56 protein-coding genes (1 of these 56 running past the window's edge) are annotated in these 54,296 nt (G+C 69.3%); 25 read left to right on the top strand and 31 right to left on the bottom strand.

Translation table 11 applies throughout. The features are described 5' to 3' along the window. The 5 genes from H8N03_RS19210 to H8N03_RS19190 form a co-directional block, all read left to right on the top strand. On the top strand, positions 1-19 hold the end of the coding sequence (locus H8N03_RS19210; RefSeq protein WP_187077836.1) for a hypothetical protein. The gene continues 833 nt to the left of window position 1, outside the view; 19 of the gene's 852 nt are visible here — the last part of the coding sequence; its start codon lies off the left edge, out of view; its stop codon occupies positions 17-19. A gap of 98 nt (positions 20-117) precedes the next feature. Then, complete coding sequence (locus H8N03_RS19205; protein ID WP_187077835.1) at positions 118-705, top strand: glycine zipper 2TM domain-containing protein; 588 nt, start codon at positions 118-120, stop codon at positions 703-705. 21 nt (positions 706-726) lie between these two features. Beyond that, positions 727-966 (top strand): PepSY domain-containing protein, encoded by a 240-nt coding sequence (locus tag H8N03_RS19200; RefSeq protein WP_354005147.1) that lies wholly within the window; start codon positions 727-729, stop codon positions 964-966. Between the two features lies 1 nt (position 967). Further along, on the top strand, positions 968-1,639 hold the full coding sequence (locus H8N03_RS19195; RefSeq protein ID WP_187077834.1) for a response regulator transcription factor: 672 nt from the start codon (positions 968-970) through the stop codon (positions 1,637-1,639). Next, positions 1,636-2,970: an ATP-binding protein gene (locus H8N03_RS19190; protein WP_187077833.1), complete on the top strand. Its 1,335-nt coding sequence runs from the start codon at positions 1,636-1,638 to the stop codon at positions 2,968-2,970. The genes H8N03_RS19195 and H8N03_RS19190 overlap by 4 nt, the downstream gene beginning before the upstream one ends. A 682-nt stretch (positions 2,971-3,652) precedes the next feature. On the opposite strand, the gene H8N03_RS19185 is transcribed toward H8N03_RS19190, so the two are convergent. From H8N03_RS19185 to H8N03_RS19155, 7 genes are all read right to left on the bottom strand, one after another. Next, entirely contained in the window at positions 3,653-7,480 is a 3,828-nt protein-coding gene (locus H8N03_RS19185) for an Ig-like domain repeat protein (protein WP_187077832.1), read from the bottom strand. A gap of 11 nt (positions 7,481-7,491) precedes the next feature. After that, positions 7,492-8,292: a LamG-like jellyroll fold domain-containing protein gene (locus H8N03_RS26655; RefSeq protein WP_222623054.1), complete on the bottom strand. Its 801-nt coding sequence runs from the start codon at positions 8,290-8,292 to the stop codon at positions 7,492-7,494. 224 nt (positions 8,293-8,516) lie between these two features. Next, positions 8,517-8,957, bottom strand: a complete 441-nt coding sequence (locus H8N03_RS19175; protein ID WP_187077830.1) for a hypothetical protein — start codon at positions 8,955-8,957, stop codon at positions 8,517-8,519. A gap of 32 nt (positions 8,958-8,989) precedes the next feature. Then, the gene (locus H8N03_RS19170; protein WP_187077829.1) at positions 8,990-10,432 is read right to left on the bottom strand and encodes an HlyD family type I secretion periplasmic adaptor subunit; all 1,443 of its coding nucleotides are present in this window, start codon (positions 10,430-10,432) and stop codon (positions 8,990-8,992) included. Next, positions 10,429-12,579 (bottom strand): type I secretion system permease/ATPase, encoded by a 2,151-nt coding sequence (locus H8N03_RS19165; protein WP_354005150.1) that lies wholly within the window; start codon positions 12,577-12,579, stop codon positions 10,429-10,431. Before H8N03_RS19165 ends, H8N03_RS19170 begins: the two co-directional genes overlap by 4 nt. 409 nt (positions 12,580-12,988) lie before the next feature. Beyond that, on the bottom strand, positions 12,989-14,326 hold the full coding sequence (locus tag H8N03_RS19160; RefSeq protein WP_187077827.1) for a type II toxin-antitoxin system HipA family toxin: 1,338 nt from the start codon (positions 14,324-14,326) through the stop codon (positions 12,989-12,991). A 3-nt stretch (positions 14,327-14,329) separates the two neighbouring features. Beyond that, positions 14,330-14,602 (bottom strand): helix-turn-helix domain-containing protein, encoded by a 273-nt coding sequence (locus H8N03_RS19155; RefSeq protein ID WP_187077826.1) that lies wholly within the window; start codon positions 14,600-14,602, stop codon positions 14,330-14,332. Between the two features lie 241 nt (positions 14,603-14,843). On the opposite strand from H8N03_RS19155, the gene H8N03_RS19150 reads away from it, so the two are divergent. Continuing rightward, entirely contained in the window at positions 14,844-15,155 is a 312-nt protein-coding gene (locus H8N03_RS19150) for a hypothetical protein (RefSeq protein ID WP_187077825.1), read from the top strand. Between the two features lie 3 nt (positions 15,156-15,158). Here the strand turns inward: H8N03_RS19150 and H8N03_RS19145 are convergent, their stop codons facing one another. Then, the gene (locus tag H8N03_RS19145; RefSeq protein WP_187077824.1) at positions 15,159-18,869 is read right to left on the bottom strand and encodes an ATP-binding protein; all 3,711 of its coding nucleotides are present in this window, start codon (positions 18,867-18,869) and stop codon (positions 15,159-15,161) included. A gap of 125 nt (positions 18,870-18,994) precedes the next feature. Further along, complete coding sequence (locus tag H8N03_RS19140; RefSeq protein WP_187077823.1) at positions 18,995-19,603, bottom strand: DUF6151 family protein; 609 nt, start codon at positions 19,601-19,603, stop codon at positions 18,995-18,997. A gap of 53 nt (positions 19,604-19,656) precedes the next feature. On the opposite strand from H8N03_RS19140, the gene H8N03_RS19135 reads away from it, so the two are divergent. Continuing rightward, the gene (locus tag H8N03_RS19135; protein WP_187077822.1) at positions 19,657-20,142 is read left to right on the top strand and encodes a HugZ family pyridoxamine 5'-phosphate oxidase; all 486 of its coding nucleotides are present in this window, start codon (positions 19,657-19,659) and stop codon (positions 20,140-20,142) included. Here the strand turns inward: H8N03_RS19135 and H8N03_RS19130 are convergent. The 7 genes from H8N03_RS19130 to tal form a co-directional block, all read right to left on the bottom strand. Next, a complete protein-coding gene (locus H8N03_RS19130; RefSeq protein ID WP_187077821.1) occupies positions 20,114-20,827 on the bottom strand; it encodes an anti-sigma factor in 714 nt (237 codons plus the stop codon). The two genes, H8N03_RS19135 and H8N03_RS19130, sit on opposite strands and share 29 nt — an antisense overlap. A 9-nt stretch (positions 20,828-20,836) precedes the next feature. Further along, positions 20,837-21,427, bottom strand: a complete 591-nt coding sequence (locus H8N03_RS19125; protein WP_187077820.1) for an RNA polymerase sigma factor — start codon at positions 21,425-21,427, stop codon at positions 20,837-20,839. A 64-nt stretch (positions 21,428-21,491) separates the two neighbouring features. Next, entirely contained in the window at positions 21,492-21,749 is a 258-nt protein-coding gene (locus H8N03_RS19120) for a DUF5985 family protein (RefSeq protein WP_187077819.1), read from the bottom strand. Next, positions 21,750-22,010 (bottom strand): DUF5985 family protein, encoded by a 261-nt coding sequence (locus tag H8N03_RS19115; RefSeq protein WP_187077818.1) that lies wholly within the window; start codon positions 22,008-22,010, stop codon positions 21,750-21,752. Continuing rightward, positions 22,010-22,396: a hypothetical protein gene (locus H8N03_RS19110; protein ID WP_187077817.1), complete on the bottom strand. Its 387-nt coding sequence runs from the start codon at positions 22,394-22,396 to the stop codon at positions 22,010-22,012. Before H8N03_RS19110 ends, H8N03_RS19115 begins: the two co-directional genes overlap by 1 nt. Positions 22,397-22,535: 139 nt before the next feature. Further along, entirely contained in the window at positions 22,536-24,074 is a 1,539-nt protein-coding gene (gene pgi / locus H8N03_RS19105; protein WP_187077816.1) for a glucose-6-phosphate isomerase, read from the bottom strand. After that, complete coding sequence (gene tal / locus H8N03_RS19100; protein WP_187077815.1) at positions 24,071-25,015, bottom strand: transaldolase; 945 nt, start codon at positions 25,013-25,015, stop codon at positions 24,071-24,073. The genes pgi and tal overlap by 4 nt, the downstream gene beginning before the upstream one ends. Positions 25,016-25,166: 151 nt before the next feature. On the opposite strand from tal, the gene zwf reads away from it, so the two are divergent. Both zwf and H8N03_RS19090 read left to right on the top strand, forming a co-directional pair. After that, entirely contained in the window at positions 25,167-26,621 is a 1,455-nt protein-coding gene (zwf, locus tag H8N03_RS19095) for a glucose-6-phosphate dehydrogenase (protein ID WP_187078037.1), read from the top strand. Between the two features lie 6 nt (positions 26,622-26,627). After that, complete coding sequence (locus H8N03_RS19090) at positions 26,628-27,476, top strand: MurR/RpiR family transcriptional regulator (RefSeq protein ID WP_187077814.1); 849 nt, start codon at positions 26,628-26,630, stop codon at positions 27,474-27,476. A gap of 118 nt (positions 27,477-27,594) precedes the next feature. Here H8N03_RS19090 and H8N03_RS19085 read toward each other — a convergent pair whose 3' ends face one another. The 8 genes from H8N03_RS19085 to H8N03_RS19050 form a co-directional block, all read right to left on the bottom strand. Further along, positions 27,595-28,659 carry an ABC transporter ATP-binding protein gene (locus tag H8N03_RS19085; protein WP_187077813.1) on the bottom strand — a complete coding sequence of 355 codons (1,065 nt, stop codon included), beginning with the start codon at positions 28,657-28,659 and terminating at the stop codon, positions 27,595-27,597. Then, positions 28,656-29,633 carry an ABC transporter ATP-binding protein gene (locus tag H8N03_RS19080; RefSeq protein WP_187077812.1) on the bottom strand — a complete coding sequence of 326 codons (978 nt, stop codon included), beginning with the start codon at positions 29,631-29,633 and terminating at the stop codon, positions 28,656-28,658. The genes H8N03_RS19085 and H8N03_RS19080 overlap by 4 nt, the downstream gene beginning before the upstream one ends. After that, positions 29,630-30,562, bottom strand: a complete 933-nt coding sequence (locus tag H8N03_RS19075; protein WP_187077811.1) for an ABC transporter permease — start codon at positions 30,560-30,562, stop codon at positions 29,630-29,632. Before H8N03_RS19075 ends, H8N03_RS19080 begins: the two co-directional genes overlap by 4 nt. A 4-nt stretch (positions 30,563-30,566) precedes the next feature. Beyond that, positions 30,567-32,141: an ABC transporter substrate-binding protein gene (locus tag H8N03_RS19070; protein WP_187077810.1), complete on the bottom strand. Its 1,575-nt coding sequence runs from the start codon at positions 32,139-32,141 to the stop codon at positions 30,567-30,569. A gap of 45 nt (positions 32,142-32,186) precedes the next feature. Next, the gene (locus tag H8N03_RS19065; protein ID WP_187077809.1) at positions 32,187-33,407 is read right to left on the bottom strand and encodes a M20 aminoacylase family protein; all 1,221 of its coding nucleotides are present in this window, start codon (positions 33,405-33,407) and stop codon (positions 32,187-32,189) included. After that, positions 33,407-34,387, bottom strand: a complete 981-nt coding sequence (locus tag H8N03_RS19060; RefSeq protein WP_187077808.1) for an ABC transporter permease — start codon at positions 34,385-34,387, stop codon at positions 33,407-33,409. The genes H8N03_RS19065 and H8N03_RS19060 overlap by 1 nt, the downstream gene beginning before the upstream one ends. A gap of 94 nt (positions 34,388-34,481) precedes the next feature. Continuing rightward, positions 34,482-35,246, bottom strand: coding sequence for a DUF3047 domain-containing protein (locus H8N03_RS19055; protein ID WP_187077807.1), 765 nt, complete (start codon positions 35,244-35,246; stop codon positions 34,482-34,484). Between the two features lie 89 nt (positions 35,247-35,335). Continuing rightward, positions 35,336-36,427, bottom strand: coding sequence for a porin (locus H8N03_RS19050; protein WP_187077806.1), 1,092 nt, complete (start codon positions 36,425-36,427; stop codon positions 35,336-35,338). A gap of 319 nt (positions 36,428-36,746) precedes the next feature. On the opposite strand from H8N03_RS19050, the gene coq7 reads away from it, so the two are divergent. Beyond that, a complete protein-coding gene (coq7, locus tag H8N03_RS19045; protein ID WP_187077805.1) occupies positions 36,747-37,364 on the top strand; it encodes a 2-polyprenyl-3-methyl-6-methoxy-1,4-benzoquinone monooxygenase in 618 nt (205 codons plus the stop codon). A gap of 3 nt (positions 37,365-37,367) precedes the next feature. Here the strand turns inward: coq7 and H8N03_RS19040 are convergent, their stop codons facing one another. After that, complete coding sequence (locus H8N03_RS19040; RefSeq protein WP_187077804.1) at positions 37,368-37,838, bottom strand: OsmC family protein; 471 nt, start codon at positions 37,836-37,838, stop codon at positions 37,368-37,370. Between the two features lie 268 nt (positions 37,839-38,106). Here H8N03_RS19040 and ilvA point away from each other — a divergent pair, with 268 nt between their 5' ends. Both ilvA and H8N03_RS19030 read left to right on the top strand, forming a co-directional pair. Next, a complete protein-coding gene (gene ilvA, locus H8N03_RS19035; RefSeq protein WP_187077803.1) occupies positions 38,107-39,663 on the top strand; it encodes a threonine ammonia-lyase, biosynthetic in 1,557 nt (518 codons plus the stop codon). Between the two features lie 4 nt (positions 39,664-39,667). After that, complete coding sequence (locus tag H8N03_RS19030) at positions 39,668-40,393, top strand: adenosylcobinamide-GDP ribazoletransferase (protein ID WP_187077802.1); 726 nt, start codon at positions 39,668-39,670, stop codon at positions 40,391-40,393. Here H8N03_RS19030 and H8N03_RS19025 read toward each other — a convergent pair. Continuing rightward, positions 40,366-40,851 (bottom strand): type II secretion system protein N, encoded by a 486-nt coding sequence (locus tag H8N03_RS19025; protein WP_187077801.1) that lies wholly within the window; start codon positions 40,849-40,851, stop codon positions 40,366-40,368. The two genes, H8N03_RS19030 and H8N03_RS19025, sit on opposite strands and share 28 nt — an antisense overlap. 21 nt (positions 40,852-40,872) lie before the next feature. Here H8N03_RS19025 and gspG point away from each other — a divergent pair, with 21 nt between their 5' ends. The 11 genes from gspG to H8N03_RS18970 are packed head-to-tail and all read left to right on the top strand — an operon-like array spanning position 40,873 to position 50,412. Next, positions 40,873-41,307, top strand: coding sequence for a type II secretion system major pseudopilin GspG (gene gspG / locus H8N03_RS19020; protein ID WP_187077800.1), 435 nt, complete (start codon positions 40,873-40,875; stop codon positions 41,305-41,307). Then, entirely contained in the window at positions 41,282-41,722 is a 441-nt protein-coding gene (locus H8N03_RS19015; protein WP_187077799.1) for a pilus assembly FimT family protein, read from the top strand. Before gspG ends, H8N03_RS19015 begins: the two co-directional genes overlap by 26 nt. Continuing rightward, entirely contained in the window at positions 41,719-42,075 is a 357-nt protein-coding gene (gspI, locus tag H8N03_RS19010) for a type II secretion system minor pseudopilin GspI (RefSeq protein WP_187077798.1), read from the top strand. The genes H8N03_RS19015 and gspI overlap by 4 nt, the downstream gene beginning before the upstream one ends. Continuing rightward, complete coding sequence (locus H8N03_RS19005) at positions 42,075-42,728, top strand: PulJ/GspJ family protein (protein ID WP_187077797.1); 654 nt, start codon at positions 42,075-42,077, stop codon at positions 42,726-42,728. The genes gspI and H8N03_RS19005 overlap by 1 nt, the downstream gene beginning before the upstream one ends. After that, positions 42,725-43,690 (top strand): type II secretion system minor pseudopilin GspK, encoded by a 966-nt coding sequence (gene gspK / locus H8N03_RS19000; protein ID WP_187077796.1) that lies wholly within the window; start codon positions 42,725-42,727, stop codon positions 43,688-43,690. Before H8N03_RS19005 ends, gspK begins: the two co-directional genes overlap by 4 nt. A 33-nt stretch (positions 43,691-43,723) precedes the next feature. Continuing rightward, a complete protein-coding gene (gene gspL / locus H8N03_RS18995) occupies positions 43,724-44,932 on the top strand; it encodes a type II secretion system protein GspL (RefSeq protein ID WP_187077795.1) in 1,209 nt (402 codons plus the stop codon). Continuing rightward, positions 44,929-45,408, top strand: a complete 480-nt coding sequence (locus tag H8N03_RS18990; RefSeq protein ID WP_187077794.1) for a type II secretion system protein M — start codon at positions 44,929-44,931, stop codon at positions 45,406-45,408. Before gspL ends, H8N03_RS18990 begins: the two co-directional genes overlap by 4 nt. Before the next feature lie 4 nt (positions 45,409-45,412). Continuing rightward, entirely contained in the window at positions 45,413-46,204 is a 792-nt protein-coding gene (gspN, locus tag H8N03_RS18985; protein ID WP_187077793.1) for a type II secretion system protein N, read from the top strand. Between the two features lie 17 nt (positions 46,205-46,221). Beyond that, on the top strand, positions 46,222-48,369 hold the full coding sequence (gspD, locus tag H8N03_RS18980) for a type II secretion system secretin GspD (RefSeq protein ID WP_187077792.1): 2,148 nt from the start codon (positions 46,222-46,224) through the stop codon (positions 48,367-48,369). 4 nt (positions 48,370-48,373) lie between these two features. Next, positions 48,374-49,777 (top strand): type II secretion system ATPase GspE, encoded by a 1,404-nt coding sequence (gene gspE, locus H8N03_RS18975; RefSeq protein ID WP_187077791.1) that lies wholly within the window; start codon positions 48,374-48,376, stop codon positions 49,775-49,777. Continuing rightward, complete coding sequence (locus tag H8N03_RS18970; RefSeq protein ID WP_187077790.1) at positions 49,777-50,412, top strand: GDSL-type esterase/lipase family protein; 636 nt, start codon at positions 49,777-49,779, stop codon at positions 50,410-50,412. The genes gspE and H8N03_RS18970 overlap by 1 nt, the downstream gene beginning before the upstream one ends. On the opposite strand, the gene H8N03_RS18965 is transcribed toward H8N03_RS18970, so the two are convergent. From H8N03_RS18965 to H8N03_RS18955, 3 genes are all read right to left on the bottom strand, one after another. After that, positions 50,409-50,645: a hypothetical protein gene (locus H8N03_RS18965; protein ID WP_187077789.1), complete on the bottom strand. Its 237-nt coding sequence runs from the start codon at positions 50,643-50,645 to the stop codon at positions 50,409-50,411. The two genes, H8N03_RS18970 and H8N03_RS18965, sit on opposite strands and share 4 nt — an antisense overlap. A 10-nt stretch (positions 50,646-50,655) precedes the next feature. After that, positions 50,656-50,844, bottom strand: a complete 189-nt coding sequence (locus tag H8N03_RS18960) for a hypothetical protein (protein ID WP_187077788.1) — start codon at positions 50,842-50,844, stop codon at positions 50,656-50,658. Positions 50,845-50,973: 129 nt separating this feature from the next. Beyond that, complete coding sequence (locus H8N03_RS18955; protein WP_187077787.1) at positions 50,974-51,114, bottom strand: hypothetical protein; 141 nt, start codon at positions 51,112-51,114, stop codon at positions 50,974-50,976. Between the two features lie 166 nt (positions 51,115-51,280). Here H8N03_RS18955 and H8N03_RS18950 point away from each other — a divergent pair, with 166 nt between their 5' ends. Together H8N03_RS18950 and H8N03_RS18945 are read left to right on the top strand one after the other, a co-directional pair. Next, a complete protein-coding gene (locus tag H8N03_RS18950; protein WP_187077786.1) occupies positions 51,281-52,216 on the top strand; it encodes an MlaD family protein in 936 nt (311 codons plus the stop codon). Beyond that, positions 52,213-52,806 carry an ABC-type transport auxiliary lipoprotein family protein gene (locus tag H8N03_RS18945; RefSeq protein ID WP_187077785.1) on the top strand — a complete coding sequence of 198 codons (594 nt, stop codon included), beginning with the start codon at positions 52,213-52,215 and terminating at the stop codon, positions 52,804-52,806. Before H8N03_RS18950 ends, H8N03_RS18945 begins: the two co-directional genes overlap by 4 nt. On the opposite strand, the gene H8N03_RS18940 is transcribed toward H8N03_RS18945, so the two are convergent. Both H8N03_RS18940 and H8N03_RS18935 read right to left on the bottom strand, forming a co-directional pair. Further along, complete coding sequence (locus tag H8N03_RS18940; RefSeq protein WP_187077784.1) at positions 52,803-53,357, bottom strand: cytochrome b; 555 nt, start codon at positions 53,355-53,357, stop codon at positions 52,803-52,805. The genes H8N03_RS18945 and H8N03_RS18940 overlap by 4 nt on opposite strands. Before the next feature lie 62 nt (positions 53,358-53,419). Next, positions 53,420-54,296, bottom strand: an 877-nt coding sequence (locus H8N03_RS18935; RefSeq protein ID WP_187077783.1) for a glycosyltransferase family 4 protein, incomplete at its 5' end; no start/stop codon positions are given.

Raw genomic sequence — 54,296 nt, 5'->3', positions numbered from 1 at the left:
CGACGACAGCCGCCGTTGAAACGACGCAACGCTGAACGGAGCTTCACATCCGTTCAGCAAGCGTTCACAAGGGCGCGCCTAAGCTACGAAGTACAACGGCCACGGAGTCTTTCCGCCATGAAACGCATCGCCCTTCTCGCCCTCGCCGCCACCGGCGCCCTGGCCGCCCAGGCCCAACCCGGCTACGCGCCGGTGCCGGCCCCCGTGGCCGTCCCCGCGCAGCAGGCGCCCAGCTTCGTCGACCGCGCCCGCGTGCAGGACGTGCAGCCCCAGTACGAGACCGTGCAGGTCCCGCGCCAGGAGTGCTCCAGCCAGTACGTGCAGGACGCCCCGCAGGTGGTGGGCGGCGAGCGCGGCTACGGCGGCGCCATCATCGGCGGCGTGGCCGGCGGCATCCTGGGCAACCAGGTGGGCAAGGGCCACGGCAAGGAGGCCGCCACCGCGGCCGGTGCCGTCATCGGCGCCATCACCGGCGACCGCCTGCAGAACAACCAGGCACCGCAGCAGGTCGTGCAGGCGCCCCCGCGCGAGGTGCGCAGCTGCCGCACGGTGTACGACACGCAGCAGCGCGCCACCGGCTACCGCGTGACCTACGAGTACCGCGGCAACCAGTACGTCACCTTCACGCGCGAGCAGCCGGGCCAGAGCCTGCCGGTGCGCGTGTCTGTCACCCCGCTGGAAGAGCGGGAGTACCATCGCCGCTGACTTTCCTGATCCACCGAAGCCGTGAAACCTGTCCGCCTCCTCCTCTGCGCCGTGATGCTGGCCGCCGCCGGGCTCCCCGCCTGGGCGCAGGTCAGCCGCGACGATGCCGCGGTCGTGGCGCAGCGCGAGACGGGCGGGCGCGTGCTGTCGGTGGAGCGCGTGGACGCGGGCGGCCGCCCCATGTGGCGGGTGAAGGTGGTCACCGGGCGCGGCGAAGTGCGCGTGGTGCTGGTGGACATGGCCACGGGGCAGACCCGCTGACATGCGCCTGCTGATCGTCGAGGACGACGCGGCCCTGCGCCTGCCCCTGGCGCGCCAGCTGGAGGCCGAGGGCTACCGCGTCGACCAGGCCAAGGACGGCGAGGAAGGCCTCTTCCTCGCGCAGGAATATCCCTTCGACCTGGCGATCGTCGACCTCGGCCTGCCCAAGCTGAATGGCCTCACCATCGTGCAGCGCCTGCGCGCTGGCGGCAGCACCATGCCGCTTCTGATCCTCACCGCGCGCAGCAGCTGGCAGGACAAGGTGAGCGGCCTCGAGGCCGGCGCCGACGACTACCTGACCAAGCCCTTCGAATACCCGGAGCTCGCCGCGCGCGTCAAGGCGCTGCTGCGCCGCTCCGCCCAGGCGGCGAGCGACGTGCTCGCGCTGGGGCCCGTGGCCATCGACTTCTCGGCGCAGGCCGTCAAGCTGGATGGCGAGCCGCTGGAACTCACGGCCTACGAATACCGGATGCTGGAATACCTGGTGCGCCAGCGCGCGCGCGTGGTGACCAAGTCCGAGCTCTCGGACTACCTGTATCCCCATGGCGAAGACCGCGACAGCAACGTGCTGGAGGTGCTGATCGGGCGCCTGCGCCGCAAGCTCGATCCCGAAGGCAAGCTCGCGCCCATCGAGACGGTGCGCGGGCGGGGTTACCGCTTCACGCTGGGATGACGCCCGGCTACTCGATCCGGGCCCGCCTCCTCCTCGGCGCCGCGCTGGTGCTGGTGGCCTTCATGGCCGGCGCCGGCTTCGCGGTGCAGCGCGCGCACGCGGACAGCGTGCGGGCGGTCCACTTCAGCCGCCTGCAAGGCACCATCTACCTGCTGCTCGCGCGCGCGGAGCTCGACGAGTCCGGCGCGCTGGTCATGCCCGTCGGCTTCGCGGAGCCGCGCCTGTCGCTGCCGCAGTCGGGCCTGTACGCCAGCATCTGGAACGTGCAGCGCAACGAACAGTGGCGATCGCCCTCCACGCTCGGCACCGACCCGCCTTTCCGCCGCGAAGGCGTGGAGACCGGCCAGTGGCGCAGCGAGGAGCTGCCCGGCGGCGCGCACGGCTACCTGGGCGTGAGCTACGGCGTGAACTGGGCCGCCGGCAGCCAGCAGAAGCCGCTGGTGCTGTCGGTGGTGGAAGACCGCAGCGAGTTCGACCGCGAGATCGCCACCTTCGCGCGCACGCTGTGGTTCTGGCTGGGCGGCGCCGGGCTGCTGCTGCTGCTCGCGCAGATCCTGCTGCTGCGATGGGGGCTGCGGCCGCTGGCGCACGTGGCCGCGGAGATCCGCCGCGTGGAAGGCGGCGAGCAGCAGAAGATCGAGGGCCGCTACCCCACCGAGATCTCGCCGCTCACCGACAACCTGAACACGCTGATCCAGCAGGAGCGCGTGCGGCAGGGCCGCTACAAGGAGGCCCTGAGCTTCCTCGCGCATAGCCTCAAGACGCCGCTGGCGGTCCTGCGCAATGCGCTGAACGAGCCGCAGCAGCTGCCGGACACCGTGCGCGAGCAGGTGGCGCGCATGGACGACATCGTGCAGCACCAGCTCGGTCGCGCAGGCGCGGGCGGCGCGACGCGCTTCGCGCCGCCGGTGCTGCTGGCGCCGGTGCTCGATCGCGTGCGCGATGCGCTGGCGAAGGTGTACGCGGAGAAGAACCTCTCGCTCACGACCGACTGCGCGCCGGACCTCACCTGGCGCATCGACGAAGGCGACCTCTTCGAGGTGATCGGCAACGTGATGGACAACGCGGCCAAGTGGGCGAAGTCCCGCGTCGTGGCACGGGCCTGGCGCGACGACGGCAAGCTGTGGATCCGCGTGGAGGACGACGGCCCGGGCTTCAGCGACACGCAGTCCGTGCTGCAGATCCACGTGCGCGGCGATGAACGCGTACCGGGGCACGGCGTGGGGCTGGCCGTGGTGAACGACCTGGTGGCGAGCCACCACGGCGAGCTGCGGCTGGGGCGTGGGGAGCTGGGTGGGGCGCGGGTGGAGATCGTGTTGCCGGCGGCTTGAGAGGCGATTCGCAACCGCGCGTGGCGCGCATCTGGCGGTGAGGCTGCGCGGGTCGGTCACGCTCATGAGCGAGTCGACCGCGTTGTGCCCAACTGGGTCACTGTCGCGCCCGGCTAGTAAGGCTCACCGATTTGCGGCAAAGAAGAATCGAGAGCGCCTCTGAGTTGCCCGTCCGAGCTTCTTGACGTTCGGGCTGCGCCTCTTGCTCGGCCTCAGTGACGTTGCGCCCAATTCATCAGATCGACGAGCACCTCCTCGACGTATCGAGTCCTCACTTCTTGTATCCGCAAGAGCCCCACATCTCTCGTCCCGACAAGCAAAGATGACCCGGTCGGGGAATCTACTAAGAAGATTAGCCACCCTGATTCTGCAACTGAGACATCGAATACTTCGTGCAGACCGAAGCGCGCGCGGTACTGATTGGCCACGCCAATCCGCCATCCATCTCCATAGCTCGTTGCCACAAGGTCATGGAATGTATGCCGACAATCGGGCCTGTCGAACTCTCGTTGCCCGGTGTATTTCAGGAATACCTTCGCCGAGTGCATTACAACTCCTGCAGGGCACATTCTTCCCACATTGCCGAACTCTTGGCCACCGACTACCACAGCAACCCCGAGATAGTCGTTGTCTTCCGCCGGGACGGCACAACGCAGCCCAAAAATTAATTCATCTCCGAATCTCATAGTTTGCCCAGTCTGTCGCGCACGTATCCTGGAACCTTCGGATCAGTTGGAGCATAGCTTCCCGAGAAGTGGGCCGTACCGTCATTCGAGTTATGAAACTTGTAGTAAAGCCCATTTTCTGATTTTCCCCACCATTGCCTTGGATCTACAGGATCCTCCGGCACCGCTCTCGCAAACACTTGGGGACAATCCTTGGGTTCAGGCGTCTTGTCCGGGTTGTACCGGGGTCCCTTCACACGGTCTGGATGAGGTTTGTACACAGGCTTGAACTCACCGGGCCCTGGGTTCCACCGAGGAAGTGGCACGGCACGGCCGGAGGTGCCGCCAGCACCGGCCCCCGACGCAGGCGCCGGCCCTCCGCCGCCGCCGCCAAAGCCGAGTAGCGGATTCGCTGCTGGATTTTGCTTGAAGGGCGACTGTAATCCGTGAGGATCGATGGCACTGAGAGGCGACGCTTCTACATAGCTGAAGGTGTTGATTCCGCCGGCCAGGCCAATCGGGTCACTCTGGCGATACCTGCCGATCCGCGCATCGTAATCACGATTCCAGTTCTGGAATAGCCCCGTTTCGCTGTCGAAGACCTGCCCCGGAAAGCGCTGGTTGTAGGCGAAGGCACCGAGCCCGCTGGGGTTCTGGTCGGGTGCGGTGGCGCCAAAGGCTTCAGCCGCGTCCCAGCGCCACACGATGGTGTGGTCCTGCTTCGTGATCACCCGCGGCGTGTCGAGGTGGTCGGCGTGCACGTTGTACGGGGTCACCGCCAAGTCCGAGTTCGCTGCTGTTCCCGTCTGTTTCAGGACGCCTACCGGTGTAGTTCCGAGATAGATCGTCTCGTACAGCGGCGTGCCGTTGGCGTCGTACTCGCCCAGCAGCTGGCCTTGTTCGTCATACACGAAGTGGCTCGCTCCGCTGGTGACCAAGCTGGTCGGCCCGCTCTTCTTCACCCGCAGGCCGTCTCCGTTGTACAGGTAGGCCACCGTGCCACTACCAGTTGTCGCGCTGGCCATGCGCCCGCGGTCGCTATAGGCGAAGGTGGAGCTGCCGTCGCCTACGATGTTGCCAGCGGCGTCATGGCCGATGCTGGCGGTGCCCGTGGCGTCCTGCACCTGCGTGAGCCGGTTGCTCGTGGCACTCACCGTGTTGGTGTAGGTGGTGCCGCCAATGGTCTTGGCCGTGCGGTTGCCGGTGGCGTCGTAGCTGTATTGGGTGGTAGTGGCTGCGCGTGTTGCCGTGGTCAGCCGGTCCAGGTTGTCGTAGCCGAAGCCCTGGTCGAAGCTTGCCTGGGCTGCGCCGTTGTTAGTGTGGGTATAGCCCGTAATGCGGCCGGCCGCGTCGCGGTGGACGCTACGCAAAAGGCCTGCGGTGCTGCCTGTGCCAAGCGGGTCTCCCAGGGTGTAGCTGGAAACCAAGCCGTTATCGTCGTAGCCGATGGTGCGGGGTTTGCCGTCCGACCACAGCCAGCCAGCGACATTCCCCTCGACGTTGTAGCCAATACCCGACAGAAGCAACCGTTTGGCATTACTCGCGCCCTGCCCATTGGGGTTGACCGAGTTCACCGTTATCGAAGTGATGCTCCCTTTTGCATAGGAAGCACTCATGGCAAGGCTACCGGCCTTCCCGCTGCCGCCGGTGCTAGTCTGCGCGGGCAGTTGCCAATTGAGATCAGGAACGGCGGTGACGGCCCGGCTCGCGCTGCTGTCGCCACCGTTCCAGATCACGTTGGCGCCCGCCGTCACGTCTCGCCACAAGATATCCGAGCGGCCGTCGCCATTGAAGTCGCCAATTGCCGCCGCCTTCAGGTTTGCGGCAGTGGGGCTGAGTGCGTATGACTGCGCCGCATCGCCGTGGCGCCATATGATGTTCGCCCCTGTACTGTCGTTGTGCCACAGGATGTCGGAGATGCCATCGGCATCGAAGTCGCCAGCTCCCGCAACCTTCCACATCATGTCGGCAACGGCAGCCACGGCTTGTGCCTGCTCCACCTTGCCGCTGCGCCAGATTGCATTGGCGCCGCTGACTTGATTGCGCCAGAGGATATCTGACTTGCCGTCTCCGTCGAAGTCCCCAAGGGTGGCGACGCGCCAGTTCACATCTGCGCTCTCTACGGCCCGCGTCTGGTTGACGTCGGCCGATGCCCAGATGACGTTCTGCCCGCTCGCTTCGTTGCGCCAGAGGATGTCGGCTTTACGGTCCCCATCGAAATCACCCACGCCGGCGACCTTCCATGAGGCGTCAAGTACGGAGACGACGGCTTGAGCCAGCGCCGACTTGCCGCTGCGCCAGATAACGTTGTCGCCGGTGGCGGTATTGCGCCACAGGACGTCGAAGCTCCCATCGCCGTTGAAGTCCGCGACAGCCGCGATCTTCCAGTTTAGATCGGCCACCGAATCAACAGGCGACGCTTGAGATTCGTTTGCTCCGCGCCAAATCGCGCTGCTTCCCGTCGTCTCGTTGTACCAGAGCAGATCGGATATGCCGTCCCCGTCGAAATCCGCCCCCTGAAAGTCTGGCGGCTCATAGCCGTAGTTCACCCGCGTACCGCTCGGGTAAGTGATGGCTGTGATCTTGTCCAGCGCGCTGCCGCTGTCGCCCCACGTGTAGCCCACGGTGAAGGTCTTGCCGGCGATCACCACCGTCTTGCCGGTCAGCCGCCCCATGCTGTCGTAGCTGTAGGTGGTCTGGCCCGACTCGTCGGTCATCTTCGTGAGTTCGCCCGTGGCGCCCGGATACGGGTTCGTGCCCCCGTCGTACTCGAAGGTGGTGGGCGTGCCGCTCGCGTAGGTGATGCTGCGCACCCGGTCCAGCGCGTCATAGGAGAAGGTGGTGGTCTTGCCGCGGGCGTCGGTGCTGGTGAGCACGTTGCCTTTGGCGTCGTGGGTGAACTGGCTGGCGCCGCTGTCGGGGCTGCTCTGGGAGCCCACCGTGCCCAGGCCGTTGGGCGTGTAGCTGGTGGTGAGGCTGCGCGGGTCGGTGAAGCTCGTGAGCGAGTCGATCGCGTCGTAGCCGAACTGCGTCACCGTGGGCGTGCTGGAGCCGGTGTTGGGCGGCTGCTGCGTCTGGATACGCCGGCCCAGGGCGTCGTAGTAGAAGTAGGTCGCCAGACCGTTCGGATCCACCACCGTGTTGGGCCGGCCCACGGCGTCGTAGCCGTACTGCCAGGTCATGGAAGGGCGCGCGCTCACCGTCACGCTCACCGTGGCGGATGTGCTGGTGGCGTTGCTCGCGTCCCCGGCATAGGAGGCGGACAGGACGTGGCTGCCCGGGCCCAGGCCAGCGGTGCTGAGGGTGGCCGCACCTCCGGTCACGGGAGCCGTTCCGATCGGTGTGCCACCGGCGGTGAACGTCACGGCACCGGAGGGGTTGTAGCCGGCCACCTTGGCCATGAGCGTGACGTTCTGGCCGATGGCGGCGCCAGACGGTGTGACGCTCAGCGTAGTGGTGCTCGCCGCTGCGCTCACCACATGGGTGAGCGTGGAGGACGTGCTGGCCGTGTTGGCGGCGTCGCCGGCATAGACCGCCGTGAGCGCGTGCGAGCCGCCGGGGAGCTTGACCGACAGGGTGACCGAGCCGGACGCCAAGGGCTTGGCGCCTAGCGTGGCAGCGCCATCCGTGAAGGTCACCACTCCGGTGGGGTTGCTGCCCGTGACCGTGGCGGTGAGGGTGACGCTCTGGCCTGCGGTGGACGCGCTGGGGGTACTGGTGAGAACTGTGACGCTGGCGGTCTGTGCTTGCGAGACGGCAGACGTCAGGGCGAAGGCAACGAACACCACCGCCCTCGCCGCCCAGCCCCAACGCGAAGCACCGGGGGTGCACTGATGCAGATTCATTTTTCTTCCCCTCACTCGGCAGCGCCGGTGACCTGCTGCACCCGGTTCAAGGCGTCGAAGGAGCGTGCCACGGAGCGGCGCAGCATGCCGGCGGCGTCCTTCACATCTTCGCCCGTGCGGTTTCCGGCGGCGTCCAGCGTGTAGGTGATGGAATTGCCGCGGGCGTCCGAGACTCCCGTCATGCGGTGGGCGGCGTCATAGCTGTAGGCCAGGCTTGTCCCGTCCGGCAGACTCACCCCGGTCAGCTGGCCGACGTCGTCGTACGTATACGTCGTCGTGCGGGATGCTCCACCCGGAGGGGCCACCGTCACCGTGGCGACCCAGCCACGCGGCGCGTACGTGATGTCCGTGGTAATGCCCTTGGCATCGACCATCTGGCGAGGCCGACGCGCCGGGTCGTACAGGACGTACTGCACCACATGACCGGCGGCATCAGTGACGGACTGGATATCGCCCTTGGTGTGCCCCTTGGTCGCCGCGCTATCGGCCCATGCAGTATTGGGGGGGGTGAACGAAGAGTCATAGCGCGCCTTCCCCATCGTCACCCGAAGGTCGTCGACGTATCCGTTCAAGATCCGATACGGCGACGCGGACTGCCCACCGATCACGCGCGGTGAATTGAGGTTCGCGTAGAGAGGGGTAGTGCCCAGCGAGGTCGTCACGGCGTATGCGACACCGTTGACGAAGGCATAGACGGCTCCTCCGACACGCGAAACCGCCACGTGGTACCACTGTCCGTTCAACTGAGTCGAATGCGGTGGTGAATCGAGGGTCCGCCATAAATGTACCGACCACCGTCTTGTTAACCACACGGATGTCTTCGCCTTGTCGGATCATGGTCGCCACGTAGTCGTCGGCGGAGATGCCATTGATCTTCCCGCCGTAGAGCAGTGTGACGCTACCCTGAACCTTCCCAGGTGCATCATCCAATGAAACTCGCGCTATCAGATCCATCAAATCGGACTCTTTGAAAGCGCCTGCGGTCAGTGCCTCGAGCTCGTCGAAGGCTTGCTGCAAGGTAAGCATCGCAGCCATCTCAGATCTCCTCACCGGTGAAGGCATCAATCAGCTTCAGTTGCACTTTCTTGTAGATAGACGCCGCCCCGAGATCCTTGTATTCCTGCAGCGCCGCCTTGATGCACGCCCGAGTCTCCCTGTCTGGAACAGCCCACCGTGGGTGTCGCTGGAAGGCGATAGATCGCGTGATCGCCAGTGCACCTGGAGCAATCTCCGATCGCGCGAGCACCTCAACGATTGCGAAGTACTCCCCCTTTCGGTCGATGAAAGACCAGTACTCGTGATTCTGAGATTCCAAAGACGTGCCCACGCCATTCAAACAAAGAACCATGTCGTTCTCGCGGTCCACAGTCCACATGTCGTGGGTGGTGTGCCCAGTCCCCAGCTTCGCGCGCGCCGCGCGCAGAAATTCGGAGGCTTCCGCTTCGAGCGGCGGGACGTACTCGTTGACGAAGGCCATGCGTGACTCCAGTTCTTAAACACATGTCGAGCTCATCGCTCTCTTAAACTCTCACTCGTCGCTCTCTGTATCGGCGACAGCAGATACTCGATCACCCGTCGCTTCCCTGTCTTGATCTCCGCCGTCAGGTTCATCCCCGGCGCCAGCCGGATCATCTTCCCGTCGACATCAATCTCGTCATGCGCCAGCGCCAGAGTCACCGGAAAGATCGCACCGCGCTTTTCGTCATTGACCGCGTCCGCCGTGACGATCGTCACCCTGCCGTCGATGGTTCCGTAACGCGTGAAGTTGAACGTTTCTAGCTTGATCGCCGCGGCCTGCCCCGGCGCGACGAAGCCAATGTCCTTGTTTTCCAGCGTCACTTCAGCAGTGATCTGCGCCCCCTCCGGCACCACGATCATCAGAATCTGCGCTTCGGTAACCACACCGCCGGATGTGTGCACGGACACCTGCTGGATCACCCCATCGACCGGTGCCGTCAGGGTGGCCAGTTGCTCGCGATGCACGGCCTTCGCGTGTTCCTGCGTGGCTGCCTGGCGCCGCAGGTCGGCCTGTGCCTCGCGGTCATGTAACGTACGGCGCGTCTCGGCCAGGTAGGCGGCGCGGGCGTACTCGCTCTCGTGCAGGCCGGCCAAGGTCTCCTGCAGCTTCGCGCGCTGCGTCGCGAGGTCGCGCTCCAGCTCGATGCGTTCGCGTGTGCGGTCCTGGCCGGCGTGACCGGACATGAAGCCTTGCGCCGCCAAGCGCTTGACGTCCTCCTCGCGCTGCCGCGCGAGCGGCAAGGTGGTTTCGAGCTTCGCCACCGCCTCGCGCATCGTCGCCGCCTCGGCCTGCCGACGCTGGATCTCCGCGGCCAGCCTGGCGAGCTTGGCACCGATCTCGCTCCGCTCCGCGGCGAGCTGCATCTGCGCCGTACTGCGTTCCGCCGGAGACCAGCTGGAAGGAACGTCCAGCAGCGGCGTCGCGCGCAGATCGACCGCGCCGCCCTGCATCGCCTTCAGGAGTGCACGCGCACGCAGCGCGTCTGAGGTGTTCGCCTTGAGCTGCTCCTCGACGGCTGTCTTGTCCGCGCTCGCTGACGTAGGGTCGAGCTCCACCAGTGGCTGGCCGGCCTTCACGCGCTGGCCGTCCTTCACCAGCACGCGCCGCACAACGCTGCGCTCCAGCGGCTGGATCAGCTTGGTCCGCTCGCTCACCACGATGCGCCCCGGCGCCACGGCGACGATGTCCACGTGACCGAAGATCGACCAGGCGACTGCGATCGTGAAGAGCGCGATCAACGCAAACGCCAGGCGCCGCGGGGCCGGGTGCAGAGGCGTTTCCTGCAGGCTCAGCGCTGCCGGCAGGAAGGCGGCCTCGTCGGCCATGCGCTTGGGCCCGGCGAGTTCGTGCCGGACTTCCCATGCACCCCGGAAGATGGCGCGGTACCGTGCCATCAGTTCGACGAAGGGGTGGTGCAGTGCCTGAGCGCTCATGGCAGGGCTCCCTTGGGCACCCCGCGGCCGTCCTGCATCCTCCAGAGGTGTGCGTAGAGGCCGTCCGGCTTCTGGACCAGCGCGTCGTGTGCTCCAGCCTCCACGATGCGGCCTTTGTCCATGACGATGATGCGGTTGGCGTTGCGCACTGCTGAGAGGCGGTGCGCAATGATCAAGACGGTGCGGCCGCAGCAGATGGCGACCATGTTGCGCTGGATGATGGCTTCGCTTTCGTAGTCCAGCGCACTCGTCGCCTCGTCGAGGATCAGGATGCGCGGGTTGGTGAAAAGTGCGCGGGCGATGGCGACACGCTGGCGCTGTCCGCCCGACAGCGACGAACCCTGTTCGCCGACGATGGTGTCGTAGCCCTCCGGCAGTTCGCTGATGAATTCGTGCGCGCCCGCGAGCTGCGCAACCCGGACCACCGCCTCGATCGGCGCGGCGGGGTCGGAGATGGCGATGTTCTCGCGCACGCTGCGGTTGAACAGCAGGTTTTCCTGCAGCACCACGCCCACCTGCCGCCGCAGCTGTGCCGCGTCGATCAGCCCGGCGTCGATGCCGTCCACCAGCAGCCGGCCCTGCTCCGGCGCGTAGAGCCGCTGGACCAGCTTGGTCAGCGTGCTCTTGCCAGAACCGGAGCGGCCCACGATGCCGATCACCTCGCCGGGGCGCACGTCGAGGCTGACGGCATCAAGCACGGGCGCCGAATCCGACCGGTAGCGGAAGGTCACGTTGTGCAGCGTCACGCGGCCCTTCAGCGGCGGCAGCTGCGCGGCGCTGGTGGGCGGCACCTCCGTGCGGGTGTTGAGGATGTCTCCAAGCCGCGCCATAGAGATACCGGTCTGCTGGAAGTCCGTCCACAGTTGCGCCATGCGCATGATGGGTTGCGCGACGCGCTGGGCGAACATGTTGAAGGCGACGAACTGGCCGACGGTGAGCGCGTTGTCCATCACCAGGTGCGCGCCGTACCACAGGGTGGCGGCGTTCACGAGCTTGCCGATCAGGCTGATACCCTCGTGCGCCCAGCTCGCCAGGTTCTGCGTGCGGAAGCCGGCCGAAACGTAGGCGGCCAGCTGGTTGTCCCAGCGCCGGCCGAAGCTCGGTTCCAGCGCGCTAGCCTTCACCGTCTGGATGCCGGTGACGGTCTCCACCAGCATTGCCTGGTTCTCCGCGCCGCGCGCGAACTTCACGTCGAGGCGCTTGCGCAGCACTGGCACTACGGCCATGCTGAGCCCCGCATACAGCGGCAGGCTGGCGAGCACGATCAGCGTGAGCGGCACGCTGTAGAACAGCATCACCGCGACGAAGACGAAAGAAAAGAAGACGTCCAGCAGCACGGTGAGCGCATTGCCAGTGAGGAAGCTGCGGATGTTCTCCAGCTCGCGCACGCGGGCTACCGAGTCGCCCACCCGCCGCGCCTGGAAGTACGCAAGCGGCAGCTGCACGAGGTGGCGGAACAAGCGCGCGCCGAGCTCCACGTCGATGCGGCTCGTGGTGTGACTGAAGATGTAGGTGCGCAGCCCATTGAGCAGGCTCTCGAACAGCACCACGACCACCAGCCCGATCACCAGCACGTCGAGCGTCGTCAGGCCGCGATGCACCAGCACCTTGTCCATGACGACCTGGAAGAAGAGCGGGCTAACCAATGCAAACAACTGGAGGAAGAAGGAGATCAGCAGGACCTCCCCCAGGAGCCGGCGGTACTTCACCAGCGCGGGCACGAACCAGCTGAAGTCGAATTTGGCCAGTTCGCCCATCAGGCTGGTCCTACTCGTGATCAGGATCAGCTCGCCTGTCCATTGCTCGATGAAGACGGAGAGTGGCTCGATCGTCGGTCGGGCCGTCGTCGCGTCCGGAGCTTGAATCAGCACGCGCTGTCCATCGCATTGGGCCAGGACCACGACACGGAGCACGCCTTGCTCGGTCCGCATAACCGCGAGCGCAGGCAGCGGTGTCAGCTGGAGCCGGTCCGGCGTGGAGTTAGACAGCTTTGCTCTCAGACCAAGGTGATGGGCGGCGCGAACCAAAGCGTCCGTATCAAGTGCTTCACTGGGAGCAAGGCCCAGCTGATGAGCGAGCGTTGCTGGGTCTGCACTCACCTGATGCAGGCGAGCGACGATGCATAGAGCGGCTAATGCGGATTGCACGTCATCCCGATGCCGTGCGTGGACCTCAGCGCTCTGTTTCTCCGTGGCTAGCTCCTTAGCCACGGCGCTTCCCCCTTGCATTCAAATTCCTTTTTTTACTTAGCCCAAATCGCCGCGAGTGTCCTGTCGGCCGCGTGGAATGCCATCGCTCTTTTGGCGGATGCGCGGGTTTCCCTGCACAAGGACCCGACGAGTGGGCGGGTTGTAGGCGTCTTGCCGAAGGGCGAGATCACACCCCCTGTCAACATTGACAGGGGTGTCGGGGTATCTCTGGATGTCTCGATGCGCTTCGGAGAAGCGGACAGAAGGGTCCGCTCACAATGGCGCGGAGGCGGTAGTGGGCAACAAGTCGGACGATGGCGGCCCTGGATTCAGCGGGACGAATTCCGCTGAATCCGGCACGCAGGGTCTATGCGGGCCGCATGTCGTGCAGCCGCCTCCCCGCATCCTGCAGGCCAGTGAAGATCGCGTCCACCACCCGTTGCGGAAAGCCCCGCGGCAGCCGGCCATGCACCTGCTCGATGGCGCCCGGCACTTTCTCCAGGATTTCTTGCACCAACGGCTCCGCCACGGGCCCATAACCGCACAGGAGCGCCGTCGTGTCGAAGTGGCGCCTGCGGATGTCCTTCAGCAGGTAGTGCCTGCTCCTTCCGTGCACCGGCATCGCCAGCTTTTGCCTGTACCACCGCAGTTGGTTGGGGGCATCGCCGATCACCGGCAGCACCGAGATCACGTCATACAAGGGCGTGAGCTGGTAGCGCCCCTTCGGCAGCAGCTGGATGCTGAAGTTCTTGGCATGGCCGTCGGTGGCGGCGAGCATCCAGAAGAGGATCTGCGCCTTCAGCAGCGTGGCCCGGTCCTCGTCGGCCCGCTCCGAACCCTTGAGGATCCTCGCGATGTCCACCAGGCCCGGGCCGCCGTCCGCCTCGTACTTGCGGGTGTGGGGCAGCGCGTACACCTGGCAGAAGTCTTCCTGCGGCAGCCGCATGATCCACGTGCCGGACGAGTGCAGCCTGCGGTCGAAGCGCTCCACGCACAGGACCCGCTGCCCGGCGAAGTCGCGGATGCTGGTGCTGGCGACCGGAAGTTCGAACGCCTCGAGCAGCTGCATGCAAAGCCACTCGTTCTCGACCGACGTCGTGAGGTCGGCCTTCATGTGGCCCACGAACCCGAGCGGAAGCTTCAGGATATGCGTCGTGGGCGTCGCGCCGACGGGCAGGTGCCAGCGGCCGCCATGCCACAGGAGGGCGCTCTTCTCCTGCATCCCCGCGATGGAGATCCGGAATGCATCGTCGCCGCCAGGCCCTGGCACCGGTGGGGCGACGATGCCGCCCAGGTGCGCAGCGACCTCGCGGTCGGACAGCGGAATGCCCTCGATGCGGTCGAATCCGTCGGGCGTCTCGTCCTCCCCCAATAACTGCACCGCTCCGACGCAGTCCCGGCCCGTCGCGGCGAGGAGGTCAAAGGCGTCCGTCGAGTCGGTCCTGAACCGCCCGGCGATGCGCTTGCGGATGTCCGCGCTGTCCGGGAGCAGGTTGTCGAAGTAGTTCTCCACCGCCGCGCCACGCAGCAGTGAACCGGGCACGCCTAGCGGAAGCGAGAGGGACAGCGGGCGCCCGGCATCGGATTCGCGCCAAACGGGGTCGTACTGCAGCTCCACCTCGCCGCGCGCGGGAATGCGCCAGGTCGCGACCCGGAGCCCGTTGGCCCATACCGAGAGTGCGCGCGCGTGCGACCGGCGCCCCATGGGCTACCACTCCACCTTGCTGCGCGGCGCGCGCGCGCCCTTGGCAGCCATCGGGGGCGTCGTTCGCGGCGCTATCGTCAGTTCCAGCCCCAGCGCGCTGCAGAGACCCAGCAACTGCTCCACGGTGATGCTGCCGGGATTGCGCTCGAGCGCGGAGATCCGCTTCTGGCTCAGGGCCAGGCGCTCCCCCATTTCGGCCTGGGTGAGCCCGCGCAGCTTGCGCGCCGACTGCAGGACGTGCCCGAGTTGCATCGTGGTCAGCAAGGGATAGTCCATGGCGCTGGTACTCGAACGGGTGGTAAACGGATTTTACTCCGATAACGAGTATGCGGAGATAACTCGCAATAGGAGTATATGCAGGATACTCCCATCAAGAGTATGGAGGCAAGGGACCCGGATACCCCTCTTGACGCGCCCGTCCCGCCGACCAGAATGCCCGGCAGGGGAGCAGGAACCAAGACCCAAGCCGCCACAGCGCGCGCGCCGGCCCGGCGCAGTCCGGCCGTGGAGACCCCCGATGTTCAAGTGGTTCAAGCGCCAGGAAGTCGCACCGGCGGCGGCACGCAAGCCGAGGCCGAAGACTGCCCTGCGCCCCGCGCGGCCCGACCCCGCGGCCGACGCGCCAGTCGCTGCAGCCCCCTTGCCCGAGGTCGTCGCCGAAGGCAACACCCAAGCCGACTGGAGCATGTGGGAAGACTCGATGACGGCGCTGGACAGCCAGATGCAGGACCTCGCGCCCTCCTCCCGCATCCAGGTGCGCGACACGGGCGCCAGCCAGCTCGACGAGCTCGATCCCTTCACCGGCGTGCGCAACCAGCGCAAGCGCTAGCGCTCAGGCGACCGAGCGGGCGCCCTGCAAGGCCGCGGCCAGCGCGGCATGGTCCACCGGTTTCGTGAGGTGCAGGTCGAAGCCGGCTTCGGCGGAGCGCGCGCGGTCGTTCGCCGCGCCCCAGCCGGTGAGCGCGACCACCGTGGCGCTGTCTCCACCCGGCATGGCACGCAGGCGGCGCGCCACCTCGTAGCCATCCATCCCCGGCATGCCGATATCGAGCAGCACGACGTCCGGCTTCACTTGCGAGAAGCTCGCCAGCGCCGAGGGGCCGTCGTGCACCGCGGTGCAACGGTGCCCCATCAGCTCCAGCAGCATCGCGAGCGTCGTCGCCGCATCCACGTTGTCGTCGGCGACCAGCACGCGGATGCCATCCCGCGCGCCCTGTTCACCGCGCGCACCGCCCGCGTCGGCCGCCGCCTCGTCCTGCACCGGCAGGGGCAGCGTCACCGTGAAGGTGCTGCCGAAGCCGAGGCCCGGGCTGCTCGCCGTGACCTCGCCCCCGTGCAGCCGCACGAGCTGGTGCACGAGCGTGAGGCCGATGCCGAGGCCGCCCTGCGCGCGCTCGATCGTGTCGTGCCCCTGCGCGAACATGTCGAAGACGTGCGGCAGCAGCTGCGGCGCGATGCCGGCGCCGTTGTCGCTGACGGCGATGCGCAGCTGGCCCTCGTTGGCACGCTGCACCTCCAGGCGGATCTCGCCGCCGTCCGGCGTGTACTTGGCCGCGTTGTTCAGGAGGTTGGAGATCACCTGCGCCAGCCGCGTCGGGTCGGCGTCGATCCAGAGGTGGGCGTCGGGCGTCGTCACCGTCAGCTGGTGGCGGGCACGCTCGAACAGGGGACGGCTGGTCTCCAGCGCCGCGTCCACCACCTCGCGCACCTGCACGCGCTGGCAGCGCAGCTCCAGCTTGCCGCGCGAAATGCGCGCCACGTCCATCAGGTCGTCGACGAGGCGCACCATGTGGTTCACCTGGCGCTCCATCACCTCGCGCATGCGCGAGGCCGCGGCGGCGTCGGGCGTGCGGTGCAGCACCTGCAGCGCCGCGCGGATGGGCGCGAGCGGGTTGCGCAGCTCGTGCGCGAGCGTCGCGATGAATTCGTCCTTGCGCCGCTCCGCCTCGCGCGCGATCTCGTCGGCCCGCTTGCGGTCGGAGATGTCGCGGTAGTAGACGGTGATGCCGCCCTCCTCCACCGGGTAGCAGCTGATCTCGAACCAGCGGTCCCAGGGCGCGTAGTGGTTCTCGAAGTGGTCGGGCACGCCGGTCGCCATCACCGAGCGCAGGCGCCGCTCCACCTCGGTCCCGACCGCCTCCGGGTACACCTCCCAATGGTCGCGCCCGAGGAGCTGCTCGCGCGGCACGCCGTTGATGCGCTCGGCCTCCGCGTTCACGTAGGTGAAGCGCCACTGGCGGTCCAGCGAGATGAAGGCTTCGCCGATGCTCTCCAGGATGTTCTCGGTGTCGCGGCGCAGGCGGCGTTCGATGTCCAGCGCGGCGCGGCGGGCACGCGCCACGGCCAGGGTGCCGGTGACGCGTCCCAGGAGTTCGCGGGCCGAGAACGGCTTGACCAGGTAGTCGTCGGCGCCGGACTCCAGGCCTTCCACGCGGGCCTCCTCGCCGGCGCGCGCGGACAGCATGATGACGGGGATCGAGGCATGCGAAGCTTCGGAGCGCAGCGCCTTCAGCAGGCCGAAGCCGTCCAGCCGCGGCATCATCACGTCGGTAATCACCAGGTCCGGGGCCCGCTCGCGGATCCGCTCCAGCGCCTGCTCGCCGTCCGCGGCGAGCACGACCTCGTAGCCCTCCGCGCGCAGCAGGCGGGCGATGTACTCGCGCATGTCGCCGTTGTCGTCGGCGAGCAGGATGCGGCCGGAGGCGGTCGTTCCAGTGGGTGCCGGGCTCTCCAGGCCCTCGTCCGGCAGCCAGCCCAGCGCCTCGGTGATGTACGCACCGCCCACGCGTGGCACCGCGGCCTTCGGCACCTCGGAGACCTGCTCCTGCGGCAAATGGGCCCGGCCGGCGGGGATGCGCACTTCGAAGTTGCTGCCCTCGCCCGCGCGGCTGCGCACGGCGATCGTTCCGCCGTGCAGCCGCACCAGTTCCTGCACCAGCGCGAGGCCGATGCCCGTGCCTTCGTGCGTGCGGCCGCGCGTGCCTTCGATGCGGTGGAAGCGCTCGAAGAGGCGCGGCAGCTCGTGCTCCGGAATGCCGGCGCCGGTGTCGCTCACCTCCAGCACGGCGTGCGTGCCGTCCATCCGCAGGCGCACGACGATCTCGCCCTGCAGCGTGTACTTGAACGCGTTGGAGACCAGGTTGAGGACGACCTTCTCCCACATCTCGCGGTCGACATACATCTGCTGCCCGGTCGACACGCAGTCCACCACCAGGCGCATGCCCGCCTTCTCGATGGCGGAGCGGAAGTTGCTCGCCAGGTCCGCGGTTTCCGCGCCCAGGTCCGTCGGCACGAAGCTCGCGCGCAGCCGGCCGGCCTCGATGCGCGAGAAGTCCAGCAGCGTGTTCACCAGCTTGTGCAGCCGCCGCCCGTTGCGCAAGGCAAGCGTGACGCCGTGGCGCAGCGTGCCGTCCTGCACGGTGGCGCTGCTCGCCTCCATCTCCTCCAGCGGGCCGAGCATCAGCGTGAGCGGCGTGCGCAGCTCGTGGCTCACGTTCGAGAAAAAGAGCGTCTTGGCGCGATCGAGTTCGGCCAGCTTCTCGGCGCGCGCCCGCGCCTCCTCGGCCGCGCGCGCGTTCTGCACGGTGCTGGCGAGCTGGCTGGCGACGAGGCCGGAGAAAGACTCGTACTCCTGGTCCAGCGGCCGCGCCGGGCTGGCGGCGGCAACCAGCACGCCGAAAGGTTCGTCGTCCTTGGAGCGCGACACGGGCAGCACGCGCGCGCGCAGCACCGGCTGGTTGGCGAGGCCGACGGGCAGGCACGGCAAGGCCGGGACAGGGACGGTGCGTGCCTCGCGCTGCGCGAACACCTCCTGCACCTGCCAGGTCGTGGCGAGGAAGGCCTCGGGCGGGCAACCCTCCAGGTGCGTGCTGCTCGCGAGCTGCAGCGCGCCATCCGCGTCGACCAGGAACAGCAGCGCGAACGGCACGTCGTCGGCGTTGCGCCCGACGATCTGCATCGCCGTCTGGCAAGCGTCGTGCACGGTGCTCTTGACCAGCGCTTCGGCGGCCAGGTCGGAAAGCGTTGCCAGCCGGCGCGCGCCCAGCACCTTGCCGGTGGTCTCGGCGCTCGGGCAGAACAGGCCGCCGACGCCGCCGCTCTCGTCGCGGATCGGGCTGTACGAGAAGGAATAGAAGACTTCCTCGACGTAATCCCGGCGCTTCATGAACAGGCGCACGTCGTCCTGGAAGCTCGCCTGCCCGTGCTGGAACACGCGGTCCGCGAGCGGGCCGCACACGTCCCAGATCTCCGCCCACACCTCCGCGGCCGGACGCCCGAGGGCCCACGGGTGCTTCGCCTGGCTCAGCACGGAGATGTACGCCTCGTTGTAGAGGAAGGTCGCCTGCGGCCCCCAGCCCACCCACATGGGGTGCTGCGAGTTGAGCATGAGGCTGACGGTGGTCTTCAGGCTCTGCGGCCACTGCGCGACGGGGCCCAGGGGCGTGGAAGACCAGTCGTGCTGCAGGATGAGCGACGAGAGTTCACCACCGCCGGAAAGGAACTCCGTTCCGGGCACGGTGCAAGGGACTGCAGGGGGTGCCATGACGACTTTCGGGAAGGCTGCCGAGTATCCACTGCTGTCCTGCCTGTGCAGCGCGACTATAGGCGTCGTCCTACATGCCTGGCGCAACGACGTGACGAACGTCGCGCTGTCGCGTTGCGCGCGGCTCAGTGCGGGACCGCAGCCGCCCGTGCGCGGGCGGCCTGCAGCGCCTGCCGGTCCACGACGTGCACGGCCGCTACCGGCTGCCCCTGGCCGTCGAAGAAGGGGGTGGTGCGATAAGTGCCGCGCACGCGCGCCGCGAACAGGCGCAAGGCGGTGCCCAGGAAACGCAGGGCGCCGGCCACGCGCGAAGACGCGGGCGGCGTGCCGTGCGCGCCCTTCGTGTTCACGCGCATCTGCACGCGCGGAAAGGCGTGCTCCAGCGGACGCGGCTGGTGCAGGCAGCTGTGCACCATGCCCACGTACGGCAGGCGCCAGTCCCGCGGCGTGTTCGCGATCGGCGTGTCGCAGCAGCGCGCATACCAGCGCAGCAGCCCGCGCGGCGAGAGCGACAGGCAGGCCAGCTGGTCCCGTCCCTGCGTGAGGTGCACGTCCGCGGCCTGCGTGACGACCACCTCGGTGCCGCCGTTCGCATCCAGCACCTGCGCGCCCTGCCCCAGCACGTGCGCATAGGCCTGGCAGTCGCGGCAGTAGCAGGCCGCGCGCACGGCGTGCTGCGTGTGGGTGATCTCGCCGCGCAGCGCGCCGCAGCGGCACTGGAAGGGATGGGGCATGGGCGGATTGTGGCGGGGAAGCGGACGCCGCGCACCTGCGGTAAGGTGCCGCCATGGATGCACACCAGTCGCAAGCCTTGCGCGAGCTGCTGCAACGGCAGGAGATCGCCGCGCTCGGCACCTTGCACAAGGGGGAGCCCTTCGTGTCGATGGTGCCGTACGCACTGCTGGCGGACGGCGCCCTCGTCGTGCACGTGAGCCGGCTCGCCACGCACACGCGCGACATGGAGGAGCACGCGGGCGTGAGCGTGATGGTGCTGGGCGAGCGGTCACCCGACGCGCCGGCGCAGGCGGTGCCGCGCGCCACGCTGCAGGGCGCGGCGCATCCGCTGGGGACCGATGCCTCCGGCTATGCCGAAGCCCGCGCGGCCTACCTCGCGCGCTTTCCGGCGAGCGAACCCATGTTCGGCTTCGGCGACTTCTCGCTGTTCCGCATCGTGCCGCGCTCCGCGCGCTTCGTCGGGGGCTTCGCCCAGGCGGGTTCCCTTACGGGTGCGCAGTACGCGCAGCTCATGTCGTCGGCAGCAACGCCCCCTTGAACAGCACCGGCCCGGTGGGGCCGCTGCCCGCCGGCGCGCCGCCCCGCGGCTCCAGGCTGATCGCGAGTGCCGGCACCTGGCGCACCTGGCCTTCGCCGGCCGGCAGCGTCACGGAGCCGCCCGCTGCCAGCACGCCCAGCGATTGCGGCCCGCCCGAAGGGGGCAGGGCCCACAGCTGCAGCGACCGGTCGGGGCCTTCCTGGAAGGTGCCCAGTCGCTTGAGCGTCAGCGTGCCATGGCGCGCATCGAAGGTGACCAGCATCGCCGGCGCGGAGCGGTCGTCCTCCAGCATGGAAACGTAGCGGATCTCCGGCGCGGCGCTCAGTTGCGTGAGCTGCGAGCCGAGGTAGCCGGCCAGCATGAACGCGACCAGCGCCGCGAACGCCCCGGACAGCGCCGCGCCGCGCCAGAAGCCCACGCGGCGCGCGGGTGTCGGCGGCGCGGGCTGCGTCTCGCTGCGCAGCGCGATCGCGATGCGGCGCCAGACGTTGGGGCTGGGCTGTTCTTCCGGCTGCAGTTCGGTCATGGCGGCGAGTCGCTCCTGCCAGAGGATGGCGTGCGCGCGCAGCGCGGGGCTCTGGCGCGCGGCGGCTTCGAAGCGGCGGCGCGCGCCGCCGCGCAGGCTGCCCAGCGCATAGGCGGCGGCGAGCCGGTCGGCGCGTTCGGGGGATCGCATCGGGTCCATCGGTCCTCCTCAGGCGAAACGCGACATGCAGCCGCGCAGCTGCTCGAGGCCGCGGCGGATCCAGGTCTTCACGGTCCCGAGCGGCAGCCGCAGCTGCTCCGCGAGTTCGCCGTGGCTCAGGTCGCGCAGGTACGCGAGGCTCACCACCTCGCGCTGCTTGCCCTCCAGCTTGCGCAGGCACTCGTGGAGTGCCCAGGCGGCTTCGCTGGCCTGCCGGGTGTCCATGGGGTTGGCCGCGTCGCCGGGAAGCGTCTCGGCCATCGCGTCGTCGAGTTCCAGCGCGGCGTCGGCGCGTTCGCTGTTGCGCCGGCGCAGGAAGTCGAGCGCGCGGCTGCGCACGACGATGCCGACCCAGGCGAGCGGCGGGCTCAGGCTGCTGCGGTAAGTCCCCGCCGTGCGCCACACCTGCAGGTAGGCTTCCTGCAGCACGTCCTCGGCCCAGTCCCGGTTGCCCACCACGCGCAGGGCGAGGCCGTACATCTTGGAGCAGGTGAGGTCGTAGAAGGCCTGGAAGGCCTGTTCCCTGGAAGGCAGCGGCAGCGTGGCGGTGGCCACGCGGTCCAGCAGCTCGATCAGCCGCGGGTCGTTGGAAGGGTCCATGCCCGACGGTACGCGACAAAGCACCGGGCGGATTCAAGTCCGGCCGCGGCGCGGGGTCAACGGACTAGCGCTTGCCCCGGTTCTTCTGCCAGATGGCGGCCAGGATCAACCCGTAGGAGATGAGGCGCACGACGTAGAACAGGGGCTCCTGCTCGTTCGCATGGTCCACCACCGTCAGCGCGATCCGGTTCAGCGCCTCCAGCCAGAAGGAGCCGGCGAAGAACAGGAAGAAGCGGTCGCGCGTCTGGTGCCAGAAGCGGAAGAAGAACAGGCCGGCGAACATGGAACCTGCCGCGATGGCTCCCATGATCAGTTGTTCCATCTAGTCCTCCTCCCAGATCAGGCCGAACAGCAGCAGCACCACGGCCGCGAGCGCGGACACCAGGCGCCACATCGAGAGATCGACCTCCACGGGAAAGACGATCTTGTCCAGCACCAGCAGGACGTTGTTGGTGGTCAGCAGCAGGAAGCAGGCGGCGCTCCAGAACAGCAGCCGCGAACCGGTGCCCACGTAGCTGCGCCACAGCAGCACGAGGCAGGTGAAACTGGTGAGCGCGCACAGCGCGTAGATCAACGAAGCCATCACTCGCCCTCCTTCTTCCAGCGGAAGGCGTCCGCGAACTTCTGTGCCCTCTTGTCGATGCGGGAGTGGATGAGGTCGGTGATGCCGACGAGGTCCTGCGAATACGTGTTCGCCAGCTCGTCGATCAGTGCGTTCAGCTCGGGTTGCGCCGGGCCGTAGACGAAGGTGCCGTCGTCCAGGCGGCGCGTGACGCCGGCCTGCTGCATGGACTGCAGCAGCTCCAGTGCCTGGCCTTCGCCGATGTAGAGGCGTCCGGCCAGCCTGAACGAGTCCCAGGGCCGCGCGGACTCGGCCCGCAGCAGCAGCAGTGCCTCGAGATAAGGCACGGAGGGGATGCTCGTCAGGATGAAGCGGCGGACCTCGTCGGGGATCCTTGTCTTGCTCATGCTGTCATGCGCGCCGTTTGCGAGCGGCTGGCGCGCGCAGATCGATGGGTACAAATGCAAGGCAAACTATACCCCGCATCCCAGCTCGGCAGGAGCGCCCGGGGTGATCCCGATCGCCCGGCGGTCCTCCCGGGCCGGTTCAGCGGCCGCGCAGCCGCTGCACCAGTCCGGCGGTGGACGCGTCCAGCCCCTGCACGTCGCCGGAGGCGAGCCGCTTCGCGAGATCGGTCGCGAGCACCTTGCCCAGCTCCACGCCCCACTGGTCGAAGCTGTCGATGCCCCACACGGCGCCGCTCGTGAACACGCGGTGCTCGTACAGCGCCACCAGCGCGCCGAGCGCGGCCGGCGTGAGCGCGTCCAGCAGGAAGAAGGTGCTGGGCCGGTTGCCGGCGAAGTTGCGGTGGCCGCCGGGGTCCGCCTTGCCCTGCATCAGCGCCTGCGCCTGCGCGAGCGCGTTCGCCAGCAGCAGGTCGTGGTGCCCGGGCAGCGCATGCGACGGCTGCTTCACGGCAATGAACTCCACCGGCACGCGGTCCGTGCCCTGGTGCAGCATCTGGAAGTACGCGTGCTGGCCATTGGTGCCCGGCTCGCCCCACAGCACGGGCGAAGTGCCGAAGCCGACCGGCCGGCCTTGCGCGTCCACGCTCTTGCCGTTGCTCTCCATCTCCAGTTGCTGCAGGTACGCGGGCAGGCGCCGCAGCGCGCCGTGGTACGGCGCGATGCTGCGGCTGCCGAAGCCGTGGAAGTCGCGGTACCAGACGTCCAGCAGGCCGAGGCGCACGGGCAGGTTGCGCGCGAGCGGCTCGGTGCGGAAGTGCGTGTCCATCGCATGCGCGCCGGCCAGCAGCTCGCGGAAGCCTTCGGCGCCGATGGCGATGGCGATCGGCAGGCCGATGGCCGACCACAGCGAATAGCGGCCGCCCACCCAGTCCCAGAAGCCGAAAGTGGTGGTGATGCCGAACTCGCGCGCGGCTTCCACGTTGGTGGTGAGCGCGGCGAAATGGCGCGCGACGTCGCGGCCGCCCTGCTGCCCGAACCAGGCGCGCGCCGAGCGCGCGTTGGTCATCGTCTCCAGCGTCGTGAAGGTCTTGGAGGCGACCAGGAACAGCGTGCCTTCGGGGCGCAGGCGCTGCAGCACCGCGTCCAGCTCGTGGCCGTCGATGTTGGAGACGAAGTGGAAGCGCTTGCCGGTGCGGTTGGACGCCTCCAGCGCCGCGACGACCATCTGCGGGCCGAGGTCCGAGCCGCCGATGCCGATGTTCACCACGTCGGTGATCTGCGCATCCGCGCGCACGCCCTCGGCGAACGCGAGCATCGCATCCAGCGTCTCGTGCACGGCGACGGAATCCGGGTCGGCCGCATCGCGCGGCGCGCGCAGCAGCCAGTGCTTGACCGCGCGGTTCTCCGTGTGGTTGATGCGCTCGCCGGCGAACATCGCGTCGCGGTACGCCTCCACGCCGGTCTCGCGCGCGAGCGCCAGCAGCAGGTCTTCGATGCCGGCGTCGACCAGGTTCTTGGACAGGTCGGCAAAGACGTGCGGCGCCTGCTGGCCGAAGCGGGCGAAGCGGCCGGCGTCCCCGGCGAAAGCCTGTCGCAGGTCGAAGGCCGCGCCGTGGGTACGGAAGCGCTCCTGCAATTGCCGCCAGGCCGCGGTCTCGTCGCAACGCGCCCGGTTCATGCCTGCATCAGCTTTTCGAGCTTGATCGCATCGGCGGCGAACGCGCGGATGCCCTCGCCCAGCTTCTCGCTGGCCATCGCGTCCTCGTTGAGCGCCCAGCGGAACTGGCGCTCGTCGTATTGCACGCGCTGCATCTCCGTCGCCTTCGCGTGCGCCGGGTCGAGCGCGCGCTGCAGGGGAACGTCGGTGTTCTTCAGTTCCGCCATCAGCTCGGGGCTGATCGTCAGCAGGTCGCAACCGGCCAGCGCCCGGATCTGGCCCGTGTTGCGGAAGCTCGCGCCCATCACCTCGGTGGGGATGCCGAAGTGCTTGTAATAGAGGTAGATCTGCCGCACCGACTTCACGCCAGGGTCGTTCGCGCCGGCGTTCGCCGCCTCGTCCCAGGACGCGCCGGCGCTCTTCTTGTACCAGTCGTAGATGCGGCCCACGAAGGGCGAGATCAGCTGCACGCCCGCTTCCGCGCAGGCAACGGCCTGGCAGAACGAGAAGAGCAGCGTGAGGTTGGTGTTGATGCCGCGCTTCTGCAGCTTCTTCGCCGCCTGGATGCCCTCCCAGGTGGACGCCACCTTGATCAGCACGCGGTCTACCGGCACGCCCTCGGCCTGGTACAGCTCGATGAGGCGCTCGCCGCGGCTGTAGGTGGCCTCGGTGTCGAAGCTCAGTCGCGCGTCCACTTCCGTGGAAACGCGGCCGGGAACCAGCTTCAGGATCTCGGTACCAAAGCGGACGATGAGGCGGTCCATGACCTCGTCGATCGGCTTGCCGCGGAAGCGCTGCACCGTCTCCTGCAGCAGGTGCGCGTACTCCGGCTTCTGCACGGCCTTCAGGATCAGCGAGGGATTCGTCGTCGCGTCCTGCGGGTGGTAGTGCGCGAGCTGGTTGAAGTCGCCCGTGTCGGCGACGACCGTGGTGTACTGCTTGAGGGCGTCCAGTTGGTTCATGGGTCCATTATCGGCGGCGCGGCGCCCGCTCGGGGCAGCCCGCGGTGCAGTAACGAAATTACACACCGCTCGTCGAGCCCACCGTCGGGGAGCGGTCCTCAGATAATGAAACTAAGTTACGATGGGCCATCCAACCGTGCACAACAAGAACATGAGCTTCGACCTCGTCCTCTTCGGCGGCACCGGCGACCTGGCATGGCGCAAGCTGATGCCCGCGCTGTTCCAGGCCTTCCGCCACGGCACGCTGCCCGCGGGCGGCCGCATCATCGGCGTGGCGCGCGACGACCTGAGCGACGCGCAGTACCGCGACCTGATCCGCTCGCGCTTCGACGACGTCGAGCTCGCGAAGCGCCCCACGCCCGAGGAGTTCGACCGCTTCGCCGGGCTGCTGCACTTCCTGCGGCTGGACCTGTCGCAGCCCGCCGACTACGGCCGGCTGGCCCACATGCTGCGCGAGCGGCATGCGGAAACGGTGGTGATGTACCTCGCGACGGCGCCCGACCTCTTCACGCGAGTGTGCCAGCAACTCGCGGCCTCGGGGCTGAACCGGCCCAACACGCGCCTCGTGCTGGAGAAGCCGCTGGGGCACGACCTCGCGTCCAATCGCGAGATCAACGAGGCGGTGCGCCGCGCGTTCAGCGAGCGGCAGATCTTCCGCATCGACCATTACCTCGGCAAGCCCGCCGTGCAGAACCTGTTCGCCATGCGCTTCGGCAACGCGCTGTTCGAGCCGGTGTGGCGGCGCGAACACATCTCCAACATCCAGATCACCATCGCCGAGGACCTGGGCGTGGAGAAGCGCGGCGCCTTCTACGACAAGACGGGCGCACTGCGCGACATGGTGCAGAACCACGCGCTGCAGCTGCTGTGCGCGCTGGCCATGGAGCCGCCGATCAACGCTCATGCCGACGCGATCCGCGACGAGAAGCTCAAGGTGCTGCGTTCGCTGCAGCGCTGGACGCCGATGATGCTGGACCAGCACGTCGTGCGCGGGCAGTACGCGGGCGGCAACGTGGGCGGGCGCGAAGTGCCCGGCTACCGCGAGGAGCCGGGCGTGAACCCGGACAGCCGCACCGAGACCTTCGTGGCCCTCCGCGCGGAGATCTCCAGCTGGCGCTGGGCCGGCGTGCCTTTCTACATCCGGACGGGCAAGCGGCTGGCCGCGCGCGAAGCCCACATCGTGGTGAATTTCCGCGAAGCGCCGCACGCGATCTACGAGACGCCGCCGGGCAGCTGGAACCGCCTCGTGATCAACCTGCAGCCGCGCGACGGCCTGCAGCTGCACATGCTGGCGCAAGGCCAGGAGTCGCGGCGCAACGGGCCGGTGCTGGCGCCGGTGCACCTGGACCTGGACTTCGACAAGCGCTTCGGCTCCGAGCGCGTCGGCGCGTACGAACGCCTGCTGCTGGACGTGATCGCCGGGCGCCTGAATCTCTTCGTGCGCAGCGACGAGCAGGAGGCGGCGTGGCGCTGGGTGGAGCCCATCATGGAACACTGGGCCGGCGACGCGCGCGGCCCGCGCCCGTACGCGGCCGGCACGTGGGGCCCCAGCGCGTCGAGCGCCATGATCGCGCGCGACGGCTTCTGCTGGTCCGAGGAGTGCTGAGGCGCCATGCTCGATCGCATCAAGGCCTCCATGCCCTCGCTGGCCCCCGCCGAACAGCGCGTGGCGAAGCTCGTGCTGGGCGATCCCCGCTCCTTCGCGAACCTGCCGGTGAGCGAGCTCGCCGACCGGGCGCACGTGAGCAAGCCCACCGTGGTGCGCTTCTGCCGCAGCATGGGCTATGACGGGCTGTCGGACTTCAAGCTGAAGCTCGCGGGGAGCGTCAGCGAAGGCGTGCCTTTCATCCACCGGAGCGTGGACGTGGACGACAAGACCAGCGACGTGCTGGTGAAGGTGATCGACAACGCGGTCGCGGCCTTCCTGAAGTACCGCAACGACGCCTCCACCTTCGCGGTGGAGAAGGCGGCGGTGGCGCTGGCGGCGACGTGCGAATCCGGGCACCGCATCGAGTTCTACGGCGCGGGCAACTCCGGCGTCGTCGCGCTCGACGCCCAGCACAAGTTCTTCCGCCTGGGCGTGAACACCAACTCGTACAGCGACGGGCACATGCAGGTGATGAGTGCGACGCTGCTCGGGCCGGGCGACTGCCTCGTCGTGATCTCCAACTCGGGCCGCACGCGCGACCTGATGGACGCTTGCGACATCGCAAGGCGCAACGGTGCGACCACCATCGTCATCACGGCCACGGGCTCGCCGCTCGCGACCGCGGGCCACATCCACCTGTCCGCGGACCATCCCGAAGGCTACGACCGGTACAGCCCGATGGTGTCGCGGCTGCTGCACCTGATGATCATCGACGTGCTGGCGACGACGGTGGCGCTGCGCATCGGCGGGGGGAGGTTGCAGCCGCTGTTGCGGGAGATGAAGAACAACCTGAGGACGAAGCGGTACGCGTGAGAGCGCTGGGGTGCGCTGTCGCGCAACCCAGCCTACGGGCCGTCCGCGGGCCCGTGCGCACGGGTGCGCTGCGCTCGTAGGCTGGGTTGCGCGAAGCGCACCCCAGCATGCACCGCGCTCAAATCCGCCCCTCCTCCACCGCGTGGCACGCCACGCGCACCCCCCGGATCTCCAGCAACGCCGGCCGTTCCACGCGGCACCGCTCGTTCGCATGCGGGCACCGGGGGTTGAACGTGCACCCACCCGGCGGGTTCAGCGGGTTCGGCACCTCCCCTTGCACCGCGGTGCGCGCCCGCCCCGTCTCGTGCATCTTCGGGATCGCATCGAGCAGCATGCGCGTGTACGGATGCTGCGGCTGCCCGAACAGCTGGTGCTTGCCGGCGAGTTCGACGATGCGCCCCAGGTACATGACGCCGACCTGGTCGCTCACGTGCCGCACGACGGCGAGGTTGTGCGAGATGAACAGGTAGGTCAGGCCCCGCTGGCGCTGCAGGTCCTTCATGATGTTCAGCACCTGGGCCTGCACGCTGACGTCGAGCGCGGAGGTGGGCTCGTCGCAGACCAGGAACTCCGGGTGCGTCGCCAGGGCCCGGGCGATGGAGATGCGCTGTCGCTGGCCGCCCGAGAACTGGTGGGGGTAGCGGACCATGTCCTGCGGGCTCAGGCCCACCGACGCCAGCAGCTCGCCGACGCGCGTGCGGCGATCCGCCGCGCCGGCGATCAGGCCGTGTTCCTTGAGCGGCTCGGCCACGATGTCTTCCACGCGCCAGCGCGGGTTGAGGCTGGCATACGGGTCCTGGAAGATCATCTGGATGCGGCGGCGCAGCTTGCGCCCTTCCGGCGTGCGGAAGGCGGCGTGCGCGTCCTGACCGTCGAAGGTGAAGCCGCCGCGCGTGGGCTCGTAGAGCCCCACCAGCAGCCGCGCCACCGTGCTCTTGCCGCAGCCGGACTCGCCCACGAGCGCCAGCGTCTGCCCCCGCGCGATCTCGAAGCCGACGCCGTCGACCGCGTGCAGCAGCTGGCGCGGCCTGCGTTCCAGGACGCGATTGAGCCACGGGACGGAGACGTCGAAGGTCTTGGCGAGGTCGTGGGCCTGGACCAGGGGCGGCGCGGAGGCGAGCTTCGCTCCCTCTCCCGCTTGCGGGAGAGGGCTGGGGTGAGGGCTGCCTGCCACGACGGTCATGCCGCCAGCTCCGCATTGGCATCGTGCAGCCAGCACGCGGCCTGCGTGGCGCCTGCGTGCAACAGCTCCGGCCGCTGGCGGTCGCAGCGGCCGAAGGCGCGCGGGCAGCGCGGGTGGTAGGCGCATCCGGGCGGGATGGCGTTCAGGCGCGGCATCGCACCGTCGATCTGGTTCAGGCGCTCGCGCTCGCCTTCCATGTCGGGGATGGAGGCCATCAGCCCCAGCGTGTACGGATGCGCCGGCTGGTGGATCACTTCGTGCACCGGACCGATCTCCGCGATGCGGCCGGCATACATCACCGCGACGCGGTCGCAGGTCTCCGCGATCACGCCCATGTCGTGCGTGATCAGCATGACCGCGGCACCGCGGTCGCGGCACAGCCGCTTGAGCAGCTGGATGATCTGCGCCTGGATCGACACGTCGAGCGCCGTGGTCGGCTCGTCCGCCACGATCAGCCGGGGCTCCGCCGCGAGGGCGAGCGCGATCACCACGCGCTGCCGCATGCCGCCCGAGAACTGGTGCGGGAAGTGGTCGATGCGTTCCGCGGCAGCGGGGATGCCCGTGTCTTCCAGCAGGGAGACCGCCCGCCGGCGCGCTTCCGCGTTGTCGACCGGCAGGTGCGCCTGGATCGTCTCCACGAGCTGCCGGCCGATGGTGTACAGCGGGTTCAGCGAGGTGAGCGGGTCCTGGAAGATCGCGCCGATCTTGCGCCCGCGGATGTGGCGCAGGTGGGCGGGCGGCAGGTCGTCGATGCGCTCGCCTTCCAGCACCACCTGCCCGGAGGCGATGCGTCCCGGCGGCTCCAGCAGGCCGATGATGGCCGCGCCGGTGAGCGACTTGCCCGCGCCGGATTCGCCGACGACGCCGAGGATCTCGCCCGGCGCGATCTCGAAGGAGATGCGGTCCAGCGCGCGCAGCGTGCCGCGGCGCGTGGGGAATTCGACCACCAGGTCCTGGACTTGCAGCAAGGTCATCGGAGCTTGGGGTTCAGGGCGTCACGCAGCCAGTCGCCCAGCAGGTTCACCGACAGCACGATCAGGATCAGCATGACCGCGGGGAAGACGGTGATCCACCATTCGCCCGAGAACAGGTAGTTGTTCCCGACCTGGATCAGCGTTCCCAGCGAGGGCGACGTGGGCGGCACGCCCACGCCGAGGAAGGACAGCGTGGCCTCCGTGATGATCGCCGTGGCGACCTGCACGGTCGCCAGCACCATCACGGGCCCCGTCACGTTTGGCAGCACGTGGCGCAGCATGATGCGCAGGGGCGCCACGCCCGTGACGCGCGCCGCCTGCACGTATTCCTTGTGGCGCTCCACCAGCGTGGAGCCGCGCACCGTGCGCGCGTACTGCACCCAGCCGGTGAGCGTGATGGCGAGGATCAGCACGCCGAAGGCCACGCTGGTGTGCGCGTTGGGAAAGAGCGCGCGCCCCACGCCGGCGATCAGCAGCGCCACCAGGATGGGCGGGAAGCTGAGCATCACGTCGCACAGGCGCATGAGGAAGCCGTCGATCCAGCCGCCGCGGAAGCCGGCCAGCAGCCCGAGCCCCACCCCGATCAGCATCGACAGCAGCACCGACACCAGCCCCACCACCAGCGAGATGCGGGCCCCGTACATGATCGTCGACAGGATGTCGCGGCCCTGGTCGTCCGTGCCGAGGTAGTAGTGCCGCGGCGCATCCTGCGGGTTGGGCATCGCGTGCGCCTCCAGCGAAGGCTTCAGCCGCGCGTGCCCGAGTTCGAGGGTGACCAGGTCGAACGGGTCGTGCGGCGCCACCAGCTCGGCGAACGCCGCACAGAAGATGCAGACGAAGGCGATCGCCGCGGCCAGCATGGCGACGGGCGACGTGCGGAAGCTGTAGCCGACGTCGCCGTCGAACCAGCGCGAGAGGACCGCCTTCACGCGCTTACTTCTTCACGGTGATCCACTTGAACGGCATGAAGTTGTCGGCGAGCTGCACCATGTCCACCTTCTTCGCCACGCCCCAGGCCAGCGACTGCTGGTGCAGCGGCAGGTGGCCGATGTCGTCGGAGTGCACCTTGAACGCTTCCTGGATCATCGCGGAGCGCTTGGCCTTGTCCGTCTCGGACTGGATCTGGCGCGTGAGCTGGTCCAGCTTCTGGCTGCAGTAGCTGCCCAGGTTGAACTGGCCGGTGCCCTTGTCGTCCGGGCAGGCCATGAGCGCATTGAGCGCGTTGTGCGCGTCGTAGGTGCCCGGCGTCCAGCCCAGCATGTAGAAGCTCGTGTCGCGGCGCAGGATCTTGGGGAAGTACGTGCCCTTCGTCTCCGCGGCGAGGTTGATCTTCACGCCGATGCGCGCGAGGTTCGCGGCCACGGCCTGGCAGATCCGCGCGTCGTTGACGTAGCGGTCGTTCGGGCAGTTCATCGTGACCTCGAAGCCGCCCGGATAGCCCGCGTCCGCCAGCAGCTTCTTCGCGCCTTCGGGGTCGTACGGCAGGCGCTTGTTGAGGTTCGCGTCGAAGCCGTTGATGCCCGGGCCGACCATCAGGCCGGTGGGCTTGGAGGCGCCGCGCATCACGGTCTTCTGGATGCCGTCGATGTCGATGGCCTGGTAGAAGGCCTGGCGCACGCGCTTGTCCTTGAAGGGGTTCTTGCCCTTCACGCTGGAGTACAGCAGCTCGTTGCGCGACTGGTCCATGCCCAGGAAGATGGTGCGCAGCTCGGGGCCGACCATCACCTTCGCGTTCGGGGAGCCGTTGACGCGGTCGATGTCCTGCACCGGCACCGGCTCCATGACGTCCACTTCGCCGGAGAGCAGCGCGGCCACGCGCGTGGCGTCGTTGCCGATGGGCGTGAAGATCACTTCCTGCGCGTTGCCGTCGATCTTGCCCCAGTAGGCGCCGTTGCGCACGAAGGTCGTGCGCACGTTCGGCTGGCGCTCGCGCAGGCGGTACGGGCCCGTGCCGTTGGCGCGGAAGGAGGCCGCGTTCTCGATGCCCTTGCGGCGGTCCACCGGGCGCGTGGCCTGGTTCTCCTCGCACCACTTCTTGCTCATGATGTACACGAGCGAGATCACGTCCGGCAGGATCGGGAAGGGGCTCTTGGTCTCGATCTCGATGGCATGGTCGTTGACCTTGCGCACCTCCTTGATGTCGTTCGTGTAGCTCTTCATGTCCGAGCCTTCGGCCTGCGTGCGGGCGAAGGAGAACAGCACGTCGTCGGCCGTGAAGGGCTTGCCGTCGTGGAACTGCACGTTCTTGCGCAGCTCGAAGCGCCACACCGTGGGCGAGGTCTGCTTCCACGAGGTCGCGAGGATGGGGGCGAGGCTCAGGTCCTTGTTGCGCCCGACCAGGGGCTCGTAGACGTTGCCGTCCACGGACAGCTGCAGCGACTCGTTCAGCGAATGCGGGTCCATCGAGAGCGCATCGCCCTGGTTGGCGATGCGCACCGTCTGCGCCTGCGCGCCGAGCGCGGCGGCCCCCAGGGCGGCGAGCGCGATCCATCGGGTCTTCGTCTGCATTTGCGAGCTCCTTGTCGGATGAAGTGATGCCAGGGTGAGAAAGCGTCAGCCGCCCGCGAGGGGCAGCGCCTGCTCCACCAGGCTGGCGTGCAGCGCCGAGCCGAGTGGAAGGATCTCGTCGTTGAAGTCGTAGCGGGTCATGTGCAGCATGCAGCTGCCTTCGCCGCCCTGGCCGATGCGCAGGTAGGCGCCGGGCTTGACCTGCAGCATGAAGGAGAAGTCCTCGGCACCCATGCTGGGCTCCATGTTGCGCACCACGTTCTCCGGGCCGACCAGCGACTCCGCGACGTCGGCCGCGAACTCCGTCTCGCGCGGCGTGTTGATGGTGGCGGGGTAGATGCGCTCGTAGTTCACCGTCGCCGTCGCGCCGAAGCCGAGGGCCACCGCGGTGCACAGTTCGTGCAGGCGCCGCTCCACCATGTCCTGCACCTCGGGCTTGAAGGTGCGCACGGTCCCGACCAGCGTGGCCTTGCCGGGGATGACGCTCATGGCGTGCAGGTCGCCGGCCTGCAGCGCGCAGAGGCTGATCACGGCGCCGTCGACGGCCTTCACGTTGCGCGACACGATGCTCTGCACCGCCGTGATGATGTGCGCGGCGACGAGCACCGGGTCGACCGCGAGGTAAGGATGCGCGCCGTGGCCGCCCTTGCCGGTGATCTCGATCGTCACGCGGTCCGCCGAAGCCATCATGGCGTGGTGGCGGATGCCGAAGCACCCGGGCTTGAGCCCCGGCCAGTTGTGCATGGCGTACACCGACTCCACCGGGAAGCGCTGGAACAGGCCGTCCTCCACCATCGCCTTGGCGCCGGCGAAGCCTTCCTCGCCCGGCTGGAAGATCAGCACCGCGGTGCCGTCGAAGTTGCGGGTCTCCGCGAGGTAGCGCGCGGCGCCCACGAGCATCGCCACGTGGCCGTCGTGGCCGCAGCCGTGCATCATGCCGCCCTTCGTCGACTTCCACGGGAAGTCGTTGCCCTCGCTCATCGTGAGTGCGTCCATGTCGGCGCGCAGGCCGATCATCCGCTTCGACGTTCCGCGGCCGCGGATGAGGCCGACGACGCCGGTCTTGCCGATGCCCGTGTGCACCTCGTCGGCCCCGCACAGGCGCAGGGCTTCCTGCACGCGGCCGGCGGTGTACACCTCCTCGAAGCCGAGTTCGGGATGGGCGTGCAGGTCGCGCCGGAAGGCGGTGAGCTCGGGGTGGAACTGCGCGATGTGCGCGAAGGGACGCGCATGCGCGAGCCGGGGGTTGGCAGCGGGTGCCAGCATCAATGTCCTCCCGCCGTCGCCACGCGCAGGCGCGGGTCCACGGCGAAGTAAAGCAGGTCGACGACCAGGTTGATCACGACGAAGATCAGGGCGATCAGGCACAGGTACGCCGCCATCATCGGGATGTCGGCGAAGGTCACGGCCTGGATGAACAGCAGCCCCATGCCGGGCCACTGGAAGACGGTCTCGGTGATGATCGAGAAGGCGATGAGCTGCCCGAGCTGCAGGCCGATCACCGTCATCACGGGCACCAGCGTGTTCTTCAGCGCGTGGCCGAAGTGCACCGCGCGGTCCGGCAGGCCGCGCGCGCGGGCGAACTTGATGTAGTCGGTGCGCAGCACCTCCAGCATCTCGGCGCGTACCAGGCGCAGGATCAGCGCCAGCTGGAAAGCCGCGAGCGTGATCGCCGGCAGCACCAGGTGGTGCCAGCCGTCGAGGGTGAGCAGCCCGGTGCTCCACCAGCCCACCTGCACCGTCTCGCCCCGGCCGAAGCTGGGTGCCCAGCCGAGCGTCACGGAGAACACCAGGATCAGGAGGATGCCGATCAGGAAGGGCGGCAGCGACACGCCCAGCAGCGAGAGGGTCATCACCCCCTGGCTGGCCGCCGTGCCGCGGCGCAGCGCCGTGTAGACGCCGAGAGGCACGCCGAGCAGGAGCGCCAGCAGCGCGGCGACGACGGCGAGCTCGAAGGTGGCGGGAAAGCGCTCCGCGATGAGGCGCGACACCTTGGCGCCCTGGCGCAGGCTGAGCCCGAACTCGCCCTGCGCGGCATTCCCCAGGAAGTGCCAGAACTGCACGAAGAAGGGCTGGTCGAGCCCCAGCGCGGAGCGCAGCTCGCGGATCTGCTGCGGGCTCGCATCCTGCCCGAGCAGGAACACCACCGGATCGCCCACGTACTGGAACAGGAGGAACGCGATGAACGCCACCACCACCAGGACGACCACAGCCTGGATCAAGCGGCGCACGATGAAGGCGATCATTCTTCGGTGGAGGGACAGGTCTGCGTCGGACAGGACACTATCAGAGCAACCCGCGTGCCGCGAAGCGGGGTTTCCTTGACGCGGCGGCGCCGCGCTAGCGTGCGGCCACGGGCAGGAAGCGGATGGGCCCGTACCAGGCGCGGGCCTGCGAGCGCGTGTTGTCGCTGTCCGTCATGATGGCGATGCCGACGAGCGCACCCGGCTTCTCGCCGAACACGCGCTCGTAGTCGGCGCGGATGTCGCGCTCGTAATCCAGCCACTCGCCCAGGCGCGCGCGGCCCGACTCGAGCACCAGCTTGCGGATGCGGTCGGTGCGCGGGCTGGTGATGACCGTTCCCGGCGTGCGCTTGTTGCACCACACGTACATCAGCGTCGCATAGGGCATGGGTTCGCCGGTGAGTGCGAGCGCCAGCTCCGACAGCGCGGCGTCCTTCGCGGAGAACCGGGAGCGGTCGCCCTCGAAGGCGAGCACCAGGCGCACCGGCGCGTCGTCGCTCTCGCGCGTGGCGATGTCCGCCTGCTCGATCAGCTCGGGGACTTTCCAGGAGAAACGCACGCGCCCCAGGTCCGCGGGTTCGATGCGCAGCACCTGGCGCAGCATGCTGGCCGAAGCCTCCGACTGCACCGAGACGGTGTCGCGGCCCTCGTTGCGTGCATAGGTGAAGCGGGTGGGCTGCTTGCCCGGGAAGCGCTGGTGCGACCAGGACTTCGCCTGCGCGCCGGGCTGCAGGCCCGACTGCCCGGCCCACGGCGAAGCAGCGATGTCGGGCGCGGTGGCCGTCGGCACGGTGCTGCAGCCCGCAAGCGCGGCCAGGGCGAGAGCGGCCACGCGTCGGCAGCGGATGGGCAGCAAAGTCATGGGGCTGGATTGGACACGAAAAAAAGCCGCCCGAAGGCGGCTTTTCAAGTTTCTTGTTTTCTGCACCGGCCTTGCGGCCGGTTCGAAAATCAGAAGCTGTGGCGGATGCCCAGGTCGAAGCCGGAGCTGCTGGCGTTCGTCAGGCCGGCAACGCGGTTCTGCAGGGAGGAACCAACGGAGATGTTGGCGCCGTCCTTGTTGCTCACGTGGGCGTACGTGGCGTACAGAGCCGTGCGCTTGGACAGGTTGTGGACGTAACCCAGGGCCCACTGGCTGGTGCGCGGATCGCCACCGGCGGTGTCCAGCTTGGAACGGCCGTAGGACAGGCGGATCTCGCCAGCGCCCACGGGGATCAGGCCACCGATCAGCCACGTGTCCAGGTCGTTGTCGACGCCGACGCTCTCGTAGGAGGCGCGGTCATACACACCCAGCAGCTTGGCCATGCCGAAGTCCCACTGGCCACCGATGTTCCAGTTCTTCACGTCGGGAGACGCGAAGGTTTCCTGGCCGTCGGTCTGGCCGTAGGCGGCAGCGACGTTGAACGGGCCGGAGGCGAAGCCCAGGCGGCCACCGATGTAGCGGCCGGCGTTCTGCTGGCCAGCGGCGGTGTTCGGGGTCTCGTCGAAGGCGTAGCTGATCTGGCCGTAGAAGCCGCCCAGGTTCGCGGGCAGGAAGTACTGCACCATGTTGTTCGAACGGACATACGCCGGGTCGACGATGCCGCCGGCGGTGGCAGCGGTGCCGCCGTCCAGCTTGACCTTGTGGCCGATGTTGGAGCCGACGCCGTTCGTGCCGAACGGATCGAACACGGTCATGTTCCAGAAGGTCGGGACATAGTCACGGCCCAGGCGCACTTCACCCCAGCCGCCGGCCAGGCTGACGGTGGAGCGACGACGGAAGTCGAAGCCGGTGGCTTGCGAGCCGCCGAAGCCGACGTCGTTCGCCAGGGCGCCTTCCAGCCAGAAGGAGGCGGACAGGCCGCCACCCAGGTCTTCCGTGCCACGGAAGCCCAGACGCGAGCTGTTGTAGCCGGAGTTGGCCAGGAAGGTGTTCTTCTCGCCGCCGGACGTACGCTGATACGAAATGTTCGCGTCAACGATACCGAACAGCGTGACCGACGACTGGGCGGAAGCCGCGCCAGCGGCAGCCATCACGGCCAGCGCAATCAGGGACTTTTTCATGCAAGTTTCTCCAAGGTTAAACATAGGGCTCCGGTGCGCATGGGTCTTCGAATGCAGGCACGCTCGCGTTCCCACCGGATCCCCGGGCCAACCTCCTTTTGGGAAGTTGTTGCTATTCCACCAGAGCGCTTCCCCGCGAGCAAAACATTTAGGCCGTAAAGAAGCGATTCGTGGCAGACCAGCAACAAGGCTGCCAAGGCTGAGTGGAACGTACGCAACAGACGCCGTCGCGATTTCGCATCGCAAAATAAATGCCGTTCGCGCGGGCGTTGACGCCGCTCATCCCCCGGCGCGGGGTCCCGCTCCTACACTCGGCAACATGGACCGCCTACTCGGCGCCTTCGACCAGGCGCTTCGCACCCTTTTCGCCAAGCCGCGCGGCACGCGCCCCTGCCCCGTCGTGCCGGCCGACGCCACCCACCTCGGCGCGCAGGAGCGCAGCCATGCCGCGGCGCTGATGCGCGTGAACCACGTCGGGGAGATCTGCGCGCAGGCGCTTTACACGGCGCAGGCGCTCGCGACGCGCAACGACGCGCTGCGCACCTCGCTGGAACGCGCGGCGCGCGAGGAAACGGACCACCTCGCATGGACGCAGGCCCGCCTCGACGAGCTCGGCGCCCGCCCTTCGGTGCTGAACCCGCTCTGGTACGCGGGCGCGTTCACGATCGGGCTCGTCGCGGGCCGCCTCGGCGACCCGGTGAGCCTGGGCTTCATCGTGGAGACCGAGCGCCAGGTCGAAGCGCACCTGCAGGGCCACCTCGAGCGCCTGCCCGCGGCGGACCATGCATCGCGCGCGATCGTGGCGCAGATGAAGCTGGACGAAGCCGCGCATGCGGAGCATGCGCAGGCATCGGGCGCGGTCGACCTGCCGCCGCCCGTGAAGATGGCGATGCGCGCGGCGGCCAAGGTGATGACCACCACCGCGCACTACCTCTGAGGCTCAGGCCGCCGGCGCGGGAGCGTCGTCCTCCACCAGGTCGAAGCTGGTGGTCATCTCGGCGGTCTTCGCGAGCATGGCGCTCGCGGAGCAGTACTTCTCGTGGCTCATCGCGATGGCGCGCTCGACGGCCGCCGGCGGCAGCTTGCGGCCGCGCACGGTGAAGTGCATGTGGATCTTCGTGAAGACCTTCGGGTCCGTCGTCGCGCGCTCCGCACTGAGCTTCACGGAGCAGCCGCGCACGTCGTGGCGGCCGCGTTTGAGGATCAGCACCACGTCATAGGCCGTGCAGCCGCCGGTGCCCGCGAGCACCGTCTCCATCGGACGCGGCGCCAGGTTGCGCCCGCCGTTCTCCGGCTTCGCCTCGTCCGGCGCGCCATCCATCACCAGCACGTGACCGCTGCCGGTCTCGGCCAGGAAACCCATCCCCGAGCGTGCGCCGGTCGCGCCGGTCCACGTCACTGTGCATTCCATCTTTTTCCCTCTTGCCAGGCGCGCGAAGCGCCAACTCGTTCCGCAAATGCGACACCGTCGCAACGGGCACTTGTGCAACGCAGCAAAATGCCCGCTATACTGCCCTCACAGCATAGCGATCCCGCTAAGCCCCGCCGGACTAGAGGCCGGCCCGCACAAGTTGTCTCCTCCACCCTCCTTTGGTGGATTTAGCCTCCGGGTCGCAAGATCCGGAGGCTTTTTTCTTACTCCGGCCGTGCCCGGCGCGGCCTTTTATGATTCCCGCGCCATGAAGAAACACCTGCAGCCGGAGGATTACCTCAAGAAGATCCTCACGGCGCGCGTCTACGACGTCGCCGTCGAGACGCCCCTGGAAGCCGCGCGCAACCTCAGCCGCCGCCTGCACAACAAGGTCCTCCTCAAGCGCGAGGACCAGCAGCCCGTCTTCAGCTTCAAGCTGCGCGGCGCGTACAACAAGATGGCGCACCTGAGCCCCGAGCAGCTGCAGCGCGGCGTGATCTGCGCCAGCGCCGGCAACCACGCGCAAGGCGTGGCGCTGGCCGCGCACCGCATGGGCGCGCGTGCCGTCATCGTCATGCCGGTGACCACGCCGCAAGTGAAGGTCGACGCGGTGAAGGCGCTCGGCGGCGAGGTCGTGCTGCACGGCGACAGCTACTCCGACGCGGCGGAACAGGCCAAGGCCTTGTGCGAGCGCGACCAGCTCACCTTCGTGCATCCCTTCGACGACCCGGACGTGATCGCGGGCCAGGGCACGATCGCCATGGAGATCCTGCGCCAGCACCAGGGCCCGCTCGACGCCGTGTTCGTCGCCATCGGCGGCGGCGGCCTGATCTCCGGCGTTGCCGCGTACATCAAGTCCGTGCGCCCCGAGGTGAAGGTGATCGGCGTCCAGATGAGCGATTCCGACGCGATGGCGCGTTCGGTGCAAGCCAACAAGCGCGTGACGCTGGGCGACGTCGGCCTGTTCGCGGACGGCACCGCGGTGAAGCTGGTGGGCGAGGAGACCTTCCGCCTCGCGCGCGAGCTGGTGGACGGCTACGTCGTCGTCGACACCGACGCCGTCTGCGCCGCGATCAAGGACGTGTTCGTCGACACGCGCAGCATCGTCGAGCCCTCCGGCGCCATGGCCGTGGCCGCGATCAAGCAGTACGTGGCGGAACACAAGACGCGCGGCGCGACCTACGCCGCCATCCTGTGCGGCGCCAACATGAACTTCGACCGCCTGCGCTTCGTCGCGGAGCGGGCGGAGGTCGGCGAGGAGCGCGAGGCGCTGTTCGCGATCACCATCCCCGAGGAGCGCGGCGCCTTCCGCCGGCTGATCGAGCTGATCGGCACCTTGCCCGGCGGACCGCGCAACGTCACCGAGTTCAACTACCGCATCAGCGACGCGAACCAGGCCCACGTGTTCGTGGGCCTCACCACCCACGGCAAGGGCGAGTCGGTGCGGCTCGCCGCGAACTTCACGAAGCAGGGTTTCCAGGCGCTGGACCTCACGCACGACGAGCTCGCGAAGGAGCACATCCGGCACATGGTGGGCGGCCCTTCGCCCCTGGCGCAGGACGAGCGCCTGCTGCGCTTCGTGTTCCCGGAGCGTCCGGGCGCGCTGCTCAAGTTCCTCTCGCACATGCGTCCGAGCTGGAACATCTCCCTCTTCCACTACCGCAACCAGGGCGCCGATTACGGGCGGACGCTGGTGGGCCTGCAGGTGCCGCGCGGCGACAGCAAGGCGTTCCAGGCCTTCCTGGACACCCTCGGCTATCCCTACGTGGAGGAAACGGCCAACCCCGTGTACCAGCTGTTCCTGCGCACCGGCGGGGCCGCCTGAACGCATGGCAACGCTGCGCGAACACCTGGACCTCTTCGCCCTGGCGCTGCACCGGGCCACCGTGCTGCGCGTCGGCACGCGGCCGCGGCACGACCCCGAATCCGTGCGCGCGAGCGACGCCCACCTGCCCGGCGCCGGCTGGGTCGTGGGCCTCGCGGCCTGCCTCGTGTTCGCGCTCGTCGGCCTCGCCCTGCGGTCCAGCCCCTGGGGTGCGGCGGCCGCGGCGGTCGCGGCGATGGTGGCCACGGCGACGCTCACGCGCGGCCGCGGCGAGACCGGCCTGTTCCGCACCGCGGAGCGGCTGCAGGGGCTGGCCGCGCCGGGCACGTCCGGCGCCGGCGCGCTGGTCCTGTGGCTGCTGCTCACGGGCAAGCTGGTGCTGCTCGCGGCGCTCGCCTCCCTCTCGGAATCGGCCGTGATGGCCGCGCTGTTCGCGGCGCAGGTGCTGTCGCGCGTCGCGCCGCTGCTGCTCGCGCGCTCGCTGGATGGCGACGTGCCGCCGCGCGCGATCCAGGTCGGACTGGCCTGGTGCGTCGTGCCGCTGGTCCTGCTCTTCGTGGGCGCGGGCCTGTTCGCCCTGCTGTTCGCGGTGGCGGCCGCCGTGCTGGCCTGCTACGGCATGTGGCGCCTCGCGCGCCTGCAGGCGGAGCCGGGCGACCGCGATGCCCTGGCGGCCTCGCAGCTCGCGTGCGAAGTGGCGATCTACCTCGGGACGGCGATCGGGCTCTGACCCGTGGCCGGCGCCGGCGGCGGGGGCAGTTCCAGGGTCGCGAGCGGCTGGCCCGCGCTGCTGGCCAGCACCGCCTGGCGTCCCCGGACCGACTGCAGCACGACGCCCTCCTCGATCGAGCTGCCCACGCGGTAGGGGCGGGCGGGCTTGCCGTCCACCGAGATGACGGCAGCACCCGCACCGGACGCCGCACCGGCGGCAACGCCCACCAGGTGGAAGCGGCTCGCCAGCGTCGGCGCGGCCACCGTGGCCGCCGCCGCGGCCGGGGCGCTGCCGAGCAGGCTGGCCAAGGCCACCGGATCCACGGCGGCCGGCGCACGCAGCGGCGCCGGCGGGACGGTCCGCGGGGCGGACTGGCCGCCCAGCTTCAGGCCCCAGGCCACGGCGCTCGCCGCAGCAAGGGCCCACAGCGCAAAGGTCGCGCCGCGCACGGTCCACGCGGGGGTCGGGGTCCACATGCGGCGATTATCATTGAAGCGATGCAGTCCCATGCCCTCCCCCGCCGGCGCGCGCGCGGCTTCACCCTGATCGAACTGATGGTGGTGCTGGTCATCATCGGCGTCCTCGCGGCGCTGATCGTGCCCAACGTGCTGGATCGCGCCGACGACGCGCGCGCCACCGCGGCCCGCACGGACGTGAACAACCTGATGCAGGCGCTCAAGCTGTACAAGCTGGACAACCAGCGCTACCCCACGGGGGAACAGGGGCTGCAGGCGCTGATCGCCAAGCCCGCGGCGGGGCCCGTGCCGCCCAACTGGAAGCCCTACCTGGAGAAGCTGCCCAACGACCCCTGGGGGCGGCCGTACCAGTACCTCAATCCCGGCGTGAAGGGCGAGATCGACGTCATGTCCTTCGGCGCGGACGGCCAGGCCGGCGGCGAGGGCAAGAATGCCGACATCGGCTCCTGGCAATAGGGCGGGCTTCACCCTCCTCGAACTGCTGGTCGTGGTGGCGATCATCGCCATCGCTTCCGCCGGCGTCGCCTTCGCCCTGCGCGACGCGGGCGCCGCTTCGCTGGAACGCGAGGCGCAGCGCCTCGGCGCCCTGCTCGAATCCGCCCGCGCCCGCTCGCGCCTCACGGGCCAGCCGGTCCGCTGGGTCGCGGACGAGCAGGGCTTCCATTTCGAAGGCCTCCCGCGCGGCACGCTGCCGGACCACTGGCTGGATGCCGGGACACGCGTCGTCGGCCGCGGCATCCTGGTGCTGGGCCCCGAGCCGGTGATCGGGCCGCAGGCCGTGGTGCTCACGAGCACCGCCCATCCGGAGCAGGCGCTGCGCATCGCGACCGACGGCCTGCGCCCCTTCGCGATCGTGCCGGAGCAGCCATGAAGGACGCGCGCGGCTTCACGCTGGTCGAAGTGCTGGTGGCGCTCGGCATCGTCGCCATCGCGCTCGTCGCCGGCCTGCAGGCGACGGCCGCCCTCACGAGCAACGCGCAGCGCCAGTCCGACGTGCTGCTCGCCCACATCTGCGCGGAGAACGAGCTGGTGCGGCTGAAGCTCGCGAAGCAGCTGCCTTCCGTGGGCGACAGCGAGCAGGGTTGCCGGCAGGCCAACCAGGACTTCACCGTGCGCGTGAAGGTGTCGGGCACGCCCAACCCCAGCTTCCGCCGGGTGGACGCGCAGGTGTTCGCCGGCGCCTCGCCGGTGCTGCGCCTGTCCACCGTCATGGGACGCTATTGATGCGGCGCGCGCGCGGCTTCACCCTCGTCGAACTGCTGGTGTCGCTGTTCGCGCTGGCGCTGCTCGCCGCCCTCAGCTGGCGCGGCCTCGACGGCATGATGCGCGCCCGCCAGGTGACGGAAGCCCGTGCGGACGAGGTGCTGGCGCTGCAGACCGGCCTCGCGCAATGGGGCGCCGACCTGGACGCGATCGCGTCCTTCGCGCCGACGCCCGCCATCCAGTGGAACGGCCGCGTGCTGCGCCTCACCCGCCAGAGCAGCCTCGCGCCCGCCGACGGCGTGCGCGTCGTGGGCTGGACCCGGCGCGAAGGCCAGTGGCGCCGCTGGGAATCGGCACCGGTGTTCACGCGCGGCGACCTCGAGGCGGCGTGGCTTCAGGCCGACCTCTGGGCGCAGAACCCCAGCGACGCCATGCGCGCGCAGGAGGTCGCCATCACCCCGTTGCTGGAGTGGCAGGTCTTCTACTTCCGCGAGAACGCGTGGACCAACCCGCAGTCCGCTGCCACCAGCACGACGCCCGCGGCGCCCACCTCCGCGACGGCCATCGCCGGCCAGTTGCCCGACGGCGTGCGCCTGGTCCTGCAACTCCCCGAAGGGCGCGCCCTCGGCGGCCAGCTGCAGCGCGACTGGATGCGCCCCACCCTCACGCCATGAAGCGCAACGCCCACCGAGGTGCCGCGCTGCTCGCGGCCATGCTGACGGTGACGATGGTCGCCACCTTCGCCGCCGCGGCGCTCTGGCAGCAATGGCGCAGCGTGGAGGTGGAGGCGGCCGACCGCACCCGCGTGCAATCGAGCTGGATCCTCAACGGCGCGCTGGACTGGGCGCGCCTGATCCTGCGCGAAGACTTCAACGCCGACCGCACCGACTACCTGTCGGAACCCTGGGCCGTGCCGCTGCAGGAAGCCCGCCTGTCCACCTTCCTCGCCGCCGACCAGAACAACAACATGGACGCGGCGGCGAGCGACGCCGACAACGTGTTCCTCTCCGGCGAGATCTCCGACCTGCAGGCCAAGCTCAATCTCTCCTGCCTGGTGCAGGCCGGCTCGGTGCAGGTGAAGTGGGTGGAAAGCTTCCAGCGCCTGTTCGACGTGCTCGGCCTGCCGCAGGCGCAGCTCACCCGGCTGACCGAAAACCTGCGCTTCGCGGCGGACCTGAACGTCGAGAACCGCAATGCGTCCCGGGCCGCGCTGCAGCCGCAGCGCATGGAGCAACTCACGTGGCTGGGCGTGCAGCCGGAAGTGATCGCCGCCCTGGAGCCCTACGTCACCATCCTGCCGAGCGCGTCCACGCAGGTGAACCTCAATACCGCGCCTGCCGAAGCCATCTACGCGGTCGGCCGCAACATGAGCCTCGCCGACGCGAAGCGCATGGTGGCCGAGCGCGACCGCCAGCCTTTCCGCAGCGTGGCGGACGCGTCCAAGGCCATCCCCACGGCCACCTTCGACCTCACCGCGTCCTCCGTCGACACCCAGTGGTTCGAGGTGCGCGGGCGCCTGCGCGTCGACCAGGTGGTGATCGAGGAGCGTTCGGTCGTGCAGCGCACCGGCCGCAACGTGAAAGTCATCCAGCGCGAACGCGGCTCCTTCCAGCAGGTGGCGCAAGCGCCCCGCTGAGGGCTGCACCCCACCTACAATGCCGCGCAGTCCATGAGCTCGCTCATCGTTTTCCTGCCGCCGGGTGCACCCACGGGTACCACGGAGTGGGCCTATGCGTCCACGACCGACGGCCACGCGCTGGCCGACCACGGCCGCTCGCCCGCCGCGCTGCTCCCGTTGCCGCGCGGCGCGGGCGCCGAGGTCGTCGCCGTCGTGCCGGTGCAGGCGGTCGCCTGGCATCGCGTCGAGCTGCCCAAGGGCATCGCGCCCGGGACGCCCCGCCTGCGCGCCGCGCTGGAAGGGCTGCTGGAAGAGCAGCTCCTCGACGACACCGATTCCGTGCACCTGGCGCTGCAGCCCGGCGTCCGCGGCGGCGACACCGCGTGGGTGGCGGTGTGCGACCGCGCCTGGCTGCGCGAGGCGCTGCAGGCGCTGGAGGCCGCGGGCCGCCCGGCGACGCGCATCGTTCCGGAATTCGCGCCGGAAGGCAGCCTCTCGCTGACCGCGATCGGCGAGCCCGAACAGGCCACCATCGTGGCCAGCAGCGCGGACGGCGTGCTCGCCCTGCCGCTCTCGGCGGCCACGCTGCCGCTGCTGCCCGCCCCGCCCGAAGACGCGCCCCGCCTCGCAGAGCCCGCCGTCGCCGCCCTGGCGGAGCAGCTGCTGCCGCAGCCCTGGGTGCTGCAGCAGGCCGCGCAACGCTGGCTGCAGTCGGCGCGCAGCCGCTGGGACCTGGCGCAGTTCGAGTTCGCCAGCTCCTCGCGCGCGCGGGCGATGAAGAAGATCGCCACCGGCTGGAGCGAGCTGCTGCGCAGCCCCGAATGGCGCCCGGCGCGCTGGGCCGCCGTGCTGCTGCTGGCGGTGCACCTCGCCGGCCTGAACGCGTGGGCGTGGAAGGAGAACGCGAGCCTGGCCGACAAGCGCGAGGCCGTGCAGCGCATCCTGCGCGAGACTTTCCCGAACGTGCGCGTGATCGTCGACGCGCCCGTGCAGATGGAACGCGAAGTCGCCGCGCTGCGCCAGCAGACCGGGACGGCGTCGCCGCGCGACCTCGACGCGCTGCTCGCCGCGCTCGCCGCCGCCCTGCCTCCGGGCCGCGCGCCCTCGGCCTTCGACTACGCGAACGGGCAGCTGCGCGCCTCCGGCCTCGCGCTGTCGCCGGACGAACTGCGGACCGTCGCCGCGCAGCTGCGGCCACTCGGCTACGCCGCCACCGCCGACGGCGCGGCGCTCGTGCTCGCCGCGGAGGACGTGCGATGAACCGCCAGGCCCTGCTCGCCCGCTGGAATGCGCTCGCGCCGCGCGAGCGCGCGCTGGTCGCCGGCGCCGGCGGCCTGGTCGCCGTGGCCCTGCTCTGGTGGATCGCGCTCGGGCCGGCCATCGCCACCCTGCGCGGCGCCGAGGCGCAGCACCGGGCGCTGGACGCGCAGCTCGCCGCCATGCTGCGGCTGCAGCAGCAGGCCCGGCAGATGCAGTCGCTGCCCCGCCAGAACGCCGACGAATCCATGCGCCAGCTGGAAGCGGCGATCCGCCAGCAGCTGGGGGTGAGCGCCCGCTACAGCATCGCCGGCGACCGCGTCAGCGTGACGCTGACCAACACGCCCGCCGCGTCCCTCGCGCAATGGCTGTCGCAGGTCCGCACCAACGCGCGCGCCGTGCCCGGCGAAGCCAAGCTCACGCGCAACGCCTCCGGCGGCTGGGACGGCACGCTGGTGCTGGCGCTGCCCGCGCGCTGAGCCCGTGGCGCGCGCTCCCCGTCGTCCCCGCACGAGTCCGTGGCCCTGGGCGGTCGCCGGCGCGGTGCTGGGTGCCGTCTACGCCTTCATCGCCTTCGCGCCGGCCCGCTGGCTCGCCGCCGCCGTCGACCGGGCGACCGCCGGCCAGGTGCAGCTCGCGGAGCCCCGCGGCACGGTCTGGGACGGCTCCGCCCGCCTGGTGCTCACCGGGGGCCGCGGCAGCACCGACGCGGCGGCCCTGCCGGGGCGCCTGGCCTGGCGCCTGCAGGCGCGCTGGGACGGCGCCGTGGCGCAGTTGCGCGCCGAATGCTGCACCCCGCGCCCCGTGGACCTGCGCGCGCGCTGGCGCATCGCCGGCTGGCAACTGCAGGTCGCGGACACGGTCTCCGAGTGGCCGGCCACGGTGCTGGCGGGCCTCGGCACCCCCTGGAATACATTGCAACTCGATGGTGAAGTCCGCCTCTCCACGCAAGGCCTTTCAGTAGAATGGGTCGAAGGCCGCCCGCGCATCGCGGGGCGGGCCGACCTGGAGGCGCTGCGCGTGGCATCGCGCCTGTCTACCCTGAGGCCCATGGGCAGCTACCGCATCACCTTGCAAGGCGGCACGCAGGCGACACTGCGGCTCGCGACCCTGGAGGGCAGCCTGCAGCTCTCCGGCTCCGGCCAATGGGTCGGCCAGCGCCTGCGTTTCCGCGGCGAGGCCAGCGCGGTGCCGGGCAGCGAGAGCGCCCTCGCCAACCTCCTGAACATCATCGGCCGCCGCACCGGCGAGCGGTCGCTCATCTCCATCGGCTGAAGCCCCGGGACCACCGCATGAATTACCGTTCCGCCGCCGCGTCGCTGGCCCTTGCCGCCCTGCTGGGTGCGGCGCCGCCCGCCGTGCAGGCGCAGCGAGCCGCCGAGCCCATCACCCTCAACTTCCAGAACGCCGAGATCGAAGCCGTGGCGCGGACCATGGCGGCCATCACGGGGCGCAACATCGTCGTGGACCCGCGGGTGAAAGGGACCATCACGCTGTCGACCGATCGCCCCGTGCCGCCGGCGCAGGCCTTCAACCAGTTCGTGGCCACGCTGCGCCTCTCCGGCTTCGCGGTGGTGGACGCGGGCGGCCTCCTGAAGGTGGTGCCCGAGGCGGAGGCCAAGCTGCAGAGCGGCACCGTCTCGGTGGACGGCACGGCCACGGGCAGCCAGATCGTCACGCAGATCTTCCGCCTGAACCACGAGAACGCGGCCAACCTGGTGCCCATCCTGCGGCCCCTGATCAGCCCGAACAACACGATCAACCTGAACCCGGGGAACAACTCCCTGGTGATCACCGACTACGCCGACAACCTGCAGCGGCTCGCGCGCATCATCGCGGCCCTGGACGTGTCCAACGCCACCGACGTCGAGGTGATCAACCTGCAGCACGCGCTGGCCGTGGACCTCGCGCCCATCGTGCAGCGCCTGGTGGATTCGTCGGCGACGGGTGCGGGCGGGACTCCCGCCCCGCAGGGCCAGAGCGACACCTCGTTCCGCACCACCGTGATCGCGGAGCCGCGCAGCAACTCGCTGATCGTGCGCGCGTCCAATGCGGCGCGGCTGAACCTCGTGCGCTCCATCGTGACGCGGCTGGACGTCGCGGGAACGGGCGGGGCGCTGGGCAACATCCACGTGGTCTACCTGCGCAACGCGGAGGCGACCAAGCTCGCCGTGGTGCTGCGCGCTGCCCTCGCGAGCATGAGCCCCACGGGCCAGGGCGCCGGCACGAACGTCGTCGGCACCACCACCGCGACGTCGCCCGCCGTGACGAGCGGCCTGAGCGGCGCCGGCGCCACGGGGACGAGCGCGGCCAACGCGCCCATCACGCCGTCCGCACAGCCTTCCACCGGCGGCCAGATCCAGGCCGACCCCGCGACCAACTCGCTGATCATCACGGCGCCCGAGCCGCAGTACCGGCAGCTGCGCGCGGTGATCGACCAGCTCGATGGCCGCCGTGCGCAGGTGCTGGTGGAAAGCCTGCTCGTCGAAGTGAACGCCGACAAGGCCGCCGAGTTCGGCATCCAGTGGCAGACGATCATCGGCAACGTGAACAACAGCCTGGTCGGCGTGATCGGCAGCAACTTCACGATCGGCGGGACGAACATCATCGACCTCGCGACCCGCGCGACCAGCACGGACTCACCGGTCACGCCCGCGCCCGGCATCAACATCGGCGCGGTGCGCAACATCGACGGCCGCTACGTGCTGAGCGCGCTCGCCCGCTTCTTCCAGAGCACCGGCGACGGCAACGTGCTGTCCACGCCTTCGCTGCTGACGCTCGACAACGAGGAAGCGAAGATCGTCATCGGCCAGAACGTGCCTTTCGTGACCGGCCAGTTCACGAACACGGGCACTTCGAACAGCTCGGTGAACCCGTTCCAGACGATCGAGCGCAAGGACGTGGGCATCACGCTGCGGGTGAAGCCGCAGATCAACGACAACGGCACGGTGCGCCTGACGATCTACCAGGAAGCGTCCAGCGTGCGGCCCGGCACCGAGAACGCCCTGAACGGCCCCACCACCAACAAGCGCCAGATCGAGTCCAACGTGCTCGTGGAGGACGGCTCCATCGTGGTGCTGGGCGGCCTGCTGCAGGACCAGTATTCCGGCAACGAGCAGAAGGTGCCGGGCCTGGGCGACGTGCCCGGCCTGGGCAACCTGTTCCGCACCGAGACCCGCTCGCGGACCAAGAGCAACCTGATGGTGTTCCTGCGGCCGGTGATCGTGCGCGACGCCAACGACACGGACGCGCTGTCCATCGACCGCTACAACCTGATGCGCGCCAAGCAGCAGAACGTGCAGCCCGCGCCCAGCATGCTGCTGCGCGGCGTCGAAGGCGCACCGATCTCCCCCGAGATCGCCGCGCCGCCGCCTTCCAACCCGAACATCAACTCGCCGTTCATCCCCGCTCCAGCGACGACGGCGCCTTCCGTGCGCTGACGCCATGCGCTACCCGTTGCCTTACGCCTTCGCGCGCACGCAGCAATTGCTGCTGGAGGACGACGGCGAGCAGCTCGTGCTGTGGCACGCCGGGACGCCTGCCCCCGCCTGGAGCGAGGTGCTGCGCAAGTACCCCGTGCGCAGCCTGCAGCAGCTGGAGCCGCCGGCGCTGGCGCAGCGCATCTCCGCCGCGTACGCGCAGGGCGAGTCGAGCGCCGCCACGGTGGTCAGCGAAGTGCAGAACGACGCCGACCTGACGCGCATGATGCAGGAGCTGCCCGCGGTGGAAGACCTGCTGGAGGCGAGCGACGACGCGCCCATCATCCGCATGCTGAACGCGCTGCTGACGCAGGCGGCGCGCGACGGCGCGAGCGACATCCACATCGAGCCGTACGAGCGCCATTCCAGCGTGCGCTTCCGCGTGGACGGCGCGCTGCGCGAGGTGGTGCAGCCGAACCGCGCGCTGCACGCCGCGCTGATCTCGCGCCTGAAGATCATGGCGGAGCTCGACATCGCCGAGAAACGCCTGCCGCAGGACGGCCGCATCTCGCTGCGCATCGGCACGCGCGCGGTCGACGTGCGCGTGTCCACGCTGCCCAGCGCGCACGGCGAGCGCGCGGTGCTGCGTCTCCTGGACAAGAGCGAGAGCCGCATCAGCCTGGAGTCCGTCGGCATGACCGGCGACACGCTGCGCCGCTTCCTGGCGCTGATCGAGCAGCCGCACGGCATCATCCTCGTGACCGGCCCGACCGGTTCCGGCAAGACGACCACCCTCTATGCCGCGCTCTCGCGGCTGGATTCTTCCACCAGCAACATCATGACGGTGGAGGACCCGATCGAGTACGAGCTGCCCGGCATCGGCCAGACGCAGGTCAACGCGAAGATCGACCTCGACTTCGCCAAGGCGCTGCGCGCCATCCTGCGCCAGGACCCCGACGTGATCATGATCGGCGAGATCCGCGACTTCGAGACCGCGCAGATCGCCATCCAGGCATCGCTGACGGGCCACCTCGTGCTGGCGACGCTGCACACCAACGACGCGGCCAGCGCCGTGACGCGCCTGACCGACATGGGCGTCGAGCCTTTCCTCCTCAGCTCGTCGCTGCTCGGCGTGCTGGCGCAGCGCCTGGTGCGCAAGCTGTGCGAGTACTGCAAGGTGGAAGTGGAAGGCGTGGCCCGCGGTTGCCAGCATTGCGGCTACACGGGCTACCACGGGCGCACCGGCATCTTCGAGCTGATGATGGCCGACGAACAGGTGCGCGGCCTGATCCACAACCGCGCCGCCGAATCGGAGATCCGGCAATCGGCGCTGGCGCACGGCATGCGCCTGATGCGCGACGACGGCGAGCGCCTCGTGCGCGAGGGCATCACCTCCCGCGAGGAAGTGCTGCGGGTCACGCGCGACTGATGGCGTCGCGCCGTTCGCTGCTGCTGGCCGCTGCCACGCTGGCCCTCGCGGGTTGCTCGCGCCGCTCGCGGATGCAGGCCGTGCCTGCGGGCGCCACGGTGCTGGCGCTCGGCGATTCGCTCACCTTCGGCACGGGGGCCTCGCCCGACAGCAGCTACCCCACCGTCCTGGCGCGGCTCACGGGCTGGAACGTCGTGAACGCCGGCATCCCGGGCGACACCTCCGCGGGCGCGCTGGCTCGCCTGCCCGGCCTGCTGCAGGAGCATGCACCGGCGCTGGTGATCGTGGGCATCGGCGGCAACGACTTCCTGCGCCGGCTGCCGGTGCAGGACACGCGGGCGAACGTGCGGGCCACGTGCGAACAGGCGCGTGCCTCGGGCGCCCAGGTGCTGCTGGTGGCGATCCCGGAACTCAACGTGATGGCTGCCGTGGCGCGTTCGCTCGGGGACCATCCCCTCTACGCGGAGATCGCGGAGGAGCTGAAGCTGCCCGTGCACGGGGGCGGCTGGTCGGGCGTGCTGAGCGACCCGGCGTTGCGCTCGGACGCGGTGCACGCCAACGCGCGCGGGTACGAACTGTTCGCGGACGGCCTGGCGAAGACCGCGCGCGAACTGGGGCTGGCGGCGAAAAGCTAGGCCAGGGCGCGTTCGGTCTCGCGCGCGCGCTCCGGCTCGTGCCGCGGCTCCGGCTCGCGCACCGGCGCCTGCGGCCCGCGCTCGTCCTCGATCGGCGGGACCTTCGGCTGCGGCTGCTGCGGTTGCTGCTGTTGCTGGCCCGTGCGGCGGGGCGATTGCGGTTGCTGCTGTTGCTGCGCCTGCAGCAGGGTGCCCGCGGCGAGCGGGCGGAACTTGGCCTTGAACATCACCATGGCGATCCCCTCAATCCGGCTGCTGCACGAAGTCCGTGTGCCCGCCGACGCCCGGCTGCTTCTTCTCTTCCGTGCCCTGCTGGTTGGGCACGAGCTCGCGCTTGTCGTCGTCGGCGCTCGGCTTGGGCTGCGGAATCGTGGCGCGTTCGGGGGCCGGATGGGCCATCCCGCGGTCGATGGGGGTGCGGTCTTCAGGCATGGGAAGCTCCTTCCCCTGCATGATGGTGGCGACGGGGGGCCGCGTCCTTAGGCGCGGTCCGCAGCAGGTCCTAGTCCGCCCTCGCGCTCGGCTGTCGGTGCCTGACTACACCTCGGCCGGACCGTTCGCTCAGGTGCCGAACAGGCGCACGAACCGCCTGCCGCAACCGGCGCAGTAATAGCGGGCGGCCGTGGGAATCCACTTCTGCCACCATTTGGCGTGGATGCGGTCCGGGATGATTCCGCACTTCCTGCACAGCATGTCCTTCATCTCCCTGCGGTGTCGTGGGCGCGGAGTCTAGGCAGGCCTGCGCCAGCCGTGGGGCAACCGAAAGCGGCAGGAGATACACACGGCCGGGCTGGCGCGCGGAAGGTTTGCCGGGCCGGGATCGTTGATGGTGGAGCGCAGGCACCACAGCTGCGCGAAGGAGCGCACGATGGATGCAAGCGCCAAGGCGCGTTGGCTCTTCCTGGCCCTGCTCCTCGGGGGCACGGCCGCCGTGGCGGCCTGGATGTCCTTCGGGCCAGCGCGTTACAACACTTACGAACTGCGAACAGCCGACGCGGTCTCGGGCCTGATCGCCGGTGCGCCCGTGGAGTTCCACGGCGTGGAGGTCGGCAAGGTCGCCGAGGTGCGGCTGCTGGCCCCGCGCATGGTGCAGGTGCTGGTGCAGGTGAACCACGACGTGCCCGTCACCACGGCCACGGTGGCCACCATCATCGGACGCGGCGTCGCCACGCGTGGGTTCACCGGTTACATGGTGGTGAGCCTCGAGGAGGGGCCCGGCCCCGGCGCCGCGCTCGTCGCGCAGCCGGGGCACCCGCATCCGCAACTCGCCACGGCGCCTTCGCGCGTGGTGAGCCTCGACACCTCCATCGCGGAACTGAACACGAGCGTGCGCGCGGTGAACGGGCTGCTGCAATCCACGCTGGACGCACCGACGATCGCCTCCCTGAAGCAGGCGGTGGCCGGCCTGGAGTCGGTGACGCACACGCTTGCGGCCAACAACGAGCGCATGGAGCGCATCCTGGCGAACGCCGAGCGCGCCACGGCGCGGCTGGACGCGCGCGTGCTGCCGCAGGCGGAGGGCGCGCTCGCACGCATGGAACGGCTGGCCACCACCGTGGACGGGCGCATCGTGCCCGTCCTGCAGAACGCCGAGCAGGCCAGCACCCGGCTGGAGCCGCTGCTGCAGGCCAGCCACGATGCTGCCATCGTCCTGCAGACGCAGGTGCTGCCGCAGGCGCAGCGCACGCTGGTGCGCATGGACCAGCTCTCGGCGACGCTCACCGACACGGCCGGGCGGATCCAGCGCAATCCCTCCCTGCTGGTGCGCGGGCCCGGGCCGCTGCCGGGCGGTCCCGGCGAATGAACCGCGCGTCGCCCTGGATCCTCGCGGCCGTGCTGGCAGGCTGCGCGTTCGCGCCCGCGGCGGACGCACCGACGTCCCTGTCGGTGCTCGACCAGCTGCCGGCCGACGTGCCGCGCCACGCGCGGACGCACCTGACGCTCGTCGTGTTCCCGCCGGAGGCGCGGCCCTCCATCGACACCGTGCAGATGGCGTACACGTCGCAGCCGCACGCCCTCGCCTACTTCGCGCGGCACCGCTGGGCGGAGCGTCCGCCGCAGATGCTGCAGCCGCTGCTGGTGCGCACCCTGGAAGCGACCGGCGCGTTCACGGCCGTGGTCGGCCCGCCGCTCGCGGGCAATGGCACGCTGGCGCTGCGCACCGAGCTCACGCAGCTGGTGCAGGACTTCACGAGCGATCCGCCGGTCGTGCAGCTCTCGCTGCGCGTGCGCCTGAGCGACGACCGCGCGCAGAAGGTGCTGGGCACGCGCGAGATGGCGTTGCGCGAGACCATGCAGCAGAAGTCGCCCGCCGCCGGCGCGGCGGCCGCCAACGCGGCATTGGCGCGTGCCTTGCGGGAGACGGCGCAGTTCGTGCTGGAAAGGATGCCTTAATCCGGCAGCATCTTGCGCAAGGTGTCGTCGCCGACCACGAAGTGGTGGTGCACGGCGGCCCCTGCGTGCAGCACCAGCAGTGCCGCCAGCGACCACGCGAGCCAGCGGTGCACCTCTATGCTCCGGTGGAACAGCCACTCGTTCGGCCCGGTGATGTCCGGCACGTCGAACCAGCCGAAGAAGGGAATGGGGTAGCCGCCCGCGGAGGACATCACCCAGCCCGTCAGCGGCAGCGCGAACATCAGCGCGTAGAACAGCAGGTGCACGAGCCGCGCGGCGACCTGCTGCCATTGCGGCAGCCCGCCGGCGAGCGGGGGCAAGGGCCGGCGCAGCCGCCACGACAGGCGCAGCGCGACCAGCGCCAGCGCCACCATGCCCATCGCCTTGTGCACGAGGATCAGCGTGATCTTGCGGGTGTCGTAGCCGACGTCGGGCAGGCTGACCATGGTCCAGCCGAGGGCGAGCAGCGCGACGAGCAGCACGGCCATCGCCCAGTGCAAGGCGATGGCGAACGGTCCGTAGCGCGTCGACGTGTCCAGCCTGGCCTCCATGCGTCCTGTCCGGGACGAGGCAGTTTATGCCGGCGGGGTGAGGCAGGCGCACCCCGGCCGCTTCAGGCGACGCGTGCTTCCTCCGCGACGGCTTCCATGGCCTGCTCCGGTGCCCGCCGGAACAGGTCGACGTAGAGCGACGCGACGTGGTCGATCCGGAAGCGCCCGACGATCCTCGGCACGCGAGCCTTGGCTGCCTCGTAGCATGCGACGTCCGTGACGAACCGCGCGATGGCTTCGGCGGCGGTCTCCACGGGCACCTGCCAGTCCTGCAGCTCGATCACCTCGCCCGCCACGCCATCCGGCGAGGTGAGCATGTTGCGGATGTCGCCGACGTCCGTGGCGATGTAGGGCTTGCCGGCGAACAGGCAGTCGACGATGGTCAGCGGGAAGCTCTCCGAACGGAAGCGCGTGAGCATGATGCCCATGTCGGCACCCGCGTAATGCCCCGCGGAGTTCTCGCTGAAGCCCACGAGGTGCACGAAAGCGGGGACGCCGCGGCGCAGGTACTCGTCGTACACGGGACCGTTGCCCACGAGCACCAGGCGGATGTCCCGTCCCGAGAGCTCCCGCGCCCGCTCCACGGCGGCGATGGTCTCGGACCAGCCCTTGTCCGGGATCGCGCGGCTCACGCAGCACAGGACGAACGCATCGTCGGGAATGCCCAGCTGCGCGCGCGGCACCGGTTCGATCACCGGCGTCTGGATGCCATTGGGCATCTTCAGGAAGCGGGACCGGTCCGCATCCAGCATGCCGGTGTCCACGAAGGGGCCGAGGTTCTTGTCCGCGGTGTAGACCCAGATGGTGACGTTCCTGTCGGCGGTGCGCAGCTCCTGCTCCGTCACGCCGAAGGCGCTGCCGTGCTCGATCATGCCGTGCAAGGTGGCGACGTGGCTGCGCAGGCCGGAGAACACGTCCGGCTGCTGCACCGGGTACTTC

Source organism: Ramlibacter cellulosilyticus (genome assembly GCF_014297465.1).
GTDB classification, from domain to species: Bacteria; Pseudomonadota; Gammaproteobacteria; order Burkholderiales; family Burkholderiaceae_C; genus Ramlibacter; species Ramlibacter cellulosilyticus.
The sequence above is the reverse complement of the archived record's forward strand: the minus strand, read 5'-3'. Positions and strand labels throughout refer to the sequence as shown.

What these genes read in the sequence shown, in the direction of transcription:
- H8N03_RS19135 (WP_187077822.1), top strand. Translation starts at nt 19,657, where the DNA reads ATGGATGCACACCAGTCGCAAGCCTTGCGCGAGCTGCTGCAACGGCAG.
- gspI (WP_187077798.1), top strand. Translation starts at nt 41,719, where the DNA reads ATGAAGGACGCGCGCGGCTTCACGCTGGTCGAAGTGCTGGTGGCGCTC.
- H8N03_RS19130 (WP_187077821.1), bottom strand. Translation starts at nt 20,827, where the DNA reads ATGGACCCGATGCGATCCCCCGAACGCGCCGACCGGCTCGCCGCCGCC.
- H8N03_RS18970 (WP_187077790.1), top strand. Translation starts at nt 49,777, where the DNA reads ATGGCGTCGCGCCGTTCGCTGCTGCTGGCCGCTGCCACGCTGGCCCTC.
- H8N03_RS19015 (WP_187077799.1), top strand. Translation starts at nt 41,282, where the DNA reads ATGCCGACATCGGCTCCTGGCAATAGGGCGGGCTTCACCCTCCTCGAA.
- gspE (WP_187077791.1), top strand. Translation starts at nt 48,374, where the DNA reads ATGCGCTACCCGTTGCCTTACGCCTTCGCGCGCACGCAGCAATTGCTG.
- H8N03_RS18965 (WP_187077789.1), bottom strand. Translation starts at nt 50,645, where the DNA reads ATGGTGATGTTCAAGGCCAAGTTCCGCCCGCTCGCCGCGGGCACCCTG.
- H8N03_RS19185 (WP_187077832.1), bottom strand. Translation starts at nt 7,480, where the DNA reads ATGAATCTGCATCAGTGCACCCCCGGTGCTTCGCGTTGGGGCTGGGCG.
- H8N03_RS19205 (WP_187077835.1), top strand. Translation starts at nt 118, where the DNA reads ATGAAACGCATCGCCCTTCTCGCCCTCGCCGCCACCGGCGCCCTGGCC.
- H8N03_RS19145 (WP_187077824.1), bottom strand. Translation starts at nt 18,869, where the DNA reads ATGGCACCCCCTGCAGTCCCTTGCACCGTGCCCGGAACGGAGTTCCTT.
- H8N03_RS18950 (WP_187077786.1), top strand. Translation starts at nt 51,281, where the DNA reads ATGGATGCAAGCGCCAAGGCGCGTTGGCTCTTCCTGGCCCTGCTCCTC.
- gspG (WP_187077800.1), top strand. Translation starts at nt 40,873, where the DNA reads ATGCAGTCCCATGCCCTCCCCCGCCGGCGCGCGCGCGGCTTCACCCTG.
- H8N03_RS19150 (WP_187077825.1), top strand. Translation starts at nt 14,844, where the DNA reads ATGTTCAAGTGGTTCAAGCGCCAGGAAGTCGCACCGGCGGCGGCACGC.
- pgi (WP_187077816.1), bottom strand. Translation starts at nt 24,074, where the DNA reads ATGAACCGGGCGCGTTGCGACGAGACCGCGGCCTGGCGGCAATTGCAG.
- H8N03_RS18940 (WP_187077784.1), bottom strand. Translation starts at nt 53,357, where the DNA reads ATGGAGGCCAGGCTGGACACGTCGACGCGCTACGGACCGTTCGCCATC.
- H8N03_RS19070 (WP_187077810.1), bottom strand. Translation starts at nt 32,141, where the DNA reads ATGCAGACGAAGACCCGATGGATCGCGCTCGCCGCCCTGGGGGCCGCC.
- zwf (WP_187078037.1), top strand. Translation starts at nt 25,167, where the DNA reads ATGAGCTTCGACCTCGTCCTCTTCGGCGGCACCGGCGACCTGGCATGG.
- H8N03_RS18945 (WP_187077785.1), top strand. Translation starts at nt 52,213, where the DNA reads ATGAACCGCGCGTCGCCCTGGATCCTCGCGGCCGTGCTGGCAGGCTGC.
- H8N03_RS19050 (WP_187077806.1), bottom strand. Translation starts at nt 36,427, where the DNA reads ATGAAAAAGTCCCTGATTGCGCTGGCCGTGATGGCTGCCGCTGGCGCG.
- H8N03_RS19195 (WP_187077834.1), top strand. Translation starts at nt 968, where the DNA reads ATGCGCCTGCTGATCGTCGAGGACGACGCGGCCCTGCGCCTGCCCCTG.
- gspL (WP_187077795.1), top strand. Translation starts at nt 43,724, where the DNA reads ATGAGCTCGCTCATCGTTTTCCTGCCGCCGGGTGCACCCACGGGTACC.
- H8N03_RS19065 (WP_187077809.1), bottom strand. Translation starts at nt 33,407, where the DNA reads ATGCTGGCACCCGCTGCCAACCCCCGGCTCGCGCATGCGCGTCCCTTC.
- H8N03_RS19060 (WP_187077808.1), bottom strand. Translation starts at nt 34,387, where the DNA reads ATGATCGCCTTCATCGTGCGCCGCTTGATCCAGGCTGTGGTCGTCCTG.
- H8N03_RS19005 (WP_187077797.1), top strand. Translation starts at nt 42,075, where the DNA reads ATGCGGCGCGCGCGCGGCTTCACCCTCGTCGAACTGCTGGTGTCGCTG.
- H8N03_RS19040 (WP_187077804.1), bottom strand. Translation starts at nt 37,838, where the DNA reads ATGGAATGCACAGTGACGTGGACCGGCGCGACCGGCGCACGCTCGGGG.
- H8N03_RS19080 (WP_187077812.1), bottom strand. Translation starts at nt 29,633, where the DNA reads ATGACCTTGCTGCAAGTCCAGGACCTGGTGGTCGAATTCCCCACGCGC.
- H8N03_RS19155 (WP_187077826.1), bottom strand. Translation starts at nt 14,602, where the DNA reads ATGGACTATCCCTTGCTGACCACGATGCAACTCGGGCACGTCCTGCAG.
- gspK (WP_187077796.1), top strand. Translation starts at nt 42,725, where the DNA reads ATGAAGCGCAACGCCCACCGAGGTGCCGCGCTGCTCGCGGCCATGCTG.
- H8N03_RS19115 (WP_187077818.1), bottom strand. Translation starts at nt 22,010, where the DNA reads ATGGCTTCGTTGATCTACGCGCTGTGCGCGCTCACCAGTTTCACCTGC.
- H8N03_RS19110 (WP_187077817.1), bottom strand. Translation starts at nt 22,396, where the DNA reads ATGAGCAAGACAAGGATCCCCGACGAGGTCCGCCGCTTCATCCTGACG.
- H8N03_RS19175 (WP_187077830.1), bottom strand. Translation starts at nt 8,957, where the DNA reads ATGGCCTTCGTCAACGAGTACGTCCCGCCGCTCGAAGCGGAAGCCTCC.
- H8N03_RS19090 (WP_187077814.1), top strand. Translation starts at nt 26,628, where the DNA reads ATGCTCGATCGCATCAAGGCCTCCATGCCCTCGCTGGCCCCCGCCGAA.
- coq7 (WP_187077805.1), top strand. Translation starts at nt 36,747, where the DNA reads ATGGACCGCCTACTCGGCGCCTTCGACCAGGCGCTTCGCACCCTTTTC.
- ilvA (WP_187077803.1), top strand. Translation starts at nt 38,107, where the DNA reads ATGAAGAAACACCTGCAGCCGGAGGATTACCTCAAGAAGATCCTCACG.
- H8N03_RS18960 (WP_187077788.1), bottom strand. Translation starts at nt 50,844, where the DNA reads ATGCCTGAAGACCGCACCCCCATCGACCGCGGGATGGCCCATCCGGCC.
- H8N03_RS19085 (WP_187077813.1), bottom strand. Translation starts at nt 28,659, where the DNA reads ATGACCGTCGTGGCAGGCAGCCCTCACCCCAGCCCTCTCCCGCAAGCG.
- gspD (WP_187077792.1), top strand. Translation starts at nt 46,222, where the DNA reads ATGAATTACCGTTCCGCCGCCGCGTCGCTGGCCCTTGCCGCCCTGCTG.
- H8N03_RS19160 (WP_187077827.1), bottom strand. Translation starts at nt 14,326, where the DNA reads ATGGGGCGCCGGTCGCACGCGCGCGCACTCTCGGTATGGGCCAACGGG.
- H8N03_RS19030 (WP_187077802.1), top strand. Translation starts at nt 39,668, where the DNA reads ATGGCAACGCTGCGCGAACACCTGGACCTCTTCGCCCTGGCGCTGCAC.
- H8N03_RS19140 (WP_187077823.1), bottom strand. Translation starts at nt 19,603, where the DNA reads ATGCCCCATCCCTTCCAGTGCCGCTGCGGCGCGCTGCGCGGCGAGATC.
- H8N03_RS18990 (WP_187077794.1), top strand. Translation starts at nt 44,929, where the DNA reads ATGAACCGCCAGGCCCTGCTCGCCCGCTGGAATGCGCTCGCGCCGCGC.
- H8N03_RS19125 (WP_187077820.1), bottom strand. Translation starts at nt 21,427, where the DNA reads ATGGACCCTTCCAACGACCCGCGGCTGATCGAGCTGCTGGACCGCGTG.
- H8N03_RS19170 (WP_187077829.1), bottom strand. Translation starts at nt 10,432, where the DNA reads ATGAGCGCTCAGGCACTGCACCACCCCTTCGTCGAACTGATGGCACGG.
- H8N03_RS19055 (WP_187077807.1), bottom strand. Translation starts at nt 35,246, where the DNA reads ATGACTTTGCTGCCCATCCGCTGCCGACGCGTGGCCGCTCTCGCCCTG.
- H8N03_RS19190 (WP_187077833.1), top strand. Translation starts at nt 1,636, where the DNA reads ATGACGCCCGGCTACTCGATCCGGGCCCGCCTCCTCCTCGGCGCCGCG.
- H8N03_RS19120 (WP_187077819.1), bottom strand. Translation starts at nt 21,749, where the DNA reads ATGGAACAACTGATCATGGGAGCCATCGCGGCAGGTTCCATGTTCGCC.
- H8N03_RS18955 (WP_187077787.1), bottom strand. Translation starts at nt 51,114, where the DNA reads ATGAAGGACATGCTGTGCAGGAAGTGCGGAATCATCCCGGACCGCATC.
- H8N03_RS19025 (WP_187077801.1), bottom strand. Translation starts at nt 40,851, where the DNA reads ATGTGGACCCCGACCCCCGCGTGGACCGTGCGCGGCGCGACCTTTGCG.
- tal (WP_187077815.1), bottom strand. Translation starts at nt 25,015, where the DNA reads ATGAACCAACTGGACGCCCTCAAGCAGTACACCACGGTCGTCGCCGAC.